The following is a 56415-nucleotide window of genomic DNA, read 5'->3' as shown; positions in this document are numbered from 1 at the left end:
GACCGAGGACCCGGTCGACGTCCTCATGGTCCGTCACCCCCGTCCCGCCGAGCCCCCGGCGGCCCGCGACTAGCGGTCCAGGGGCTCCTCGACCGGCACGTAGTCGTGGCGCATGCCGTGGTCGCCCAGCCATTGCCGCATCCCGGCCACGGCCGCCGGATCGGCCGCCACCTGGGCCGCGTACTCGGCCAGGGCCACCTCCTCGCCGTCCTCGTACAGCAGCCGCGCGGGACCCGACCAGGACAGCGTCCACCTGGCCTCGCCGAGCCGGATCAGCACCGCCTCCAGCGCCTGCCCCAGCACCCCGGCCAGCAGCGTCTCCGACGGCTTCCACCCCAGCCCGCGAAGCTGCTCCTCCAGCTCGGCCTGCCGCCCTCTGGCGATCGCCTCGAAGGCCGCGTCGAGATAGGGCCGCGTGGCCCCCATCACCCGCTGCCCCGCCACCGCCAGGTCGTGCAGCGCGTCGGCGTTGCGCCCGGCGTAGACGCCCTGGGCCACCAGCTCGTCCCACGGGACCGGCCGCAGCCCGGCCAGCGCCTCCGGCGTCCACATCGACCGCTCCACCGCCTCGGCCGCGACGTCGGGGTCGCGCAGCAGCGTCAGCGCCGACCGCGGGTCGGGGACCTGCTCCGGCTCGGGCAGCCGTTCGATGGCGGCCAGGCGGTCGGCCAGACCGGGATGGGAGTCGTACGGCGAGACCTCCTTGGGCCGCTCGCTCAGCCGGGCGAGCTCGGCCTGCCGGACCGGGTCGTTCAGCAGCGCGTGGAAGCCGCCGAACACCGACGCCGGCCGCGCGCCGCCCACGCCCGTCAGCGACAGGTAGTCGCCGGCGTACAGGTCCCAGGCCAGGGCGGTGTTGTGGATCTTACGCAGCGCGCCCGCCATGGCCTCCCGCCCGCCGATCGACACCGCGAACTCGTCGGCCTCCAGCTCCTGTCGGCGCGACACCGCCTGGGAGACCCGCAGGTAGAGCTTGGTGTACAGGGCGAAGAGCCGCCGGAGGAGCGGATGGTCGCCGAGCCCCTGCACCACCGCGACCAGTGAGACCCGCCCCCGGTAGACCGGCGCGCCGAGCCGGGTGTGGGCCCCGCTGTAGTGGCCCAGCTCGTGCCCGAGCACCGCGCGCATCTCGTCCACGGTGAGGGTCTGCAGCAGCGGCAGCCCGATGAACATGCGCCGCCGCGTGGCCCGCATCCCCAGGAACCGGGTGTCCTCCGAGACCGCCGCGTTGACCTCGGGTACGAGCCGGATCTCGTCCGGCGGCGCGGTGCGCACCCGCCGGGACAGGTCCTCCACCGCCTGCCAGAGCGCGGGCTCGTGCTCGCGGCCCACCGGCACGCCCGGCTGCTCGCCCGACCGGCGGCGACCGACCATGAACAGCGCCCGCACCATCGCGCCCGCGGCCAGCGTGAGCGCGATCGCGACCGTCAGCCCCCTGACGCGGAAGTCGGTCACCAGCAGGACGTCGAAGAACACGGCGGCCGCCAGGATGATGCCGACCAGCACGTAGAAGCCGGCGAGCAGGCTGAAGGCCAGCACAGCTCGGAACGCTGTCGTCATGGGGGAGGGCTCCCGGGGAAGGGGGTTCTCGCGAGGCTTGACACTAGCGGAGACGGGAAACTGGATAAAATCACTGCACCGATGTCGAACTACGACGAGCACGACCAGGAACGATGGGTTCCCGAACCTCCCGGCAACCCCGGACGCGCCGCGTTCGAACGCGACCGCGCCCGCGTCCTGCACAGCGCCGCGCTGCGCAGGCTGGCGGCCAAGACGCAGGTCGTGGGCCCCGGCGACACGCTCGGCGGCGGCCAGCACATCCCGCGCACCCGGCTGACCCACTCGCTCGAATGCGCCCAGGTCGGCAGGGAGATGGGCGCCACGCTCGGCGTCGACCCCGACCTGGTCGAGACCGCCTGCCTGGCCCATGACCTCGGCCATCCGCCGTTCGGGCACAACGGCGAGGTGGCGCTCAACGCGCTGGCCACCTCCTGCGGCGGCTTCGAGGGCAACGCCCAGAGCCTGCGCCTGCTCACCCGGCTGGAGGCCAAGGTGCTCACCGAGGACGGCCGCAGCGCCGGCCTCAACCTCACCAGAGCCGCCCTCGACGCCTCCGTCAAATACCCCTGGACGTGCGAGAAGTCCCCGAAGTTCGGCGTCTACCACGACGACCTGCCCGTCTTCGAGTGGATCAGGGACGGCGCCCCGGAAGGCCGCGTCAGCTTCGAGGCCCAGATCATGGACTGGGCCGACGACGTGGCCTACTCCGTCCACGACCTGGAGGACGCCCTCCACTCCGGCCACGTCACGCCCGAGGCGCTCCAGTCGCCCGTGGAACGCGGCGCGGTGGCCCGGATCACCCACACCTGGTACGCGCCCGGCGCCGACCTCAACGAGCTGGAGGAGGTCTTCGCCAAGCTGCTCGCCGACCCGCTGTGGCCGCGCCACTTCGAGGCCACGCTCGCCGACCTGGCCGGGCTCAAGGCGCTCACCAGCGGCCTGATCGGCCGGTTCTGCCGTTCGGCCCAGACCGCGACCAGGGAGGTCCACGGCGCCCGCCACCGCGCCGACCTCGTCGTCCCGCACGCCACGCTGCTGGAGTGCGCCCTGCTCAAGGGCGTCACCGCCCACTACGTGATGACCACCGAGGGCCACCACGCCAACCAGGCCAGGCAGCGCGAGCTCATCACCGAACTGGCCTCGTTGATCACGCTCGGCGCCCCCGGCACCCTCGAACCCGCCTTCCGGCCCGCGTTCGCCGAGGCCCCCGACGACCCGGCCCGGGTGCGCGTCGTGATCGACCAGATCGCCTCACTCACCGACACCTCAGCCGTGGCCTGGCACCGGCGCCTGTCGAAGTGACGCCACCCCGTTCCTGACGGCCGGACCGCCGCCACGAGCGGCTTTCCGGACCTGCCCGCTCGGCGGATACTGCGCGCATGGCCACATTTGTGATCGTCGGCGCGGGCCTTGCGGGAGCCAAGGCGGCGCAGACGTTGCGCGAGGAGGGCTTCGACGGCGAGGTCGTCCTCGCCGGTGCCGAGAGCGAACGCCCGTACGAACGACCGCCCCTGTCCAAGGAGTACCTGCGCGGCGGGAGCGAGCGAGAGAAGATCTTCGTCCACCCCCCGGAGTGGTACGCCGACAACGACGTGGAACTGCGGCTCGGCCTGCCCGTCACCCGCGTCGAGCCCCGCAACCACGTCGTCAGGTTCGCCAACGGGTCCCGCCGGGCCTACGACAAGCTGCTGATCGCGACCGGCGCCACCCCGCGCCGCCTGCCGGGCCCCGCCTACTACCTGCGTACGGTCGAGGACAGCGAGGCGCTCAGGCGGCGCCTGGCCGAAGGCGGCAGCGTGATCGTGGTCGGCGCGTCCTGGATCGGGCTGGAGAGCGCCGCGGCGGCCCGCGCGGCGGGCTGCCGGGTCACCGTCGTCGAGCGCGAGCCCACCGCCCTGCACCGCGCCCTCGGCCCCGAACTGGGCGGCGTGTTCGCCCGCCTGCACATCCGCAACGGCGTCGACCTGCGCTTCGGGACCGCGGTCGCCGAGGTCACCAAGACCGGCGTACGCCTCAGCACGGGGGAACGGCTGACGGCCGACCTCGTGGTGGCCGGCATCGGCGTCGTCCCCGAGGCGGAACTGGCCCGTGACGCGGGACTGGCCGTCGGGCACGGCATCCACACCGACGCCTCCCTGCGCACCTCACACCCCGACGTGTACGCCGCCGGCGACGCCGCCGAACCCTTCCACCCCCTGTACGGCCGGCACGTCCGCGTCGAACACCGCGCCGGCGCCCTCAGGGGCGGCCCCGCCGCCGCCCGCGCCATGCTCGGCCAGGACGTCGTCCACGACGAGCTCCCGTACCTCTCCACCGGCCAGTACGACCTGCGCATGGAGTTCTCCGGCGACATCGACGGCTACGACGAGATCGTCCACCGGGGGTCGGTGGAGGACCTGCGGTTCGTCGCGTACTGGCTGCGCGACGGCCGGGTGATCGCCGGCATGGGCGTCAACACCCGGGACGCCGTGCCCGAGATCCAGGAGTTGATCAGGTCGGGCGCCGTCATTGACCAAAAGGAGTTGTCGACGGGTTCGCCGTGATCGGGCTGTCGTCCTTCTCGTCCTTCTCGTCCGTCTGCGGTTTGCGGGGCTTCTTGCTGGCCTGCGGCACCTTCTTCGGCTTGCACTGGACCACGCAGCCCGGCGTCTCACCGAGCCTGCCGCGCATCGCCAGCGTCTCCTTCCGCGGGGAGAGCGTACGGTTGCCCGACAGCCAGGCGTCCAGGTAGTCCCACGGCTCGACCATGCCCCGGCGTACCCACCAGTAGGCCGGAGCGGTCTTCCACGAGATCGCGAAGTAGAGGTTCGAGCCGGTGTCGCGGGCGTTGCCCGACCTGCCCACCCGGCCGAGCACCTGCCCGGCCTTGACCCGTACGCCCGGTCTGACGCCCTCGGCGACCGAGTCGAGGTGACCGCCGAGGTAGCGCACGCCGTCGTCGCCGATGATCGTGACGAACCTGCCCTCGCGGTCGGCGCCCTTGTCGGTGGAGGGCGCCCACCGGTTCTTGATGTTGACCTCGTCCACGACACCGTCGATCGGCGCGACGAACGAACAGCCCTGCGCGGCCCAGATCGTCGTCTTGGGCAACACGAGCAGGCTGCGCTGGTACGTCGTGGCGCAGCCCTTGACCGGGAAGGCGTAGGTGAACTTCGACAACTTGGGCGGCGGCACCTTGACCGGGTCGTCCCCCTTGGGCGGCTGCTCGGCGGCCTGCTGGGACGGGCTGGGCGAGGGAATGGTCGCGGTCACCGCCGGGGTGGTGTCAGGGGTGCTCGTGGCCGGAGCGGTGGAGGGCGATTGGGCGCTGACGCCCGCCACCCCGGTCGCCTGGGCACAGGCGCCGGTGAGCAGCACGGCGCCGACGACGGCCGCCCATCGTACGAAATGCCCCGATTGCATGATCTTCCCTACCCGTGTCACCGTTTCCACCGACAACCCCCACATTTGTAGCCGACCGCGGGGTTCCGCATCACCAGTTTCCCCCTTTAGCAACCCAGAGGTGACGCACGCCTTCCCTGGGCGTCCACCGCCCTTGCCTCGCCGTTCACCGGGCACGGGACACCCCGCATCGGGCGGAACCGTCGGTCGGGCGGAATAGACTCACCGGCGTGGCTGGCCGGATCCGTGATGTCGACATCGCGCTCGTACGTGAGCGCTCACCCATCGCCGACGTGATCGGCGAGCACATCCAGTTGCGCAACGCCGGAGGGGGCAACCTCAAGGGCCTGTGCCCCTTCCACGACGAGAAGAGCCCGTCCTTCAACGTCACCCCCGAGCGCGGAATGTACTTCTGTTTCGGGTGCGGGGAAGGCGGCGACGTGATCACGTTCGTCGAGAAGATCGAGCACCTGCCGTTCGGTGAGGCGGTCGAGCGGCTGGCCCAGCGGGCCGGCATCCAGCTTCAGTACGAGCAGGGCGGCTACGTCCCCAAGCGTGACCACGGCGAGCGGGCCCGGCTGATCGAGGCCCACAGGGTGGCCGCGGAGTTCTACGCCGAGAAGTTGTTCGGGCCCGACGCGGCCCCGGGGCGGCGGTTCCTGTCCGAGCGGGGGTTCGAGCGCGCCGACGCCGAGGCGTTCGGGGTCGGCTACGCGCCGGCCGAGTGGGAGGCGCTGGCGCGTCATCTGATGGGGCGCGGGTTCACCGCCGACGAGCTGGTCAAGGGCGGCCTGGCGCGGGAGGGCCGGCGCGGGCCGATCGACCGCTTCAGGGGGCGGCTGGTCTGGCCGATCAGGGACGCCACGGGCGACGTGATCGGATTCGGCGCCCGCAAGTTGCTTGATTCCGATGATGGTCCGAAATATCTGAATACGCCTGACTCGCCGCTTTACAAGAAGAGCCAGGTGCTTTATGGGATCGACCTCGCCAAACGGGAGATCAGCAAGCGCGCCCAAGCCGTGATCGTCGAGGGATACACCGACGTGATGGCCTGTCATCTGGCCGGTGTGCCCACCGCGGTGGCCACGTGCGGCACGTCGTTCGGCGAGGAGCACATCAAGATCCTGCGCCGGTTCCTGCTCGACCAGGCCGAGTTCCGCGGCGAGGTGATCTTCACCTTCGACGGCGACGCGGCCGGTCAGAAGGCGGCGCTGCGGGCCTTCGCCGACGAGCAGAAGTTCGTCACGCAGACGTACGTGGCGGTGCAGAGCGACGGGCTCGACCCCTGCGACCTGCGGATCAAGCAGGGCGACGCGGCGGTGCGCGACCTCATCGCGAGCCGGGAGCCGCTGTTCCAGTTCGCCATCCGGAGCACCATCTCCCGTTACGACCTGCGCAGCAACGAGGGCAAGATCGCGGCCCTCGACGCGGCGGCGCCGATCGTGGCCGGGATCAAGGACGTCGGCCTGCGCAAGCGCTACGCCATCGACCTCGACCGGTGGCTCGGGTTCATGGACGAGCGTTTCGTCATGCAGCGCATCGGCGAGGTCGCGAACACCCAGCAGGGGCGGCCCCAGCGCGCCCCCAAGGCGGCGCCCGTCGATCCGGGTGTGCGGGTGGAGGGTGAGCTGCTCAAGCTGGCCGTCCAGCGGCCCGCGCTGCTCGGGCCGCGTTTCGACGCGCTCGACCAGCAGGCGTTCACCGCGCCCGACCACGTCGTGCTGCACAAGGTCATCGTGGCCGCCGGGGGCGCCGGTTCGGCCGGCCACGGCGGCCGGGAGTGGGTCGACCGGCTGCTGGAGCAGGCCCACGACGAGAGCGCCAGGGGGCTGGTGACGAGGTTCGCGGTGGAGCCGATCCAGGCCGACGCCCATGCCGAGGAGCGCTACGCGGGGGCGATGCTGGCGGCCATCGAGGCGATCGCGGTCGACCGTGCCATCGCCCAGGTCAAGTCCCGTATCCAGCGGCTCAATCCGGTGGAGGAACAGCAGGAGTACAACAAGCTGTTCGGCGAGCTGGTGGCGCTGGAGCAGCAGCGCCGGGTGCTGCGGGAACGCGCCGCGGGGAGCTGACCCGCCGGGGTTTTGATAACAGTTCGGCAGCGCGGCCAAGCGGTAAACCAGGGTGGTTGACGGGGAATCTGGACCGGTCCACGCTGCGACAAAACGGGCCACGACACGTCATCGAGGCAGCGAAAGAGATACGTCCGGCCAGAAGGCGTTGCCGGACGTGGGATTCCAGACCGCGTAATTGACTTTTCTTTCCTGATCAAACTTCGGCCAAACCTTTAATCGATCTCAATTCGGTAAGGACGATCGTCTTACCTTCGGCAACAAAAATGGGTCTGCCATTTGATGGAACCAATACTGCAGACTGTCTCCCGTGGGTGCATCGGTGCTGCCAAGCGGACCGCCATCGGTAGATCAGGTGGCGGACCTCGTCGCGAAGGGAAGGGAGCGCGGAAGCGTAACCGTCGATGACGTCGCCGCCGCGCTTGACCGATCCGAGTTGCCGTCCGACGCGCTGGAACGCGTCGTGCGCATGCTCGCCGAGAACGGCGTGGAGGTCCTTGAGCCCCAGGGCGACGAGGAATCCACCCGCGCCGATGAGGAGGACGTAGGCAAGCGCGCGCCGACCAGCGATCTCGTCCGCATCTATCTGCGGGAGATCGGCCGCGTGCCACTGCTGACGGCCGAGGAGGAGGTGGAGCTCGCCAAGTCGATCGAGGCCGGCCTGTTCGCCGAGGACAAACTCGCCAACGGGGTCTCGCGCCTGGCCTTCCCGGAGTTCAGGGAACTCGTCTGGCAGGGCACCCGGGCCAAACAGCGGCTCATCGAGGCCAACCTCAGGCTGGTGGTGTCGATCGCCAAGCGCTACGTGGGCCGCGGCATGTTGTTCCTCGACCTGATCCAGGAAGGCAACCTCGGGCTCATCCGGGCGGTCGAGAAGTTCGACTACACGAAGGGTTACAAGTTCTCCACCTACGCCACCTGGTGGATCAGGCAGGCGATCACCCGGGCGATCGCCGACCAGGCGCGTACCATCCGCATTCCGGTGCACATGGTGGAGACCATCAACAAGCTCGTCAGAGTGCAGCGTCAGCTCCACCAGGACCTCGGCCGCGAGCCGATCCCCGAGGAGATCGCCAAGGAGATGGACCTCCCGGTCGATCGTGTGGTGGAGATCCAGCGCATCGCCCAGGAGCCGGTGTCCCTGCAGTCGCCGATCGGCGAGGAGGACTCCGACCTCGGTGACTTCATCGAGGACGCCGACGCCGTCGTGCCCATGGAGGCCGCCGCCTTCATCATGCTGCAGGACCAGCTCGACGACATCCTGGCCACGCTGTCCGACCGCGAGCAGCGCATCATCCAGCTCCGCTTCGGCCTGGCCGACGGGCATCCGCGCACGCTGGAGGAGGTGGGCAGGGAGTTCGGCGTGACACGGGAGCGCATCCGGCAGATCGAGTCGAAGACCCTGGCCAAGCTCCGCCACCCGACGCGCGCGCAGATGCTCCGCGACTACCTGGACTGACCCTTCGACCCCGCGACGGGCCCGGCGCCAGCGCCGGGCCCGTCCGCGTGCGGACCGAGGTGAGTCTGCGACGCGGTGCTCAGGAACAGCCCTCGAACTGCGGGACGGCGATGTTGGTCAGGTTCAGGCCCGCCTTGTCGAACCACTTGTGCAGCAGCTTGCCCGCGGTCCCGTCCTGGTACATGTCGGTGATCGCCCGGTTCACCGCCTCGCAGCCCGGTACGTCGTCCTTGCGCAGGCCCACCCCGGTGCGCTGCTCGTTGAACTGAGCGTTGGCCAGCCGCAGCCCCGAGCCGTCCTGGTCGGCCAGGCCGGCGAGGATCACGTCGTTGGTGGTCACCGCGTCCACCTGCCTGTTCTTCAGCGCGCTCAGGCACGACGCGTAGTCCTTGAACGGCACGAGCTTGGCCGCCACGCTGCGTTCCTCCACGACCCGCTCGGCCGCGTTCGAGCCCTCCACCGCGCAGATCCGGCGGCCCTTCAGCTCGCGCACGTCGTCGACCCTGTCGTCCGGCCGCGTCAGGATGTCCTGGTAGGAGATGTGGTACGGCCCGGCGAACAACACCTTCGCCTTGCGGTCCATGCTGATCGTGTATGTCGCCAGCACCAGGTCGGCCCGCCCCTGGAGCAGCACCTTCTCCCGGTCGCCGGCCAGCACGGGGATCAGCTTGAAGCTCTTGCCCAGCCGCCCCGCGACATAACGCGCGACGTCGACGTCGAAGCCCTCGAAGGTGCCGTCCGGCTTGCGGAAGCCGACCGACGGAATGTCGGACCGGACCGCGATGACGAGGGAGTCCTTGTCGACGATCGACTCCCGGCCGCCGGTCCCGCAGGCCGCGGCGACCACCGCGGTCAGGGCCAGCGCCGCTACCAGTGCCCGCTTCAACGGTACTCCTTGAGTCTCGGCCACACCCCGGCGATCACCAGCAGCCCGATCCCGGCGATCGCGAACGGGAGCAGCCGCCACAGGTTGTCCAGCGCGTTCTCGCCGGCGTCGATGGCCCGGTCGAAGGTGCGCTCGTGCCGTTCGGCCAGCGCCACCAGGGCCCGGTCGTAGGCGTCGAACGCGGTGGTGACCGGCCCCAGCTTGGCGGTGACGGCGTCGGCCGTCCGGCCGCCCAGCGCCAGCTGCCGGAAGGAGGTGTCGGCCGCCTGGAAGGCCCGGTACGCCTCCAGCACGCGCCGCCCCTCGGGGCCGGTGAGCTCTGGACCGAGCATGCCCAGGGCGTCGTCGGAGCCGCCGGCCACCTTCGCGTGGTACTGGGTCAGGTTGCCCGACTCGAAGTAGACCACCGACTGCGACTTGTCCAGGAACGTGTGCTCGTAGGTGTCGGCCCGACCCTTGTCCAGCAGGTACCGGCTCTGGTCGCCCTGCATGCTGTTGCTGATCGCGCGGGCCTTGGCCAGCGTCAGCACGGAGTCGAAGCCCTGCGCCTTGGCCGTGCGCAGGTCCTCCTGGTCCTGCCCGAGCACGTTCGCGCCGAGGATCAGCGAGACCGCCGTGGTCAGCGTGGCGGCCAGCAGCGCCGGGCCGAACACCCGGCGGAAGCGCCTGGCCAGGAAGATCTGCAGCCAGATCAGGCAGCCCAGCGCGAGCAGCCCGGCCAGCAGGACCGCGGTCCGCAGCAGCGGGACCATGGCGTTCTTGTCGTCGTAGGTGCGGCGCACGATCGTGCCGCTCTCCAGGGTCAGGTTGTAGGCCTGCGGCAGCAGCACCGACCGCATCAGGTCGGTGGCCTGCCGGTAGGTGCCCACCACGTTGTCCGGCGGCGCGCCGGGGGCGTGCCTGGCCTGCTCGTTCAGCAGGAGGGCCTGCCCGGCGAGGCGTTCGTACCTGCCGAGCCCGTCGAGCACCGACTGCACGGTCCGCCGCGTGGCGGCGTCGTCGCCGGCCAGCTCGAACGCCTTCAGCAGCGCCTGGCTGGCCTCCGAACGCCGCCGCTCGTACCGGGCGACGGCCGCGCCGCGCTGCTGGGCGTACTGCTCGCCCATGACCAGCGCGTTGGCGACCTGGGCGTCCATGTCGCTGAGCGCCAGGTAGAGCCCGGCGGTGGCGACGACCTGCGGCCCGGCGTCGCGGCCGATGACCTGCAGTCCGTCGCCGGCGGTCAGGCTGCCGACCCCGAGCGCCGCGAACAGCAACGCCAGCGCCGCCACGGTGACACCGGAGATGACCCGGATCCGGCCGGGCACGCTGTGGCGCGGTACGGGGGTGACCGTCGCCGGGAGCTGGGGCGCCTGGCTCTGCGTCACGGTCACGGCGTCCCCTCCCTGATGGTGATGACGGTCCAGGCCCCCAGGTGGATCCGGTCGCCCGGCCCGATCCGTACGGGTGTGTTGAGCTGCACGGTCCGGCCGTTGACCTGCGTGCCGTTGGCCGAGCCCGGGTCCACCAGCGTCCAGGTGCCGTCGGGCTGGGCCAGCAGCACCGCGTGCAGGTGCGACACGCCGGGGTCCTCGGGCGGGCCGGTCAGGTCGATCTCCGGCGCCAGGTTCCTGGCCTTGCTGCGCCGTCCGATGCGTACCTGCTCGCCGGCCAGCCCGAACGAGCGCTCAGGACAGTACGGCGGGAAGGCGATGCTCGCCGCGTCGGGACCGCCCTCGGCCAGCACCTTCTCGTAGTAGCCGCGGTCGGCGGCCGTGACGGCCTCCCAGCGCGCCCCCAGCACGGGGATCGGGACCGGGGACCCGGCACCGGTGAAGTCGTGGCCGCACACCTCGCAGAACTGCCCGGCCCGCGGCGTCTGGCAGACGGGACAGGCGTCGTCGCCCCCGCCCCCGCTCCCACCGCCTGTGGCCTGAGGCTGCGGCGGGACCACGGCCGTGCCGCCCATCTGCGCGCCGCAGACGTCGCAGTAGTCGTCGGAGCCGGAGGCGTGCCCCTGGGGACAGGTCGCCATCAGCCTTCGCCCTTACGCAGCCGGGACGTGCGGACCGAACCGGTGTCCAGCTCGATCTCATCGGCCTTGTCCACATTTCTGCGCAGACGTGCCGTACCGGTCGCGGGATCGACCTCCACGACCTTCTCCAGCAGCCGGGCGGTGTCCTCACGGCCCGACTCGGTGGCCAGCTCCTTGGCCTTGGCCAGGCGGGCGGTCGCGGTGTGCACGTCGCCGGCGGCGCGGGCGCTGAGACCGTCCTGGATGAGCTCGTGCAGTTCGGCCTGCCCGGTGTAGTGGGCGACCTTCCTGTTGAGCTGCGTGGACTGCGCCAGGTCGTCGGTCCACTGGGCCAGCACGTTGCCGCTGGCCACGACGTCCTGGGTGTCGGGGCGTACCAGCTTCACCCAGCCGGCCCTGATCTCCTGGCCGATCTGGCCAGGCGGCACCTCGACGCACAGGTGGTACTCGCGTTCCTCCTGGCCCCACGAGCCGGTCGGGTAGTCGCCGGTCAGCGGGTTCACGTCGGCGCGCTTGCCGGTCAGGTCGAGCAGCGTGGGGGAGACCTGCTTGACGAACTTCAGCGTGGCCGTCTGCGGCACCCATACCCGCAGCGACAGGTCGGCCACGGTCTTGCTCATCGACGTCTGCGTGACCCGGCGGAAGAACTCGGCCAGATCGCTCTGGTTCCGTACGAAATCAAACGAGCCGAGCATCGCCTCGGCCACCTTCCGCAGCTCGGCGGGCACCCAGTCGTCGCCCACGCCCAGGCTGTCGCAGACGAACTTGCCGCTCCAGCCCTGCAACACGGAGGCGAACACCTCGGGACGCTCGTTGTTCTGCCCGTCGGTCATCAGCAGCGCGTGCCTGATCGCGTTCGGGTGCCCGCTCAGCAGGTGACCGGCCAGCTTCAGCCACTCGCCGATGGCGGTGCCGCCGTGCGCGAGCAGCCGGGTGATCGCCCGTTCGGCCTCGGCGCGGGTGGCGGGCGTGGCCCTGGCCAGGGTCGCGCCGCCGGGGTAGACGACCTTGGCCTTCTCGGTCCCGGCGATCACCGCGAAGTACACGCCGTCGCGCAGGGCGTGCACGGCCGCCGCCGCGGCCTGCCTGGCCTCGCGGATCTTGCCGCCGCTCATCGAGCCCGAGGTGTCGACGATGATGACCTCGGCCGCCTCGGTGGGCGCCGCCTGGGTGAAACCGCCGCCCGAGGAGCTCACGGTGAGGATCGCGTGCACCTCACGGGCGTCGGTGGACAGGTATTTGTTCTGGTCGATGTTCAGCGTGAACGTGGGCTGGTCACCCATGTGTTGCTCCTAGGGGGATGAGAACGATCGTCACGTTGTCCTGGCCGCCGGAGGCCAGCGCGTGGCGCAGCATCTCGCGGGCCATGTCGAGCGGGGTCCCCGCCTGGGGGAACCGGTAGCCGTCCAGGTAGCGCCACAGGCCGTCGCTGCAGACCAGCAGCAGGCCGGGCGCCCCCGGGGCGAGCGTGCGCACATGCAGCGACACCTCGCCGGAGTCCGCGCCGAGCCAGGCGGTGATCTCGCCGGTCGGCACCACGTCGTCCTCGGTCAGCAGCACGCCCTGCCCGGGGTCCTCGCCCGGCAGCCAGTACGCCCGCGTGTCGCCCGCCCAGCTCAGCGTGATCCCGCCGGGCCCGGCGACCGCGGAGACGTACGTGCAGGCGGGGGCGTCGTGCACGGAGGTCGCCAGCGCCGCGACGGCCTTCCCGGCCAGCTCGAACGCCTCCTGCGAGGACAACCCGGCGGCCAGGGCGGCGCCCGCGGTGGACACCGCCGCGGCCGAGGCCTCGTCGGCCCGCGGCGAGCTGCCCACGCCGTCGCACACCACCGTCACGACGCCGTCGCCGGTCGCCAGCAGCGCCATCGCGTCCTCGTTGCGGGCCCGCCGCAGCCCACGGTCGGTCACGGCGGCGGCCCCGCCGTCGAGCACGGTCTCGGCGTGGTCCCTGCCGGTGGGCTGCCGGGCGCCGCAACGTTCGCAGTAGCCCTCCTGGTCCACCGCCGCCGCGCCGCAGGAGGTGCAGGTGGGCGCGCCGAGCGCGTGCCCGCACCGCTCGCAGTAGAGGTCCCCCTGGACGACGGGGGACTCGCACACCGGGCAGGCCCGGCTCGCCAGGGGTTCCATCACAGCCACGTCCTCGGTCGTACGGCGTTCGCCTCGTCGATGAGCGCGTGGCGTTCCTGGCGGGAGCCGGCCGCCACCGCGAGCTTACGGAAGATCGACTCCAGTCGCCTGCGCAGCCCGGACTCGGTGAAGTCGGCCTCGGCCAGCTTCGTCCCGGGCGGCGCGGGGTTGTTCTCCAGCCAGTCCAGCGCGCAGCGCAGCAGCTCGGCGGTGAGCCGGTCGCGGCGGCGCGGATCGAGGTCGACCAGGTTGGCCAGCCGTCCGGCCGCCGCGACCAGGTCACCCGCGCCCACCGTGCTCAGGTCGGTCCGGCGGAACACCGAGGCGGCCAGCGCCACCTGCGCCGCCACCCGGTAGCTGGAGGTGGGCGGCACCTCGTCCAGCACGCCCATACGGCCCGTCCTGGCCAGCCCGAACGCGGCGCTGACGTAGGAGTGGTCGGTCCGCCAGACGGCGTTGTACCAGTGGGTCGCCTGCCGGCCGGCGCACTCCAGCGCGAACGCCAGCGCCAGCTTGGGCGCCGGCTCGCCGGGCAGCGCCGACACGCACGCGTCGAACATCGACACCGCGGTGTCCACCTGCCGCGCGGCCAGCGCCAGCACCCCGCGGTACCAGGTGATCCGCCAGTCGCCGGGAAGCTGCCGGTCCAGCTCGGACAGCGCCGCCGGGGTCTCGGCCGCGGCCACCTCGGCCAGCAGCCTGGCCCGCATGAGCCGCGTCTCGGGCGTCGGCGGCATCGCCGAGAGCCGGTCGAACAGCTCCTTGCCGTCGAACCCGAGCAGGCCCGCCAGCGCGCCGGCCGCCGGGTCGAGCGGATCGACGTGCGGCACCGGCAGCTCGACCGCGACCCGGGCCGGGTCGAGCGGCTCGAACACCTCGTGCCGCGCCTGCGACAGGGCCGTGCCCACGGCCGAGCGCTCCGGCCCGAACAGAGTCGAGGGCGCCGGGAAGGGCACGCCGTCCTCGGCCGCGCTGATCTCCCGCAGCACGCCGACGAGCTGCTCCTCCATCTCCCAGGCGCTCTCGAACCTGTCGGCCGGGTTCGGCGCCGTGGCCCTGCGCAGCAGCCGCGCGAACGACTCGTGCCCGCAGTCCTGCGGCAGCGGATTGGCCACCCCGCCCTTGGCCGGGCTCCAGGAGGGGATCGTCAGCACCGCCAGCGTCCTGGCCACGGTGTAGAGGTCGGAGGCCACGGACGAGGGCCGGGTGTCCAGCTCGGGCGCGTGATAGCCGACCGTCGCCCACGACGTGCCCGGCGGGGAGCCGGCCGGCTGGACGGCGCCCAGGTCGATCAGCTTGAGCCGCCGGCCGACCCTGATCACGTTGGCCGGCTTGAGGTCGCAGTAGACCAGGCCGTTCTCGTGCAGGTAGCCGAAGGCGTGCAGGATCTCGCGGCCGTAGACCAGGGCCTCGCGCAGCGGCAGCGGGCCCTGACGGCGCAGCTCGTGCAGGGACTGGCCGCCGACGTACTCCATGACGATGTAGCCGAGGCCGGCCGAGCGCTGGAAGTTGAAGATCTTGACGATGTTCGGGTGGTCGACCGTGGTGAGGAACTTGCGTTCGGCCTCGGCCGCCGCCAGCGCCTCGGCGTCGTTGGTGTTGAGCAGGCCCTTCAGTACGACCCATCGGCCGTCCAGGTTCTCGTCGGCGGCCAGGTAGATCCAGCCGAGACCGCCGTGCGCCAGGCACCCGAGCACCCGGTACTGGCCGGCCACCAGGTCGTCCTTGGCCAGCTTCGGCGTGAAGGAGTACGAGGTGCGGCAATGCGGGCAGAAACCCTCCGTCAGCCCGGGACGTCCCTGCCGGGACCGGCCCACCGGCTCGCCGCAGGCCGGGTTGGCGCAGAACCGTTTCTCCTCCGGCACCTGCGGATCGGCCATCACGGCCGTGGCCGGATCGCGGTACGGCACGGACGGCAGGTCCGCGATGCCGCCCAGCACCCCGGCCCGTGACCTGCCGCTGCCGCTCACCGGCGAACTCAGCGACCGGCTCACCGGCTGGGTGTTGACCGGCCCCGAGAGCGGCCCCGAGGCCGGTCCCGATCCTTGCTGGGGGACGGACGCCGGCGCGGGGGACGGCGCGGCCGCGGCGTTGCCGCACAGGTCGCAGTAGCCGTCCTCGATGGTGCCGGTGCAGCCCGGCTGCGCGCAGCGGGTCATGGCTTACCTCCGTGTATCGCGCGCTGGTAGGTGTCGACCGCGGCGGCCGCCTCGGTCAGGTCGCAGGGAGCGCTCCACAGCAGGGCCCGTGCCCGCTCGAAGCAGGCGGAGGCGGCCGGGTCCTCGGCCATGCCCTTGCGCACCGCCATGGCCTGGCAGGCGCCGAGCCGGCCGCGTAACTCGTCGCGCCTGCCGACCAGCCCGTACAGGGCCTTGGCGGTGGCCCTGGCCCGGTCGGCGGCCTTCTCCGCCTCGTTCTCCAGGCTCGCCAGCCTTCTGGCGCGTACCACCCAGGTGTCGGCCGAGACGTCGAGCGCGTCCAGGCCGCCGGTCAGCTCCTCGACCCGGCTGCGCGGGCTGGCCTGCGGCGGCAGGGCGATCTTGACCACGACCGCGCCGTGGGCCAGCCTGGCCTCGCTCTCGGCGCCGCGTACCCGGTCGAGGGCGGCCAGCAGGTTCTCGCGGCGGGCGGCGTACTCGCGCTTGACCACGATCGCCTGGTCGACCTCCGCGCGGACCTCGGCCAGCACGCGGGCGACCCCGCCGAGGTCGGGGCCGACGCCCGCGCCCAGCGGGTCGGTCAGCAGGGCCGCGCGCATCCGCCGCAGCTCGGACTCCTGCGCGGCCAGGTCGACGCTCTCGCCCAGCTCACGTTCCAGGTCGCGGATCTCGCGCAGGTCGCGTTCGGCGTCGTCGAGCCGGGGCAGTACGGCGTTCCACACGGCGTCGATGTCGTTGAGCGCCGAGGTGGCCTCGCGGAAGGCGCCGTCCATCCGGGCCACGGTCTCGTCGAGGGTCAGCCGCTCGTCGGCGTCCGGCAGCAGCGAGCGCTGCTCGACGGGTTTGGCCGCGGCCCGGAGCACGACGGACGTGCCGGACAGCAGCTCCGTGAGCTGCGCCAGCTGCTCCGCGCCCAGCTTCGCCCGGGTGGCCCTGACCTGCTCGGCATCGCGCAGTACGGCCCGATAGGCGTCGTTCAGCAGCCACAGCCGGCCCAGCGCGGCCTGTACGGCGGCCCACCGCCGCCCGGTCACCCCATCCAGCGCGGCGCCCTTGAGCAGCTGGTAGGTGGTGTGGGATTCGAGATCGAGCAGGTCGCCGGAGATCCGGTCGCGTTCGTCGGCCCGAGCGCGCAGCGCGTACTCGGCGCCCTCCCTGCTCATGGGTGGTCCCAGACTCATCACGCTCCCCGTGAAGAGGGCCCCCGATGCCCCGTGGTCCTACCGGCTCAACGGGATGCCTGACCGGTTGGTTCCAAAGGGTAGGGGTGACCCTGACTTGTCCCTGATTCAACCCTCGCTCACCTGCAAACGGCTTAAAGGATCTCTTACCGTGGAGACATGGCACGCATTCTTCTGATCATCGCCGCGATCATCGCCGCACTGCTCCTCATCGGCCCGCTCGTGGGCTTCGTCTTCACGCTTCTCAAGTGGGCTCTCATCATCGGCGCCGTGGTCTTCGGTGTCACGCTCGTCTCGAAGTGGGCCAAGAGGACGTAGCTTCCGCCCGCTTCCCAAGGCATAGTGAGTGAATGGAGGCGCGGCCGGCGGTTGACGATGCCGCGCTCGGGCGCGAGGCGCTGGCCGTGCTCGAGGCGAACTGGACGGGCAGCGGCACCGTGCCCGCGCCCGGCCTGTACCCCCACCAGTGGAGCTGGGACTCCGCCTTCGTCGTCATCGGCCTGGCCAGGCACCGCCCCGAACGCGCCCGCGAGGAACTGCTCAGCCTGCTGAGCGGCCAATGGGCGACCGGAATGGTCCCGCACATCGTCTTCCACACCCGCGAGGCGTACTTCCCCGGGCCGTCCGTCTGGCGCTCGCAGGAGCACGAGTCCGCGCCCAGGGTCTGCACCTCCGGGCTCACCTCGCCGCCGCTGCAGGCGCTGGCGCTGCGGTGGCTCTACCGGCACACCGGCGACGTGGGGTTCGTCCGGCGCGCGTTCCCGCTGCTCGTCGCCCAGCACCACTACCTGGCCTCGGCCCGCGACCTCGGCGGCGCCGGCCTGGCGGCGATCGTGCACCCCTGGGAGTCGGGCATGGACGACAGCCCGGCCTGGGACCAGCCGCTCGGCGCCCTGCCGGCCATCGGTTACGGCTACCACAACGCCGAGCCGGCCGAACGCCACCCCGACAGCGACCACGACCGCTACGTCTGGCTGGCGATGCGCTACCGCGACGCCGGCTACCGCGCCGAGTACCTGCGCGACGAGCACCCGTTCGCCGTCGAGGACCCGATGTTCAACGGCATCTGGCTCGCCTCCTGCCAGGCGCTGGCCGAGCTGGCGCCGGTGGCCCGCGCCGATCCCACGCCCCACGCCGAGCAGGCCGAACGCATCAGGCAGGCCATGCTCGACCGGCTCTGGGACGGCTGCTTCTACCCGCGCGACCTGCGTTCCGACCGGCTGATCAAGGTGTGCACGGTCGGCGCGTTCGGCCCGCTGCTCGATCCGGGGTTGCCCAGCGACCACCTGCACGCCTGCGTCGAGGTATTGGAGTCGGCCCGGTTCATGGGCGCGACCGGCTATCCGGTGCCGAGCTGCGAGATCCGCGCCGCCCAGTTCGACCGCACCCGCTACTGGCGCGGGCCGTCCTGGGTGAACACCAACTGGCTGTTACGCCGGGCCGCGGACGTCCACTCGCTCGACCAGCTCGGCCGGCAGCTCACCAACGGCACCCTGCGGCTCGTCCGGCAGGCCGGGTTCCGCGAGTGCTTCGACCCCTTCGACGGCAGCGGACGTGGGTGCAGGGACTTCTCGTGGAGCGCGGCGCTCACCCTCGACCTGCTCGCCGATACCGTGGAGGTATGAGCATCTTTCGCCGCCTGCCCGCCGACGTGCGCCGATCCCTGGACACCCGGCCGGGGGAGCGGGTGCTGACGTTCACCGAGACCGGCGACGGTCATCTGGTGGCCACGAACCTGGCCCTGTTCCTGTCGGACGGGACGCGGGTGCCGTACGAGGAGATCGACAAGGCGTCGTGGGACGACGAGGGGCTGCGGGTCGTCACCACCGCCGGTGAGCGTCACTTCGAGCGCGTCGCCGAGCCGCGGATGGTGCCGGAGACCATACGCGAACGGGTGAACTCCACCATCGTGGTCAACAAGCGCGTCAGCCTGCCGGGACGCGGCGGCGTACGGCTGGTGGCCCGGCGCCCGCCGGGCGGAGAGGTGCTGGGCTGGACCCTCGTCTTCGACGAGGGGCTCGATCCCGACGATCCCGGGCTGCGCGCGCAGGCCGAGCAGGCTTTGGAAGGCGTCCGGCGCAGCATGGGCGTGTGATCCCTCACACGCCCGTGCCGCGCCGGATCACGGGGCGGGCCTCAGTACGGGATGCCGGTCTCGCGGGACCTCCTGTCCGCGAGATCCTCCTCGGGCCACCCGATGCCGGTCTCGGACTTGTCGCGGCCGTCGGAGCCGAGGAACGGGATCCGCTGCTGCAGCGTCCCGCCCACCTTCTCCCTGGCCGCTCCCGCCAGTCTTGACGCCTGCGCGCCGACCACACCCGCGGCCTCCTGGACCCTCGGGCTGTCGGCCACACGCTGGGCCGCCCGCTTGATCTGTTCGTACCGCTCGCGCCCGGCCCGGCTGCCGAGCACGTAGCCGACGGCCAGACCAACCACGAATGTCATCCGATAACGCATCTTGCACCTCCGCTGTCTCCGGGCCTACCCCAGTTGCGATGCGACACGCACTCCCGGAGTGCGCTAATCTATTCCTGCGCACGACGGAAGGGCCCAACAAGCCCGACCAGCAGGGCGAACGTACGATCCCGCGTAGCTCAACGGCAGAGCAGCCGGCTGTTAACCGGCAGGTTATAGGTTCGAGTCCTATCGCGGGAGCTGCGGTCAAACAGTAGTTTGGCAACTCAGGCCCCCGATCTGGAGACAGATCGGGGGCCTGAGTCGTTTCCGGGGTGAGCGCCTGTCGTGATCGGTCGCGTGCTCAAAGTCCTCGGTCGCGAGCGAACTTCTCTCGATCGAGGAAGTACTCAGAAGCGTTGCTCGTGGCCTTGACGACAGCGGGCTCCTCAAGGGGGGCGGGCCATATCTGAAGGTAGTGGTCGTCGACGCCGTCGTCCCTTGCGCCTTCCCAATCCATGTTCTTGACGTGATATCGAATGCGGTAGGTTCCGGGCCCGGCCGGAAGGGATGGCAGAGGATGCGTCACGGCCGCGTCGAAGGTGAATCCGCTCATCTCCACTTCGCCTGAGATGGAGACGTAGCCGATTTCCGCGATGTCCTCGTATGTGGCGAGATCTGCTCCGGGGTCGCGGTCGGCGATCGTCACGGTGAAGTCGGCCGGTCCGCACTGGTGGGTGATGTGAAGGGTGGCCCAGCCCGGCTCGACCTCGATGAAACCGGCGGACTGGACCGGTGTGTCGGCACACCCGTCGAGATCCTTGTCCCCCAGACCGGCGACGCCGCAGTCGGAGACTTCGACTGTCAGGCGTACGGTGCGAGTCCCTTCGTTGTTCATGAAGGGGGAGCGTAAACGCTGCCACCGACAAGGTCGTTCGGGGTGTGGAAGTGGCGCTCGGCTTTGTGGGGGTTGTTTAATCCGGTGGAATGAGGCGCTTATCTGAGCGGTTGGGTCTTTCTTCGTTGGTCGTCGCCTGTCTGGCCATGTTCGCGGGTGTGCCGTTGAGGGTGAGGCTGGGGGCGCCGGGGCGGACGATGCTGGCTCTGGGGATCGTCGCGGTGGTGCTGGCGTGGCCGGGCGTGTGGAGGAGGGCCACTGTCTCGACGGTGTCCAATCGCAGTATGTCGGTGGCGGGGCTGGTGGTGGGGGTGCTGGCGGCCGGGATCGGCGTGGTGAACCTGGTGCTGGATGAGGTGATCGGCTGAGGGCTTCGGGCGGGTCGGCGGGACGTGCTGGGGGCTCGGGCGGCGGCTGTCGTGAGTGGGGCTCGGGGGAAGCTGAAGATCACTTCGGGTGCCTTAAGGCTCGCTTCAGGGGGTGCGGGTGATCCTCGGGATGGTCGAAATCATCTCGGGGAGGAGAATCCCATGTTCAAGCGACGTATCGCCGTCGTCGGCACCGCCGTGCTGCTCGGGCTGGCGGGCATGGCGGGGGCGGCGCTGGCCGACGACGGTGGTGGGAGCAGGTGGCGCGGGTCGGTCGTGACCGAGGCCCGGCCCGTCGGGAAGCTGGTGTGCTGGACGGGTGAGGGCGAGCGGGTCAGGTTCTCCAAGGTCAAGGTCGCCGAGTTCGTCGAGGAGGACGTGATCGGTCCCGAGCTCGCTGAGGTGGTGAGCGGGGAGAAGGTCCTCGCCACGGATCGGTTCTCGGTCAGCGTGCCTGCGGCCGAGCTGCCGCGCAAGGTCGTCAAGCACCGGTTCCGTGGTCGCGTCGTCCACCTGACCTGCGTGGTGGATGGTCGTTCCGACGACGTGCTGCGCTGATCCGGAGGCCCGCTTCCGTTGAGGCGGGTGGATGTGCGGTCCCCTCCGCCGGGGCGCGCCCGGGGAGGCGCGCGTTCGGCGGAGGGGGTCGTTCTGCCCGGGTGGGGGATTTACCGGGTGTAGTGGGTGCGTTACGGGATTTGTGGGTTGCGGGGACAAAGGTGGGGTTGGGGCGGGAAGATGGGGGTGTCGGTCGTTGTGGTCGGCAGCCGCGGGAAGTCGTGACGGTGGCGTGGAGAGGGCGCCGCCGGCAGGACGTGTCGCCGACCCGGAATCGGCGGGGCGCTCCGCTGACGGGAATGTGTTGGTTGCCGCGTGCGTACCTGGATCAGGTCTTTGCGTCCCTTCGATGTTCATGCCGTGCACGCGCTGTTCGGGCGCACCACGGACGTCCGCGAGGCAGAGCGTTTCATCAGGCTCTTCCACGCCGAGAACCCCTCCGCCGGCGGCCTGCCGGCCCGGCTGCGTGACGTCGCCAGAGACGTCGCCCGCCACGGCACGTACGTCCACACCTTCGAGGAGCTGGAGTTCGGCGCGCGGGTCGCCTGGCGCAACAGCGGCCGGTGCATCGGACGCCTGTACTGGCGTTCGCTGAAGGTACGCGACCGGCGGGAGGTGGCGACGGCCGAGGGCGTGGCGGTGGAGTGCGTGGCCCACCTGCGGGAGGCGACGGGCGAGGGACGGATCAGGCCCACCGTCACCGTCTTCGCCCCGGACACCCCGGCCATGCCGGGCCCGCGGGTGCTCAACGACCAGCTCGTCCGCTACGCCGGGCACCGTCTGGTCGGCGGCGGCGTCCTCGGCGACCCGCGCAACGTCGTGCTCACCGACGCGGCCAAGGAACTGGGGTGGCGTGGCGGGCCGGGGCGGTTCGACGTGCTGCCGCTGATCGTACGGGCCGGGCTCGGGGACCCGCTGCTGTGCAACCTGCCGGGCGACGCCGTGCTGGAGGTGCCGCTGCGACACCCGGAGTACGGGTGGTTCGCCGAGCTGGGGCTGCGCTGGCACGCCGTTCCGGTCATCTCGGACATGTGCCTGGAGATCGGGGGTGTGTGCTACCCGTGTGCGCCGTTCAACGGCTGGTACATGGGCACCGAGATCGGGGCGCGCAATCTGGCCGACGCCGACCGGTACGACCTGCTCCCGGAGGTCGCCGCGCGCCTCGGGCTGGACACCTCCACCGAGCGCTCGCTGTGGCGCGACCACGCGCTGGTGGAGCTCAACGTGGCGGTGCTGCACTCGTTCGAACAGGACGGGGTGACGATCACCGACCATCACACCGAGTCGCGGCGCTTCCTGACCCACCTGGAACGCGAGGAGCGGGCCGGACGCCGCTGCCCGGCCGACTGGTCGTGGATCGTGCCCCCGCTGTCGGGCGGCGCCACCCCGGTCTTCCACCGGTACTACGACACGTGCGAGCTGACCCCCGCGTACGTGCACCACCGGCCCACCCACTGACCGGCTTGCCAGCCCGGCCCAGAACATGGTTCGGTTGGGGCATGGCGGAACTTGTGCTCTCATCGTCCGACCAGGGCGTGCTCACGCTGACCTTCAACCGTCCCGACACGCTCAACGCCTGGACGGACGCCATGGGCCGGCGCTACTTCGACCTGCTGGCACAGGCCGAGAAGGACCCCGAGGTCCGGGTGATCGTGGTGACCGGCGCGGGCAAGGGGTTCTGCGCCGGGGCCGACTTCAGGACGCTCGCCGCCATCCAGACCGGCTCCTACGACGAGACCCCCGACCCGAGGCCCAACACGTTCCCCACGACCATCGGCAAGCCGATCATCGCGGCGGTCAACGGGGCCTGCGCCGGGCTCGGCATGGTGCACGCGCTCGTCTGCGACCTGGTCTTCACGGCCGAGGAGGCCAAGTGGACGACGGCGTTCCCGCGCCGCGGCCTGGTCGCCGAGTACGGCCTGTCGTGGGTGCTGCCGCGCATCATGGGCCAGCAGCGGGCCATGGACATCCTGCTGTCGGGCCGGGTGTTCACCGGCAGGGAGGCGTACGAACTGGGGCTGGTCAACCGGGCGGTGCCGGGGGAGACGCTGCTGGCCCAGGCGCACGAGTACGCGAAGGAGCTGGCCGTGCACAGCTCCCCGGCGTCCATGGCGGTGATCAAGCGGCAGGTGTGGAACGACTGGGACGCCACCCTTGAGGAGTCGGCCAGGAAGGCCGTCCACGAGATGATGGCCTCCTTCGGGCGGCCCGACTTCGCCGAGGGCGTCGCCAGCTTCCTCGAACGGCGCGCGCCCGACTTCCCGCCGCTCTAGAGCCACGCCGTCGCCGCCCGGCGGCGGGTCCCCCAGGTTAAACGGCGAGGTCGGCAGGGTAGGCCAGGGCTTGTCCGAGGCGTACCGGCATGCCGGCGACGCCGGGCACGGGGGATCATCGGGGGGCGCGGTGCAAGCTTTCGTCATGCGGGAGATCGGCCAGGTCGGTTTCCTGGACAAACCCGTGCCGCGGCCCGGTCCACGTGACGCCGTCGTACGCACCACCAGCGCGCTCATCTGCACCTCCGACTCCCACACGGTCAGAGGCGGCATCGGGCCGCGGGAGAACCTGACGCTCGGGCACGAGGGCGTCGGCGTGGTGCACGAGGTGGGCGACGAGGTACGGGACTTCCGGCCGGGCGACCGGGTCCTGGTGGGCGCCATCACCCCCGACTGGGGCGACCCGGCCTCCCAGAACGGCCATCCGTCGCAGTCGGGCGGCCCGCTCGGCGGGTTCAAGTTCGCCAACTCCAAGGACGGAGTCTTCGCCGAGTACTTCCACGTCAACGAGGCCGACGCCAACATGGCGAAGATCCCGGAGGACGTCCCGGACGAGCGGGCCGTCTACTGCGCCGACATGCTCTCGACCGGCTTCATGGGCGCCGAGAACGGCAACATCCCCATCGGCGGGACGGTCGCCGTGCTCGCCCAGGGCCCGGTGGGTCTCATGGCCACCGCGGGCGCCAGGCTGCGCGGCGCCGGCCTGGTCATCGGGGTCGAGTCGGTGCCCGGCCGGCAGAAGCTCGCCCGCCACTACGGCGCCGACGAGATCGTCGACTTCGCCACCGAGGACGTCGTCGGGCGCGTGCTCGACCTGACCGGCGGCCAGGGCGTGGACACCGCCGTCGAGGCGCTCGGCGCGGACGTGACCTTCCAGACCGCAGTCAAGATCATCAAGCCGGGCGGCACGGTGTCGAACACCGGCTACTACGGGGAGGGCGAGTTCGTCCGCATCCCGCGTGTCGAGTGGGGCGTCGGGATGGCCGACAAGACGATCGCGACCGGCCTGTGCCCCGGCGGCAGACTCCGCATGGAACGCCTGCTGCGCGTCCTGAGGGGCGGGCGGCTCGATCCGACGCCCATGACCACCCACACGTTCCGCTTCGAGGAGATGGAACGGGCCTTCGAGGTCTCGGACAAGAAGCTCGACGACGTGGTGAAGGTGTTGATCACCTTCTCGTGACGCAAGCCGATCATCGGACGGACACGGCGACGAGCGCCCCCCACTCCGCCGGCACGTGGCACGGAGGAGAACGCCAGGCATGCTCGACCTCGACCCGCCCTTCCGCCCGGTGCGCCGCCGGGAGGGCTATCTGGCGCTGGAGGACCTGGGCCTCATCGGCGACGGCACGACGGCGGCGCTGGTCGGCGTCGACGGCTCGATCCCGTGGTTGTGCCTGCCCACCTTCGACAGCGACCCGCTGCTGTGCGGCCTGCTGGACCACCGGCGCGGCGGCCACTTCACGCTGACCCTCGACGACCTGCTGGAGGCCAGGCACTACTACGAGCCGGACACCGCGGTGCTGGTCACCGAGCTGCGCGGCCCGGACGGCCTCGTCCGCATCACCGACGCCCTGGCCCTGCGCGCGGGCGCCGACCTCAGCGACGACGCGGGTGGGGGCCGGGGCGAGCTGGTCAGGTCCGCGGTCGTCCTGGACGGGAGCGTACGCCTGCGGGCCGAGCTGGAGCCGCGCGGCGGCGGCCAGGTCCGGGTGCTCGGCAGCGGTCTGGAGGTGCGCGCGTCCCGGCGGCCCGACCTGCGGCTGCACCTGCGGTCCAACCGGCCGCTGAACGGCCTGCGCACGGACCACGACCTCCGGCAGGGGGACCGGCTCGACCTGGTGCTGTCGTGGGGACGCATCCACCGCCACCACCGGTTCGACGCCGAGGCGATGGTACGGCAGACGGCCGACGCCTGGCGGCGCTGGATGCTCGCGTGCGGCTACCACGGCCCGCAGGAGGCGCTGGTACGGCGTTCGGTGATCACGCTCAAGCTGTGCGACGACTGGGTCAACGGCTCGCTGGTCGCGGCGCCCACGTCCTCCCTGCCCGCGCCCGTCGGCGGGGTGCGCAACTGGGACTACCGGTACACGTGGATCCGCGACGCCGCGTACGCGGTCTTCGCGCTGCGCCGCGTCGGGTTCGAGGAGGAGGCCGACGGTTTCCTCGGCTGGGTGCTCGACGCCTTCGAGCAGAGCGGCCGGCCGCGGATCATGTACACGCTGCGCGGCGACCCCATCCCCGAGGAGATCCTCGATCCCGGCCTGGAGGGTTACCGGCGTTCGGCGCCGGTGCGCTGGGGCAACGGCGCCGCCGACCAGCGCCAGCACGACGTCTACGGCGAGGTACTGGACTGCGCCGACCAATGGCTGCTTCCCGGCCGGGAGCTCCAGCCCGCGCTGTGGGCGGGCCTGTCGGAGCTGGCCGAGGCCGCCGGGCGCACGTGGCGGGAACCGGACCAGGGCATCTGGGAGGTACGCAGCCAGGGCCGGGTCTTCACGTACTCCGCGGGCATGTGCCAGGTGGCGCTGGACCGGGCCGCGGCCATCGGCGAACGGCTCGGGCTGGCCGGTCCGATCGCCAGGTGGCGGGCCGATGCCGAGGAGCTGCGCCGGCTCATCCTGGACCGGGCGTGGAACGAGGAGGCGCGATGCCTGAGCGAGCACCTGGACGGCGGCGGCGGCCTGGACGCCAGCCTGCTCGCCCTGCCGCTGCGCAAGGTCGTGCCGGCCGGCCATCCGCGCATGGTGGCCACCACCGCCGCCGTCGCCGAACGCCTGTCGGCCGGCGACGGCCTGCTCTACCGCTACCTGCACGGGCAGTCGCCCGACGGCCTGCCCGGCGACGAGGGAGCCTTCCTGCTGTGCAGCTTCTGGCTGGTGGACAACCTGGTCATGCAGGGCCACCGGGACCGCGCCGAGGAGCTGTACGCCTCCCTGTGCGCCCGCGCCAGCCCGCTCGGCCTGCTCCCGGAGCAGATCGACCCGGCCACGGGAGCGTTCTTGGGCAACTTCCCGCAGGCGTTCAGCCACATCGGGATCATCTCCAGCGGCGTCAACCTGGCGCGGGCGGGCGCCGGCCAGGGCTAGGCGAGGCGGTGGGCGCCCTTGGCCGCGGTGGCGGACAGGAAGCGCGGGGCACGGAAGCCGCGCTCGGCGTAGGCGGCCGAGACCGACTCGCGCACGTTGTCCAGGCGGTCCTGGGCGACCAGGGCGATGGCCGAGCCGCCGAAGCCGCCGCCGGTCATCCTGGCCCCGCGGGCGCCGCCGCGGAAGGCGGCCTCGACGGCCACGTCCAGCTCCGGCGAGGAGACCTCGTACTGGTCGCGCAGGGACAGGTGGGAGGCGTTGAGCAGGGCGCCGATCTCGGTGACCTTGCCCGCGCGCAGCAGGCCGATCAGGGCCTCGACGCGGTGGTTCTCGGTGACGACGTGCATGACGCGCTTGCGTTCGGCGCCCTGGAGGTGGTCGAGGGCCGCGGCCAGGTCGGTGACGTCGCGCAGGGACGCCACGCCGAGCTTGCGGGCGGCCGACTCGCACTCGGCGCGGCGCTTGGCGTACTCGCCGCCGGCGTGCTCGTGGTGCACCTGGGTGTCGATGATGAGGATGCCGAGGCCCTCGGCGGCCAGGTCGAGCGGGATGTTCCTGGAGCCCAGCGAGCGGCAGTCGAGGAACAGCGCGTGGCCCTCCTCGCACAGGGCCGAGGCGGCCTGGTCCATGATGCCGCACGGCATGCCGACGAAGTCGTTCTCGGCCCGCTGGCTGAGCAGGGCGATCTCCATCGGCGTCAGGCCCAGCCCGTGGACGTCGTCGAGCGCGGAGGCGACGGCCACCTCCAGCGCGGCGCTGGAGCTGAGCCCCGCGCCCTGGGGCACGTCGCCGTCGACGGCGATGTCCGCGCCCGCGACCCGGTCGCCCAGCATGGCCAGCACGCCGACGGCGTAGCGGGCCCAGCCGGTCGCCTCCTCCCTGGCCGACAGCTCGATCGGGCCGCCGGGGGACTGGAGGGACAGCAGGCGGATGGTCTGGTCGGTACGCGGCGTGACGGCGGCGCTCACACCCCACGGCACCGCGAAGGGCAGGACGAACCCGTCGTTGTAGTCGGTGTGCTCGCCGATCAGGTTGACCCGGCCGGGCGCGCGCCAGACGGTCTGGGGATCGGCTCCGAAGGCGGCACGAAAAGCTTCAGCAACGCGCATAATCCAACACTCCTCAACAAAGGCCCGACCGTAGACTAGCGCCATGGAGGAGCTCCTGGATCCAGCGCTCGGCCAGGTCCGGGTGTTCCTGATGCACGACGACAACAAGCAGCGCAAGCTCAAGTACAACCTGGGCCATCGGCGGCTGCTCACCTTCGGCGGGGCGTACTCCCATCACATCAGGGCCGTGGCGCGGGCCGGACGGCGGCACGGGATCGAGACGATCGGCGTGATCAGGGGCGAGGAGCACCTGCCGCTCAACCCCACGCTCGCCTGCGCGGCCGCCTGCGGGATGACGCTCACCTACCTCGACCGCGCCTCCTACCGCCTCAAGCACACGCCCGAGGTGCACGCGCGGCTGCGGGAGCGGTGGGGGGACGTCGAGATCCTGCCGGAGGGCGGCAGCAACGCGGCGGCCGTACGCGGCTGCGCCGAGCTCCCGCCGGAGATCGGCGTCGACTACGACGTGGTCTGCTGCCCGGTCGGCACCGGCGGCACCCTCGCCGGCATCGCGGCCGGGCTGCCGCCGGGCCGCCGGGCGCTGGGGTTCGCGGTGCTCAAGGGGGCCGGGTTCCTGACCGGCGAGGTGGCCCGCCTCCAGCGCGAGGCGTACGGCCGGACCTGGGACAACTGGTCGGTCAACCTCGACTACCACTTCGGCGGCTATGCCCGCTCGACCCCCGCCCTCGACCGGTTCGCCGCCGAGCACGGCGTCGAGGGCATCTACGTGGCCAAGATGTTGTACGGCGTGCTCGACCTGGCCCGGCAGGGCGCCTTCGCGCCGGGCACCCGCGTCGTGGCCGTGGTGACCGGTCAGCCCTCGACGTTCGTGGCCGCGTGCGGCGCGCCGACCGGTTTCGACTCCGGCGAGCCGCGCTGACGCAGGTAGATCGACGACACCACCATCGACAACACGAAGACGGCCCCCATCACCAGGCCGAGCGAGTTGCCGAACAACCACAGCCGGGCTCCCCACGCCCTGGCCCAGGCGGGGGAGGCGTCGGTGGCGTACGGGCCGATCTGCTCGGCCGCGCGTGCGGCGGGCGTCGGGTCCGCCGCGCAGCCGACGGCCGCCAGGAGCAGAGCCGGCACGACGAACGGAAGTCTCATGCGCCCCTGCTCCCCGCGGGCGATCGGGCATGTGGCCGGCGGGCCGGCTAACCGAGCTGGTCGAGCACCGGGCTGACCAGCGCGTTGAGCTCGCGGGCCAGCACCACCACGGCCCGGTGGGCGCGCTGCTCGACCTCGTCGTGCGGCCCCTCGGGCTCGGGCGGCAGGTCGCCGAGCGGCACCGGCGCCTCGACGAGCATCGTGGCACGCAGGAACGGGATGCGCGCGAGGTCCTGCTGGCTCGGCTCGACGTACTGGCCGAAGGTCTCCTGCCAGCCCAGCCAGCCGCGGTCGCGCCACCAGGCGCGGGACCTGGTCAGCTCCTCGGGGAGCGGCGAGACGAGCCGGACGCGCGCGTAGAGCGTGCCGTCCCAGGTGTTGCGGTGGCAGGTGGCCTCCAGCACGCGCCGGTCCCAGCGCACGTAGCCGGGCATGAGCGAGGGCGGCGTGGCCAGCCGCCAGGCCGCGCACGCGAACCGGACGGGCGCGATGTCACCCCACTCGAACTCGTCGAGGTTCTTGCGCACGTGTACGGCATAGCGCCCGTCACGGTCCCTGTCGAACTCCTGGTCGATCCAGAACGCCTTGCCCATGCCCCCTACGCTACGGCCCGGCGGCGCCTCCCCGGCGGCGTACGGGAGATCTGGGACTTGCCGTGAATTGAATGACCATTTAGGCTCATATGGTCAAACAATTGGAGGACGACGAATGGCCAGAGCGGGCAGGCCGCCGCAGGACCCCGCGCGGCAGGCCGAGCGCGCGCACCGGATCCTCGACGCCGCCGCCGAGCTGATCCTGCGCTGGGGCTACGACAAGACCACGGTCGACGACGTCGCCAAACGCGCCGGGGTCGCCAAGGGCACCATCTACCTGCACTGGAAGACGCGCGACGAGCTGTTCGCCGCGCTGCTGCGGCGCGAGCGGGTGCTCATGCTGGAAGGCGTGCGCGACAGCGCGCCCGCCGCGCTCGGCGAGCTGTTCGGGAGCCTTGCCTCGGCGTTGTTGCGCCGGCCGCTGCTCCACGCGGTCCTGCTCGACGACTCCGAGGTGCTCGGCAAGCTCACCCGGCTCAAGCGGCGCGGCCCGGCGGGCGGCCTCGAACTCGGCGGTTCCTTCGACGCCTACCTGCGCGAGCTGGTCGGGCTCGGTGCCGTACGCGAGGAGCCGAGCGAGCACGTCACCGTGATCGGCTCGATCTTCTACGGCTTCATGTTCCTGCCCGGCGCGCTGCCGGAGTCCGATCGGTTGCCCGACGACCGCGTCGCCGCGCTGCTGGCCGAGACGGTCGAGCGCGCGGTGGGCACGGGACGCGCGCTGCCGCCCGCCGCCGCCGGGGCCGTCGCGCGGGCCACGCTCGACCTCCTCGACGCACTCGCCGACGTCGCCCGGCGCAAACTGGCGACATCCCTGAGCCCTGCTAAGGAGCGCGTGCAGTGAAGGCAGTCATCCCCCTCGACGACGAAGCCGCCGCCGACCTCGGCACCACCGGCGGCAAGGGCGCCTCGCTTGCCCGGCTGGCCGGGGCGGGGCTGCCGGTGCCCGGCGGGTTCGTCGTCACGACGGAGGCGTACCGGTCGTTCGTCGCGCCCTTCCGCGACGAGATCCCCTCAGCCGGCGACCCCGCCGCGCTGTTCGCCGCGCACGAGATCCCGGCCGAGCTGGCCGCGCGGATCACCGCCGCGTACGCCGCGCTCGGCGACGATGTCGCCGTGGCCGTGCGCTCGTCGGCGACCGCCGAGGACCTGCCCGGCATGTCGTTCGCCGGGCAGCAGGACACCTTTCTCAACATCAGGGGCGAGGGCCTGCTGGAGGCGGTCCGCCGCTGCTGGGCCTCGCTGTGGAACGCGCGCGCCGTCGCCTACCGCGAGCGCAACGGCGTCCCGCACGACGACGTGGCCCTGGCCGTGGTCGTCCAGGAGCTGGTGGACGCCGACGCGGCCGGGATCATGTTCACCGCCGACCCGGTCACCGGCGCGCGGGACGAGATCGTGATCAACGCCTCCTGGGGGCTCGGCGAGGCCGTCGTCGGCGGCCAGGTCACGCCCGACACGATCAGCGTCTCGGGCGGCCGGGTCACCGGCTCGCGGGTCGCCGACAAGACCGTCATGACCGTGCGCACCGAGACCGGCACCCGCGAGGAGCCGGTGCCCGAGGACCTGCGCCGCCGTCCCGTCCTCGACCCGCCGCAGGCGCGGGAACTGGCCGCGCTCGGCGAGCGCGTCCAGGCCCTGTACGGCATGCCGATGGACGTCGAGTGGGCCCGGCACGACGGGACGTTCGCGATCCTCCAGGCGCGCCCGATCACCGGCCTGAAGCAGCAGGTCGAGGAGTGGAACGACAGCCTCAAGGGCGACTACCTGTGGACCGGCGGCAACCTGGGCGAGGCCATCCCCGACGTGATGACGCCCGCGACCTGGTCGTTCGTCCGCCTGTTCATCCACGAGGCGATGTCGGCCTCGGCGCTGCCCGGCTTCGACCTGGTGGGCAACATCGGCGGGCGCTTCTACATGAACCTCAGCGTCGTCCACTCCATCGCCGCCGCCCTGGGCATGCGCAGCCGGCTCGGCGCGGTCGAGCAGGTCTTCGGCAAGCTGCCGCGCGGCCTTGAGGTGCCGAAGGTGAGCCTGTCGCGCTGGGAGATCGTCAAACGGGTGTTGCCGTTGGCCGTGAACATCCAGCGGCGGGTGCGCCGGAACCTCAAGGACATGCCGGCCTTCCTCGCCTCCTCCCGGCAGCACTGCGAGGAACTGCGCGAACGCGTCGCCGCCACGTCCTCAGGGCCCGAGCTGGCCGATCTGTGGGCCGCCGCGATCGAGCCCCTCATGGTCACCTCCAGCCGCATGCTGGAGGCCGCCGGACGCCAGGGCGGCGCCACCCTCGTCTGGACCCGCGACCGGCTGCGCAGGCTGATGGGCGAGGTGGACGCCGAAGCCATGCTGACCGGCGTGAACGCCGACGGCGAACTGGCCAGCCTCGGGCCGGTCCTGGGCCTGGGCAGGCTCGCCAGGGGCGAGATCAGCAGGGAGGAGTTCGCGCTGGCGTACGGGCATCGCGGCCCCCACGAGTTCGAGGTCTCCATGCCCCGGCCGGGCGAGGACCCGGCCTGGATCGACACCCAGCTCGCCGGCCTGCGCGACCTGCGGGCCGGCACCGAGGCGCTGCTCGCCCGCCAGGAGAAGGCCCGGCAGGAGGCGTGGGCGAGGTTCGCCGCGCGTTACCCGGGCAAGGAGACCGGGACGCGCGCCCGGGTACGCCGCTGGAACGCGGTCGTCCGCGACCGGGAGACCGCGCGTTCGGAGAACATGCGGGCCTTCTGGGTGTCGCGGGCGTTCGTGGTACGCGCCGGTGAGCTGACCGGGCACGGCGACGACCTGTTCTTCCTGTACCTGGAGGAGATCCTGGACGTGCTGCGAGGGGACACGACGGCCCTCGCCCGGGTGCCGGTACGGCGGGCGACCTACGAACGGTACGCCGCGCTGCCGCCGTACCCGACGGTGATCGTCGGCCGGTTCGACCCCGTACGGTGGGCCGCCGACCCTGACCGCCGGGCCGACGTGTACGACGCCCGCGGGTTCGACGTCCCGGTCAGCGACACCGTGACCGGGTTCCCCGGCGCGCCCGGCGTGGTCGAGGGTGTCGCCAGGGTCATCGCGGGCCCGGAGGAGGGCGACCGGCTCAAGCCCGGCGAGATCCTGGTCACGACCCTGACGAACGTGGGCTGGACCCCCATGTTCCCCCGTGCCGCCGCCGTCGTCACCGACATGGGCGCGCCGCTGTCGCACGCCTCGATCGTGGCCCGCGAGCTGGGCATCCCGGCCGTGGTCGGCACCGGCAACGCCACCATGCGGCTGCGCGACGGCGACCGCGTCCGGGTGGACGGCGAGCGCGGCACGGTCGAGTTGCTGCAGTGAAGGGTTGCCGCGGTGAAAGCGGTGAAAAGACTGGGCCAAGTCGGCCGTCCGCCGGGCCGCGGTGTGTTCACTGTGATGACCATGATCGATCAGTGGATCCCCGACGACGAGCGTGAGCTCGAAGCACGCTGCGCCCGCTTCCGTCTCGCCCTGCTGGGCCTCGACCGCGACGGCCTCCCGCCCGACCCGCATGAGCCCCGGCAGCCGGACGAAGCCGCCTGACCGGCCCGCCCGCCCGGCCCGCCCGCCCGGCCCGCCCGCCCGGCCGGTCAGCCTGGCCGGTCAGCCGCCGACGTGGATGCCGGGCCGCCGCTGCGGATCGGGCTCGATCTTGCGGATGATCTCCCGTACGACCGGGGCGGTGTCGCCGCGGCCCAGGATGAGGTAGCGCAGCAGGTGGACCATCGGCGAGCCCTCGGCCCACTCGAAGTAGCAGTGGGGACGCACCCCGGTGGCGTCGCGCAACGCGAGCAGGACGGCCGCGATCGCGTTGGGCGCCGCCGGGCTCTCCGCGCGCAGCACCCGGTGGCCGCCGACCTCGACGCCGTGCAGCCGCAGCACGTCGCTGAAGCTGGAGGGGTCGATGACGTCGATCTCCAGGAACAACACGTCGGCCCGGCCCGGCACCGGGTTCATGGCGCGCTGCTCGCTCTCCTTGGCCAGGTACTCGGCCACGTCGCCAGGGCCACGCCGGTTGGCGATGATGTTGAGCGCGCCGTCGTGGTCGAGGGAGTCGGTGACGAACCGGCGCGCCGCCTCGTCGAACTCGACGCGGTCGGCCCGCAGCTCGGTCGTGCGCGACACCCGCGAGATCAGCGAGATCGCGACGATGCCGAGGATGAAGAACGCCGAGATGGTGATGCCGTCGGGCTTCTCCCTGATGTTCTCCACCAGCGCGTAGACCAGCACCAGGGTCAGCACGGTGAACCCGACGACGGCCGGGGTCTGGCGGCGGCGGACGGCCGAGATGGTCACCGCGACCGCGCCGGAGACCATCATGGCCAGGATGCCGGTGGCGTACGCGCCGGCCTGGGCGTCCACGTCGGCGTCGAAGACCAGGGTGAGCAGCACGCAGATGACCGTGTAGACCAGCACGACGGGCCGGACGGCCCTGCCCCACTCCGGGGCCATGCCGTACGAGGGCAGGTAGCGCGGCACGATGTTGATCAGGCCCGCCATGGCCGACGCCCCGGCGAACCAGAGGATGAGGATGGTGCTGACGTCGTAGACCGTGCCGAAGCCCTCGCCGAGGCGCTCGTGCGCCAGGTACGCCAGCGCCCTGCCGTTGGCCTGCCCGCCCGGCGCGAACTGCTCGGCCGGGATGAGCACGGTGGTGACGAAGCTGGTGGCGATCAGGTAGACGCTCATGATGAGCGCGGCCACGGTCAGCAGCTTGCGGGTGTTGCCGATGCGCGAGCGCAGCCGCTGCTCGGGGTCGTCGCCCTGGGCGGCCACGAGGGGCATCATGCTGACGCCCGTCTCGAACCCGGACAGGCCCAGCACCAGCAGCGGGAAGGCCAGCACCGCCGGGCCGAGCAGCCCGGTGAAGCCGCCGCGCCCGGTCAGCAGCGCGTCCGTCCAGCGTGACAGGGCCTCGGGCTCGGCCGCCACGTCGGCGAACCCGACGGCGACGACGACCGCGTTGAGCAGCAGGAACAGCGCGACCAGCGGGATCGCGACGCCGACCGCCTCGGTGAAGCCCATCAGGAACACCCCGCCGAGCACCAGCAGCAGCACCACGGTGATGATCACCGCGTGCCCGTGCAGGAAACTCGGGAAGTACGGGTTCTCCAGGATGTGCACCGAGGCGTCGGCGGCCGACAACGTGATCGTGATGATCCACGACGTGGCCACGAACCCCAGCAGGACCAGGACGAACAGCTTGCCCCGCCAGAACGGCAGCAGGCGTTCGAGCATGGCGACCGACCCCTGCCCGTGGGGGCTCTCCTTGGCCACCCGCCGGTACATCGGCAACATGCCGAGCAGCGTCAGCGCCACGATGAGCAGCGTGGCCAGCGGCGACAGCGCCCCGGCCGCCAGCGCGGCGATGCCGGGCAGGTAGGCGAGGGTGGAGAAGTAGTCGACGCCGGTCAGGCACATGACCTTCCACCACGCCTGCGGCTCGCCGTGGCCCTCGGCCGACTCCGGGCCGACGGGCTGGACCTGGTGCCGCAGCAACCACCGCGCGAGCCCGCTGGAAGGCGGTCCGGTACGGCCCGCGCTCTCGACCGACTCGGGTACGGCAAGCTCACCGGTACCGCTCACCGGATCTCCCTCTCATCGGACGCCGCGAACGAACGTCCCCACCTTAGGGGGTCGGATCTCGCCCGCGCGCGCCGCGTCCAGCCGCGCTACGGGCGCTCGTTGCCCGAGTCGGCCGGCAGGACGGTGACGCCCAGGTCACCCGGCGCCGGGCCCGGCACCCGCTCGGCCGGATCGGGCACGGGGACGGGCTGCGCCAGCACGAGCGTCAGGTCGTCCCGCAGGTCGCCGGCGTGCTCGTCGAGCAGGTCGAGGAGATTGGGCAGCGCGTGGTCGAGGCCCGGCGCGGCCAGGGCGTGCCTGACGTGGTGGTCGAGCGGGAACTCGACGCCGTCGGCGTCCCTGGCCTCGGACAGGCCGTCGGTGTAGAGCAGCAGCCGCTGGGAGAGGCCGAGACCGGCGCGGCGCATCCGCGGGTCGGGGCCGAGGCCCAGCGGCGGCGAGGGCTCGGGCGGCTCCAGCGCCTCCAGGCGGTGGCCGATCCGCAGGGGCGCCGGGTGGCCGCAGTTGACCAGGCGTACCTCGCCGGGCGCGAACTCGGCCAGCAGGACGGTCACGAAGTCCTCCTCGCCGAGGTGCGGGAAGAGTTCGGCGTCGAGCGCCCCGGCCAGCGTCACCAGGTCGGGCGCGGCGGCCGCGTGCCGGCGGAAGGCGGCCAGCACGACGGCGCTGAGGTGGGCGGCCTCCATGCCCTTGCCCTTGGCGTCCCCGACGATGACCCGTACGCCGGAGGGCGCGACCAGCGCGTCGTGCAGGTCGCCGCCGACCAGCGACTGGTCGTTGGCCGAACGGGTGTGGACGGCCAGGCTGACGCCGCCGAGCCGGGGCGGCAGGGGCCGGACGACCGCCTGCTGGGCGAGCTCGGCGATCTGGCGAACCCGGACGAGTTCGTTCTCCTGTTCGCGCTGGGCCCGGATGGTCACCAACGTCCAGCCGCCCGCGGCGGCCAGGACGAGCAGGCCCGTCAGAGGGTCGAAATCGGCGCCACCGAAGGTGGCGAACAGCGCGACAACCACTTCGACCAGCAGGAACAGCAGGAACCAGCCTCGCTGTGAACGCATGGTGTGTCTCCGGCTATCGGCTTCTTCTTTCCGGACGGGGCGAACAGTAGGAGTAGCTACTTTCTCACTTTTAGTGACGGAGCGCATCAGCTTCCGGCAAGCTGCTGTCACAACTTCATCCGATAGGTGGCGATCACGATGGCAGGTAACTGGCAGGCGGGCAACCTCCCAGCGGAACTCACGAGCCTGATCGGCCGAGAAAACGAGTTGGAGCAGGTGCGGCGGGCGTGCCGGCGCTCCCGGATGGTGACCCTGACCGGGGTGGGCGGAGTGGGCAAGACCCGCCTGGCCCTGCGCGCCGCCGCCGATCTGCGGTCCGCGTTCACCGGCGGGGCCTGGCTGGTGGAGCTGTCTCCGCTGGACGACGGGACCCTGCTGCCGCACGCCATCGCCGAGGCGCTGCGGCTCACCGACCAGACCACGAGGCCCATGGCCGAGGTGCTGGCCGAGCACCTGTTCGGCCGTGAGGTGCTGCTCGTGCTCGACACCTGCGAGCACCTGGTGGGCGCCTGCGCGGTGACCGTCGAGACGCTGCTCGCCGCGGTGCCGGGGCTGCACGTCCTGGCCACCAGCCGGCGGGCGCTGGAGGTGGACCCCGAGCTGGTGATCGTGGTCGAGCCGCTGCCCGTGCCGGCGCCGGGCGCCACCGCGCTGCGCGGCCAGGACGCCGTGACGCTGCTGGTCGAACGGGCCACCGAGACGATGCCGACCTTCGAGGTCACCGACACCAACCGCGACGACGTCGTACGGTTGTGCCGCCGGCTCGAAGGCATCCCGCTGGCGATCGAGCTGGCCGCGGCCCGGCTGCGCGACCTGCCGCTGGGCCATCTGGCCGACCGGCTGGAGGACCGCTTCGCCACGCTGGAGGACGACCAGGTGCTCGACCAGGAGGCCGACCCGCCCTGGCACCAGGCGTTGCGCACCGCCGTCGGGTGGAGCCACGAGCTGTGCGAGCCCGCCGAACGCCTGCTGTGGGCGCGGGTGTCGGTGTTCGCCGGTGACTTCGACGCCGAGGCGGTGCGCCAGGTGTGCGCCGACGAGCGGCTGCCGGAGGCCGACGTCGGGCTGCTGCTCGACGCCCTGGCCGACGAGTCGATCCTGACCTGGCTGCCGACCGGCTCGGGCGAGCGTTACCGCATGCTCGACACCCTGCGCGAGTACGGCGCCGGATGGCTGCGCGGCCTCGGTGAGGAGGAGGAACTGCGCCGCCGGCACCGCGAGCACTACCAGGACCTGGCCGTACGCGGCGCCGCCGGCTGGCTCGGCGCCGGCCAGCCGGCCTGGTACGACCGGATGGTCGGCGAGCACGACAACCTGCGCGCCGCGCTGGAGAGCGCGCTCGGCGAGCGGGACGGCCGGGCCGCCCTCGACCTGGCCGGCACGCTGGCGTTCTTCTGGTACGGCTGCGGCTACGCCAAGGAGGGCCGCCACTACCTCGGCCAGGCGCTGGCCCTCGACCCCGCCCCCGGAACGGCCCGCGCCCGCGCCCTGTGGGCCGACGGCCTGCTCGCGGCCACCCAGGGGGACGCCGCCGCCACCGAGGCGCGGGCCGACGAGTGCGAGGCCGCCGCGGACGACGACGACGCCTTCGCCGCGCTGTGCGTCAAAGCACTGCGCTCGGCGGTCGGCGTGATCCGCGGCGACCTGGAACTGGCCATGGTCGAGTCGGAACCGGCGTACGTGATGCGCTGGAGCGACGGCGACCTGACGATCGCGGGCCTGCTGGCGTTGATGTGCCGGGCGGTCGCGCACACCGTCGGCGGCCGGGCCGACGAGGCGATCTCGGTGCTGGAGGATCTGCGGGCCCTGTGCGACCAGCGCGGCGAGCAGTCGATGCGCTCCCACGGCGACCTGCTGCGCGGCCAGGCCGAACTGGCCCGCGGGCGCCTGGACGCGGCGGTCGCCTACGGGCAGGCGGCGTTGCGTACCAAGCGCAGGCTGCACGACAACTTCGGGATCGGGCTGACCGTCGACCTGCTGGCGCTCGGCGCGGGGGCCGCAGGACGGTCGGAGCGGGCGGCCCGGCTGCTGGGGCTGGCCCAGCGGATCTGGAGCACCCATGGGCAGGCGCAGGCCAGCGTCCCGGCCTGGGTGGCGGCCCGGCAGGACTGCGAGCGGCAGGCGCGCGAGTCCCTGGGCGACGACGTGTACGAGTCGGCGTTCCGCGCCGGGTACGACGGCGACCTCGACGCCGGCATCGCGTACGCGCTGGAGCCGGAGGGTGAGGGGCTGCCGAACGTCTGACCCACCTGGGGCTCCTATGTGGCGGGAGGGACAGATGTTGCCTGCCTGACGGTGACAGCCTCCTGTCTTGGATCAGGAGGGCTTACCACCGAGAGTGGGGGGACATCCGCATATGGGAGGCTGCATTGGAAACGCCTGCACTTCCGTTCCCGGTTCCCGGCGAGCGGACGTCCGAGACGATCCGCCGCCTGCGGGACGCGCACGGCCCGGTGCTGCGCGTCCTGCTCCCCGGGGAGGTGACCGGCTGGCTGGTGACCTCCTACGAGGCGACGGAGGAGGTGCTGGCCAACGACGAGACGCTCTTCAGCAAGGACGCCAGGAACTTCGCCGGGCTGCACGACGGCACGGTCCCGGCCGACTGGCCGCTGCGCCAGGTCGTCGAGGGCGACCACCTGCTGACCAAGGACGGCGCCGACCACCGGCGGCTGCGCGGCCTGATCAACCGGGCCTTCACGCCGGCCCGGGTGGCCGGGCTCGCGCCGCGCGTCCAGCAGATGACCGACGACCTGCTCGACCGGATGGCCGAGCGGGACGGCGAGGTCGACCTCGTACGCGCCTTCAGCGAGCCGCTGCCGGTCGCGGTGATCTGCGAGCTGTTCGGCGTGCCCGAGGACGAGCGGGCCCAGATCCGCGAGTGGACCGGCGTGCTGCTGTCGCACGCCGCCGCCCCCGACGCGGTGAACGCGGCGGCCGGGGCGCTGCTCGGCTACCTGGCGGCCTTCATCGCGCGCCGGCGCCAGGAGCCTGGGGACGACCTGACCACCGGCCTCATCCGCGCCCACGAGGACGACGGCGACCGCCTGTCCGAGAACGAGATGTTGTGGATCCTGTGGGTCGTGCTCATCGCCGGCCACGAGACCACCGTGCACCTGATCGCGAAGACGGTCGTCGCCCTGTGCGCCGATCCCGCCCAGCTCGACCGCGTCCGTTCGGAGGACGCCTGGGAGCAGGTGGTGGAGGAGGCGCTGCGCAGCCGCAACTCGGTCGTCGGCATGGTGTTCCGCTACCCGCTCAAGGACGTCACCGTCGCCGGCACGACGATCCCGGCCGGTCAGCCGGTCATCATCGGGCTCACCGGCGCGGGCACCGACCCGGCCCGCTACGGCCCGGACGCCGACAGCTTCGACCTCGGCAAGGCCAAGGAGGGGCATCTGGGCTTCGGCCGGGGCCCGCACTTCTGCCTGGGGGCGCCGCTGGCCCGGCTGGAGGCGCGGATCGCGTTGTCGTCGCTGTTCGCCAGGTTCCCCGGGTTGCGCCTGGCGGTCGGGCCCGACGAGATCGCGTACACGTCGTCGCTCATCACCGAGGGGCCGCTGGCGGTGCCGGTCCTGCTGAGCTGATTCTGCCAGCCAAACCGGCTTTCCATGATTCGGAATAGCGTGGAACGGTCGGGCCGAAGGGCATAGTCCGAGGACATCGCCCCTGGCCCGGCCGTTCTGGCGTGCTCCTCGGGGTGTGGCCAGGTGCCCGTTCCTCCTGGGAGTTCGCCCCCAACCCTTGACACGCTCTTCGTCCCAGTGGTCTCCTAGCGCCAGTTCGGAATGACATTCTGTATGACGGAATAGGATGGGATCTTGAACGAACGCGCGCATTCGACCGCCGGCGGGCTCTCGTGAGGGCTCTGGTCTTCACCGGGCCCGGCGTCGTGGAGCCGCAGGACGTGCCGGAGCCCGTGGCCGGGCCGGACGAGGTGCTGGTGCACGTGGTCACCTCCGGCATCTGCGGCAGTGAGCTGCACGGGGTGAAGACCCCCGGGTTCCGGGTGCCGCCGCTGGTGATGGGGCACGAGTTCGCCGGGCGCACCGACGACGGGCGGGCGGTGACGGTCAACCCGATCCTGTCGTGCGGCGCCTGCGACGTGTGCCTGATCGGGCGGCCCAACGTCTGCAGGAAACGGCAGATCGTCGGCGTGCACCGGCCGGGCGCCTTCGCCGAGCGCGTCGCGGTGCCGGCCGCCGCCGTGGTGCCGCTGCCCGACGGCCTCGGCTGGACCGCCGCCGGCGTGGTGGAGCCGGCGGCGAACGCCGTGCACGCCTGGGGGCTGGCCGGGCGGCCGGCCGGGGCGCGCGTGGGCGTGATCGGGGCCGGCGCCATCGGGCTGACCTGCCTGCTGACCGCCCTGTCCGGCGGCGCCGCCTCCGTGGACGTGGCCGACCGCTCGCCCGAGCGGCTGGCCGTCGCCGCCCGGCTCGGCGGCGTCGCGGCCGGCGCGGAGCTGACCGGCGAGTACGACGTGATCTTCGACGCCGTGGGCGCCGCCGCGACCCACGAGCAGTCCCTGTCCCGCCTGCGCCCCGGCGGCGCGGCCGTCTGGCTGGGCCTGCTCGACCACGTGGCCGGCTACGACGCCGCCGACCTGGTACGCGGCGAGAAGCGCGTCCTGGGTTCCTTCGCCTACGACGCGGCCGACTTCGCCACGGCCGTCGACCTGGTCGCCGGCTGGGACCTGAGCTGGGTCGAGACCTTCCCCCTCGAAGAGGGCGCCGAGGTCTTCACCCGGCTGATGAACGGCCAGGCCATCCCCGTCAAAGCTCTGCTGACCCCGGAATCGAGGTAACCCATGGCCCGCATCGTCCTGGTGGGCGCCGGAAGCATCACGTTCGCCAAGAACCTGCTCTCAGACATCCTGACATTTCCTGAACTATCCGAGTCCACGATCGTGCTCCACGACATCGACCAGGCCCGGCTCGACACCGCCGAGGCGATGGCCCGCTGGATGGTCGGCGAGCTGGGCATCGGCGCGAAGATCGAGGCGTACGCCGACCGCAGGGCCGCCGTCGAGGGCGCCGATTACGTGATCAACGAGATCGCCGTGGGCGGCCTGGAGGCGGTCAAGCGCGACCTGGAGATCCCCGCCGCGTACGGCGTGCGCCAGACGATCGGCGACACCCTCGGCATCGGCGGCATCTTCCGCGCCCTGCGCACGATCCCGGTCATGGTCGGCATCGGCGACGACCTGGCCGAACTGGCCCCGGACTCGGTGTTGTTCACCTACACCAACCCGATGTCGATGATCCCGTGGTCGGTCTACGCCGGCACCCCGTTCAAGAACGTCGTGGGCGTCTGCCACGCCGCGCGCGACACCCAGCAGACGCTGGCCAGGATGGTCGGCGTACCGGAGGAGGAGATCTCCTTCCTCACCGCGGGCGTCAACCACCAGGCGTTCGTGCTGCGCTTCGAGCGCGACGGGGAGAACCTCTACCGGCGGCTCGACGAGCTGATCGAGCGGGACCCGGAGCTGCGGCGGCGGGTGCGCGTCGAGGTCTACCGCAACTTCGGCTACTTCCCGACCGAGTCCTCCGAGCACGGCTCGGAGTACCTGCCGTGGTTCCTCCCGCACGCCGAGGAGGTCGAACGGTACCGCATCCCGATCAACGTCTACCTGGAGTGGCTGGCCGAAGGCTACGAGGAGTACGAGGAGTACAAGAGCTCGCTGGAGGCGGGCCGGGGCGTGCCGATCGAGCGCGGCGAGGAGCTGGCCTCGCTGGCCATCCACTCGATGGAGACCGGCACCCGCAGGATGATCCACGGCAACGTGCGCAACGGCGGCCTGATCTCCAACCTGCCCCCGGAGGCGACCGTCGAGGTGCCCTGCCACGTCGACCGGTCCGGCGTGCAGCCGGTGCTCGTCGGCGAGCTGCCCGCCCAGGTCGCCGCGCTCAACCGGGCCTTCCTCAGCGTCGGCGAGCTGACCGTCAAGGCGGCCCTGGAGGGGCGGCGCGACCACGTCTACCAGGCTGCGCTGCTCGACCCCAACACCGCCGCCACCCTCCCGGTACGCAAGGTCCGCGAGCTGGTGGACGCCCTGATCGAGGCCCACGGCGAGCTGCTGCCCGAAGGCATCAGGGGATGACCGTGTGCGACGCCGACCTGCCGTTGTCCCGCTACCGGCCGGTGTCCCAGCTCCGCGTGGCCGTCCACGAGGTCGACCGCGCCAGGGTGCCCGTCGTGGACGCCCACATCCACCTCGGACGCTGGCTGACCGAGGACGGCGGCTGGATGGTCGAGGACGTCCCCGCCCTGATCGGCATGATGGACGAGCTGAACCTGCGCGGCATGGTCAACCTCGACGGCCGCTGGGGCCGGGAGCTGGCCGAGAACATCGAACGCTACGACGCCGCCCACCCGGGCCGCTTCGCCACGTTCTGCCACGTCGACTGGTCCGAGACCGCCGTGCCCGGCTTCGGCGAGCGGCTGGCCGCGCAGGTACGCCGGTCGGTGGCCGAGGGCGCGGCCGGGCTGAAGGTGTGGAAGGACGTCGGGCTGCGCGTCCGCGACCACAAGGGCGAGCTGGTCATGCTCGACGACCCCCGGCTCGACCCGCTGTGGGCCGCCGTGGGCGAGGCGGGCATCCCGATCGCGTTGCACACCGCCGACCCGGTCGCCTTCTTCGAGCCCATGGACGAGCGCAACGAACGCCTCGAACTGCTGGCCGCCCGGCCCGACTGGAACTTCTCCGGGCCCGGGTTCCCGTCGTTCGAGCGGCTCATGGAGGCCATGGAGGGGATGGTCGCCCGGCATCCGGCCACGACCGTGATCGGGGTGCACGCCGGGTGCTGGCCGGAGAACCTGGGGTTCGCCGGGCGGATGCTGGACGCGTACCCGAACTTCCACATCGACATCGCGGCGCGCGTCGCCGAGCTGGGACGCCAGCCGCGCGCCACGCGCGCGCTGATGCTCCGCCACCCCGGCCGGGTGTTGTTCGGCACCGACGAGATCCCGCCGCACCGGGACATCTACCGCCTCCACTTCCGGTTCATGGAGACCGACGACGAGGCGTTCGCGCACTCGCTGGACGATCCGCCGCTGATGGGCCGCTGGACGATCTCCGGGCTCGACCTGCCCGACGACGTGCTGGAGCAGGTGTACGCGCGCAACGCGCTGCGGCTCGTGCCGAGGCTGGCATGACGGCGGTCCTCCGGACCGTACGGCGGCACAGCGCGGAGGGCGGGCAGGGACGGCACGCGCTGCTGTTCCTGCTCCCCGCGCTGGCCGGGTTCGCGGCCTTCTACATCTACCCCAGCGTCCGCGGCCTGTGGTTGTCGGCGACCGACTGGAACCTGCTGTCGGAGCCCGGGTTCGTCGGCCTGGCGAACTACGCCGAGCTGGCCACCGACCCGCTGTTCTGGAAGGCGCTGCTGCTCACCGGCTACAACACCGTGCTCAACCTGGTGGGGCAGCTCACGCTGGCGCTGCTGCTGGCCGCGCTCATGCACCGGCTGACCAAGTCGGTCGTGCTGCGCGCCACGCTGCTGCTGCCCTGGCTGGTGCCGAACGTGGCCACCGCGCTGCTGTGGTTGTGGTTGCTGGACGCCAACCTGGGCTTCGTCAACCAGCTGCTCGACGGCATGGGCCTGTCCACGCACGGGTTCTTCAACGCGCCCGGCGAGGCCATGCCGAGCGTCGCGGCCGTGACCACGTGGGCCTCGGTCGGGTACGTCGCCCTGCTGCTGTACGCGGGCATGCTGCAGATCCCGAACTCGGTGTACGAGGCCGCCGCCATGGACGGCGCCGGCGAGATCCGCACGTTCTTCCGGGTCACGCTGCCGCTGCTGCGGCCGGTGCTGGCGCTCGTACTGGTCGTCTCGGTGATCGGCTGCTTCCAGATCTTCGACACCATCGCCGTCGCCACCAGGGGCGGCCCGGTCAACGCCACCAAGGTCATCTACTACTACATCTACCAGGAGGCGTTCACCCACTTCCGCATGGGCTACGCGGCGGCCATGGCGCTCAGCCTGGTGCTGATCCTCGGCGCCCTCACCTACGTGCAGATGCGCCTGATGCGCGCGTCCGACTCGGACCTCGGTTAGGGGGCGCGCGTCATGCGTACCGGCAGGATCGTGGCCTGGGCCGTGCTGGGGCTGGCCGTTCTGGTGACCGTGTTCCCGTTCTACTGGATGGTCCGGACCGCCCTCACGGATGCCAACCACCTCTTCTCCGACAACTTCTCGCTCTTCCCGCAGCACTTCACCTGGGCGAACTTCAAGCGTGTCCTCGGCCTGTCGACCATCGCCGAGGCGCAGGCGGCGGGCGGCTCGGGCGCGTCCCTCGATTTCGTGCTCTACCTGCGCAACTCGGTCATCTACACGACGGTCGTGGTCGCCGTGCAGACGTTGTCGTGCGCCATGGCCGGGTACGCGCTGGCCCGCCTGCGTTTCCGCGGCCGGGAGGCGCTGTTCTCGGTGTTCGTCTCGGCGCTGATGGTCCCGCCGATCTTCACGCTGCTGCCGAACTTCGCCCTCGTCCGCAACCTGGGGCTGCTCAACACGTTCGCCGGGCTCGTGGCGCCGATCCTGCTGATGACCCCGTTCACCGTCTTCTTCCTGAGGCAGTTCTTCCTGTCGCTGCCGCGCGAGGTCGAGGAGGCCGCCGTCATCGACGGCGCCGGGGTGTGGGGCGTCTTCTGGCGGGTCGCGCTGCCCATGTCGAAGGGGCCGCTCATCACCATCGCCCTGATCAACGGCGTGTACGCCTGGAAGGACTACCTCTGGCCGCTGCTCGTCGGCCAGGAGGAGGACAACCGGGTGCTTACGGTGGCACTCGGGGTGTTCCTCCAGCAGTCGCCGAACGCCCGCCCCGACTGGACGGGCCTGATGGCCGGCTCCACCCTCTCCGTCATCCCCGTCCTGCTGCTCCTGCTGGTTTTCGGCAGGCGGCTGGCCAGCTCGCTCAACTTCACCGGCATCAAGTAAGTAAGGACCCCCCATGTCCAGGAAAGCATTGGCGACCCTCGCCGGACTCCTCACCCTCGCCGCCTCCGCCTGCTCGTCGTCCTCGGGGAAGAGCGACGGGCCCGTCGAGCTCAGCTACATGATGTGGGTGGAGAGCCAGGTGCCGGCGTACAAGCAGTGCGCCGACGCGTTCACGAAGAAGAACCCGAACATCACCGTCAAGCTCAGCTCGGTGGCGTGGGCGCAGTACTGGCAGAACCTGACCACGCAGGTCGTCTCCGGTACGGCCCCCGACGTGTTCCGCGACTCGGTGGCCTACTATCCGCAGTTCGCCAAGAACAACCAGCTCCTGGACATCTCCGAGTTCGTCGCCCGCGACAAGGTGGACCTCGGCCAGTACCAGAAGGGCCTGGCCGACATCTGGGTACGCGACGGCAAACGCTACGGCCTGCCCCTCGACTGGGACACCATCGGCGTCTTCTACAACAAGGACCAGGTCAAGAAGGCCGGGCTGGACCCCGCCTCCTTCGGGAGCTGGACCTGGAACCCGCAGGACGGCGGCACGTTCGAGAAGGCCATCGCGGCGCTGACCGTGGACGCCGGGGGCCGCAGGGGCACCGACCCCGCCTTCGACAAGGAGCACGTGGCCGTCTACGGCATCGCGCCCGACTACAACACCGGCGCGCTCGGCCAGACCGGCTGGGCCGGGTTCGCGGCCGGCAACGGCTTCAAGTACCTGGACAAGAACCCGTTCGGCAGCAAGTACTTCTACGACGACCCCAAGCTGGCCGAGACGATCGACTGGTTCGCCTCGCTGATCAAGAAGGGGTACGCGCCCCCGTACGACAAGCAGTCGGCCCTCGGCGGCGACGCGGTGCTGCAGTCGGGCAAGACGGCGATGGTCATGGCCGGGTCGTGGATGGCCAAGCCGTACCTGGACAACAAGACGCTCGACCTGGCCGTCGCGCCGCTGCCCGAGGGGCCGCAGGGACGCAGGTCGCCGATCAACGGCGTCTCCGACGCCATCTACGCCGGCACCGAGCACAAGGAGGAGGCGTGGCAGTGGGTCAGGTTCGTGGGCTCCTCGGAGTGCCAGGACCTGGTCGCGGCGACGACCGAGGTGCTGCCGGCCATCACGACGGCCTCCGACAAGGCGCTGGCCGCGCACAAGGCGGCCGGGCGCGACGTGCAGCCGTTCGTGGACGAGGCCAAGGCGGAGGGCGGCACGTTCCTGCTGCCGGTGACCGACAACGCCGACAAGATCAACGAGATCATGGACGCCGCGATCTCGTCGGTCCTGCTCGGCACCGCGGACTCCAAGACCGCGCTCCCGGCCGCCAACACCCAGGTGAACGCGCTCTTCCAGTGACCGGCCCGGCCGCCCCCGCCCGGGTCAGGCCGCCGGGGACACCTCCTCGTCGAGGGCGAGGCCGAAGGCGGCCAAGCGGGCGGGGTCGGAGACGATCTCGATCCCGGTGATGCGGTCGCCGTCCGCCGTGACCCGCAGGACCAGGAACAGCCGGCCCTCGCGCAGGACGCCGATGCCCGGCACGCCGTCGACGAGCAGCACCCCGGCCAGGCGCGCGCCGTCCGCGCCGGCGAGCGTGCCCTCGGCCACCGAACGCGCCCCGCGCCGCTCCCCGGCCGACCCCGGCAGGTCGGACCGGTGCAGCACGTCGGGGGCGAGCACGGCGAGCAGGGCCTGAAGGTCGCCGGCGCGGGCCGCGGCGAGGAAGGCGGCCACGAGCCTGCGCTGCCTGGCGTGGTCTGCGGCGGGCAGGACGGGCGTGCCGTTGACCCGCTGACGGGCCCGGCTGGCCAGCTTCTTGGCCGTGGCGGGGGAGCGCTCGACGATCTGCCCGATCTCCACGAACGGCACCGAGAACAGGTCGTGCAGCACGAAGGCGACCCGCTCGGCGGGGCTCAGCGTGTCGAGCACCACGAGCAGGGCCAGCCCGACCGAGTCGGCCAGCACCGCCTCGTCGGCGGGATCGCCGTCATGGACGCTCACCTGGTCGAACCGCTCCGATTCGACGAGGTGCTCGTCCCTGCGCCCGCGGGCGCGCAACATGTCGAGGCAGATCCGGCCGACGATCGTGGTCAGCCAGCCGGGCACGTTCGCCACCTCGCCCGCGTCGGCGCGGGCGGCACGCAACCAGGTCTCCTGGACGGCGTCGTCGGCCTCGTCGGCCGACCCGAGCATGCGGTACGCGACCGCCCGCAGATGGGCCCTGGTCCGGTCGAAGTGCTCGGCCAGCTCGGCTTGCGCGTTCATCGGTCACCTTTCGTCGCGCCGGTTCGTCATACAGGCGGCTGAGCGACGACGAGGGGCGACCATGGCGGCATCCTAACGGGCGGCACCGACCGCCTTCTCACAGGTGACTTCCGGCCCGGTGGTCACCTTTCCCGGTTCCGCGTCGTCAGGTGGGTGAGTCTTCACGAAGGAGTGAGCGATGACGTACGACAAGCTGCGCACCGCGGTCGAGGGGCGCGTCCGGCTGCCCGGCGACGAGGGTTTCGAGGCGGCGGCCAGGGCGTGGAACCTGACCGTGGACCAGCCGGTGGCCGCCGTGGTCGAGGCCGCCGACGCCGGTGACGTGGCCGCCCTGGTCCGCCACGCCCGGAAGGAGGGGCTGACGGTCTCGGCCCAGCCGCGTGGGCACGGCGCGAGCGGCACGTCCGGCGGCGTGATCCTGCTGCGTACCAACAGGCTGGACGAGCTGGAGATCCACCCCGGCGAGCGGCGCGCCCGCGCCGGGGCGGGCGTGAACTGGGGCACGGTGCAGGCCGAGGCGGGCCGGCACGGCCTGACCGGCCTGGCCGGGAGCAACCCCACCGTGACCGTCACCGGCTACACCCTCGGCGGCGGCCTGAGCTGGTTCAGCCGCAGGTACGGCTGGGCGGCCGACAGCGTGCGCGCCTTCGACGTCGTGGACGCCGAGGGCCGGCCGGCACGGGTGACCGAGGAGTCCGACCCCGACCTGTTCTGGGCGCTGCGCGGCGGCGGCGGCGACTTCGCGCTGGTCACCGCCGTCGAGTTCGACCTGTACGCCGAGCGCGCCCTGTACGGCGGACGCGTCATGTGGCCCGGCCACAAGGAGGCCGAGGTGTTCGCGGCCTTCCGCGAGCTGACCGCCGACGCGCCGCCCGAGTTGTCACTGTGGCTGAACCGGGTGCAGTTCCCCAAGGCGCCCCCCATGGTGACCGTGGACCTGGCCTACCTGGGCGAGGCGGGCGAGGCCGAGGTCCTGCTGGGCCGCCTGGGCAAGATCGACGGCGTGCTGAGCGACACGCGGGCCGCCATGGCCACGGCCGACCTCGGCGCCATCACCGCCGAGCCGACCGACCCGGCGCCCGCGCTGGCCCGGACCGAGCTGCTGACCGGCCTGGACGCCTCCACCGCGGACATCTTGCTGGCCCAGCCGGTCGAACCGCTGGTCACCATGCAGATCAGGCACCTGGGCGGCGCGCTGGCCCGGCCCGGGGGCGGCGCCGGGGGAGCGCTGGCCGAGCCGTACCTGCTCTACCTGCTCGGGCCCGGGATCAGCCCCGAGCTGACCCGGGCCGTACGGGCCAAGCAGGACGCGGTCGTCGCCGCCCTGGGGGACCGGGTCAGCGGGCGCAAGCCGTACACGTTCCTGTCGCCGGGCGAGCGGGCGGCGCAGGCGTTCCCCGAGCCCGCGCTCGCCCGGCTGCGCGAGATCAAGCGTTCGCGCGACCCGCACGGCGTGTTCCGCGCCAACTACCCGGTCCTGGACTGAGTCACCAGTTGGCGGGCAGTCCCGGCGTCGTCGCGGGCAGGGCGCGGCCGGCCGGCCGGATGACGTAGGCGACGCCGCCGCTGCTGGTGCTGCGCAGCCACACGTTCTCGAAGGCGGCGCGGGGATAGACGTGGCGGACGGCGTCGTTGCTCGACGAGGCCGGGTCGTTGGCGATCACGTCGCCCGTCGCGGTGAAGCCGACGATCACCATGAGGTGGCCGTCCGTGCCGTAGCCGGCGCCGGGCAGCTCGCCCTTCTTGAACGACTGCGAGGTGATCACGGGGATGCCCGCCTTGACCAGGCGCTCCAGCTCGGTCAGGGTGCGCAGGCGGGTGACGAAGCCGTCCAGGCCGTACCGGCCGGCGTAGGCGGTGTTGAACGGCCAGTTGCCCGCGCCCTGGTAAGCGTGGTCGTAGGTGTAGCGCGCGGCGTGGTCCACCTCGGGGTTCGGGTCCGACGGGTCCACCCAGGAGGTGTCCTCGGCGCTCGGCCACTTGTCCCAGTAGCCGAGCACCATCGTGGTCGAGGTCGGGCTGCACCACGCCTCGCCGCCGCCGTCCCACTCGGGGTAGTGGCCGGCGTGCACGTTCTGGGAGCGGCGCGGGACGTTCAGCTCGACGCCCCACGCGCCGCCGCCCGGACTGACCGGGACGGTCTTGCGCTCGGGCACGTTCGAGGCCATCGCGCCGAGCGTGCGCACCCGGGGCGTCACGGCCGAGCCCGGCGTGCGGTAGAGGGTCAGGCGGAGCTGGTACGCCGACAGTTGCCGCCCGGCCGCCGCGACCAGCGTGTCCACGGCGACGGACGCGTCCGCGTCGCCCTGGCCGGGCACCGAGGTGCGCAGGATGTCGCCCTCGGCGTATGACCAGCGGCCCAGTACGTACCACTTGCTCAGGCCGGCGGTGTTCCTGGCCCTGGCCTCGACCTGGAGCCAGCTTCCCCGGGGCACGTCGGCCGTCCAGGAGGCGATCAGCTCGGTGGCGGGGAAGCCGACCGTGCGCTCGGGGCCGGTCCAGCGGGCGTACTCCCAGGTCTTGGTGCCGAGGGCGTCGGTGTAGGACGTGGTGCCGGCGGCGGAGGCGAACGACAGCCCGTCAGCCGCGGACGTGCCCTCTCCCGCTCCGGCGGCGAAATCGGCCCGCTGGTAGACGACGTCGGGGACGACGGGACCTGGCTTCTTCACGATGGTGGCGGCGGCGGGGGAGTGGAGGGTGGTGGCCAGCAGGAGCCCGGACAGGAGGACGGTCAGCGCACGCATGAACCCACCTTGCTCGGAAGGCGACGGATGGGGCCGACAGTAGGCACATCGGGCAGGCAAAACATCGGGAAATCTACGTATGGGCCGGGGTAGCGGCCTGAAGCTTTCTCTCGCCCGAAACTTTCGGGTGCTGAGTGTGCAGCGTGGAGCGGGTGTCCCTCGACCTCGATGCTGAAAGTTTCTGTGGTGTGTTGACATGTTTCGGAAGGCTCTTCACACTCACGATCGAGCTTCGCGTACCTCCCCGCCTTGGAGGCAAGACCATGATCAGAAAGCTGCTCGTCCTGGGCGCCGCCTGCGCGCTCGCCGCGGGCCTCGCGCTGACCTGGGCCACCGCCCCTTCGAACGCCGCCGCCGACTGCGGCGGCGGCTACGTCGGCCTCACCTACGACGACGGGCCCAACCCCGCCACCACCTCCAGCCTGCTCAACGCGCTGACCTCCAACGGCCTGCGGGCCACGATGTTCAACGTCGGCCAGAACGCGCAGAACAACCCGGCCCTGGTCAGGGCGCAGCAGAGCGCGGGCATGTGGATCGGCAACCACAGCTGGACCCACCCGCACCTGACCCAGATGAGCACGTCGCAGATCCAGTCCGAGTTGCAGCGCACCCAGCAGGCGATCCAGCAGGCCACCGGTACGGCCCCGAGGTTGTTCCGGCCCCCGTACGGGGAGACCAACGCCACGCTCAAGTCGGTCGAGCAGCAACTCGGCCTGACCGAGATCATCTGGGACGTCGACTCGCAGGACTGGAACGGCGCGAGCACCGCCCAGATCGTCGCGGCCGCGGGCAGGCTGCAGAACGGCCAGATCATCCTCATGCACGACAACTACGCGACGACGATCGCCGCGATCCCGCAGATCGCCGCCAACCTGCGCGGCCGTAACATGTGCGCGGGCATGATCTCGCCGGTGACCGGCCGGGCCGTCGCGCCCGACGGGAGCGGCCCGTCCACCCCGCCCTCCTCCCCGCCGCCCGGCGGCGGCACCTGCACCGCGGCGGTCTCCGCGGGCCAGCAGTGGAGCGACCGATTCAACCTCTCGGTCACGGTCTCCGGCACGAACTCCTGGATCGTCACCGTGACCGTACGCAGCCCGCAGAAGATCATCGCCACCTGGAACGGCACCCCGACCTGGGACGGCACCGGCAACGTCATGACGATGCGGCCCAACGGCAACGGCAACACCTTCGGCTTCACCATCCAGCACAACGGCAACCGGACCTGGCCCACGGTCTCCTGCCGGGTGGGGTGACGGTTCTCCGCTCACCCCGGGGCGGCGTGGCGGCCCGGACCGCCGCGCCGCCCTTCGCTGTGGGACGGGTCAGGCGAGGGCGTCGCGGGTCCAGGAGCCGAGGACGAGGAGGGACTTGGTGCCGGTGACGTTCCCGGCCCTGCGCAGGCGGTCGATGACCTGCTGGAGGTGCCCGAGGTCGCGCACCCGTACGTGGATCAGCGCGTCGGGGTCGCCGGCGATGGTGAACACCGCCTGCACCTCCGGCACGTCCGTCGCCGTACGGACGATCTCGCCCACCGGAGTGGTCCCCGGATAGCGCAGCTCGGTGAACGCCTCGATGCCCCACCCGAGCTTGGCGTAGTCGATCTGCACGGTGAACCCCGTGATCACGCCGATCTCCCTGAGCCGGTCCACCCGCCGTTTGACCGCCGCCACCGACAACCCGACCTGGTCGGCCATCTCGGAGAAGGTCCGGCGGCCGTCCTCGCGCAGCAGCCGGAGCACCTGGTGGTCGATGTCATCGATGTCCGGCATGTGAGAAACCTCCTGAGTGACGCAAATATCTTCTGTCCTAGAAACGCCCGGCTCACATTATTTGCGTCTTCTTCATGCTTTCGCGTCTGATACTTGCGCACAGTAGCTCTCCGTTGCTGTGCTGTGAATCCCCACCAACGCATTGCCCGCCAGGAGGTTCGCGTGAGCGTGAACAGCGCGACCGTGTCGCTCGACGACAAGTACGCCGCGCCCGACGGCCGGGTGCTGATCTCCGGCATCCAGGCGCTCGTCAGGCTGACCCTCGAACAGCGGCGCCTGGACCGGGAACGCGGCCTGGACACCAGGGCCTTCGTCTCCGGCTACCAGGGCTCGCCGCTGGGCGGCGTGGACCTGGAGATGGGCCGCGCGGCCCGCTTCCTGGACGAGGCCGGCGTCGTCTTCCGCCCCGGCCTCAACGAGGAGCTGGCCGCCACCGCCGTGGCCGGCACGCAGCTTCTCGGCCAGGTCCCCGGCCGCCGCCACGACGGCGTCACCGCCTTCTGGTACGGCAAGAACCCCGGCCTCGACCGCGCCGCCGACGCCATCAGGCACGGCAACATGGCGGGCACCGCCGCGCTCGGCGGCGCCGTGGCCTGGATCGGCGACGACCCCGGCTGCAAGTCCTCCACGGTGCCCAGCTCGTGCGAGCCGATGTGCCAGAGCCTGTCGATGCCGCTGCTCGCGCCCGGTTCGGTCGGCGAGATCATCGAGTTCGGCCTGCACGCGGTCGCCCTGTCCCGCGCCACCGGCCTGTGGACCGGCCTGAAGATCGTCGCCGACATCGCCGACGCCTCGGCCACCGTCGACCTGGGCACGCTGCGCGACGGCATCCCCCTGCCCGACCACGCCGACCGCGGCAGGTCACCGATCCTGGTCGGCCCCTCCGCCCTGGACGCCGAGTACGACCTGCTCACCCGCAGACTCGAACTCGCCCGCGACTACGCCCGCAGGAACGGCCTCAACCGCGTCATGCGCGACGCGCCGCGCGCCACGCTGGGCATCCTGGCCTCCGGCACCACGTACGCGGTGGTCCTGCGGGCCCTGGCCGACCTCGGGCTCGACGAGAGCGCCACCGAGGACCTCGGGCTGCGCCTGATCCGGCTCGGGATGCCGTTCCCGCTGGCCGAGGCCGACCTGGCCGCCATGACCGCCGACCTCGACCGGGTGCTGGTGGTCGAGGACAAGGTGCCGTTCCTCGAAGGGCAGCTCAAGCAGGCGCTCTACGGCGGCGAACGCGCGCCCGCCGTCTCGGGCCGGGACCTGCTGACCGCCCGCGGCACCCTCGGCGCCGAGGACGTCGCCAAGGCCCTGGCCACCTGCCTCGGCCCCGACCGGCTCCCGCGCCAGGAGGCCCGCCTGGCCGCGCCCCGGCCGCGCCGCATGCTGCCGATGGTCGCCGCGCGCACGCCGTACTTCTGCTCCGGCTGCCCGCACAACTCCTCCACCCGCACCTCCGACGACACCCTGGTCGGCGTCGGCATCGGCTGCCACGCCATGATCGCCCTCGACGGGCACGGGCGCGGCAACCAAGTCGGCATCACCCAGATGGGCGGCGAGGGGGCCCAGTGGATCGGGCTCTCGCCGTTCACCCGGGACCGGCATTTCGTGCAGAACCTCGGTGACGGCACCTTCCACCACTCCGGTTCCCTGGCCGTGCGGGCCGCGGTGGCGGCCGGGGTGACGATGACGTACAAACTGCTCTACAACGACGCCGTCGCCATGACCGGCGGCCAGCGCGCGGAAGGGCGGCTCGACGTGCCCGCGCTCACGCGCTCGCTGGCCGAGGAGGGCGTGCGCAGGATCGTGATCACCACGCCCGAGCCGGAGACGTACCGGGGGGTGCGGCTGGCGCCGATCGCGTCGGTGCGCCACCGCGACGACCTCGCCGACGTCGAACGCGAGCTGGCCGCGCTCGACGGCGTGACCGTCCTGCTGCACGACGACAAGTGCGCCGCCGAGGAACGTCGGCTGCGCAAGCGCGGCAAGCTGCCGACCCCCACGGCGAAGGTCGTGGTCAACGAGCGCGTCTGCGAGGGCTGCGGCGACTGCGGCGACGTCTCGACCTGCCTGTCCGTGCAGCCCGTCGAGACCGAGTACGGCCGTAAGACCCGCATCCACCAGCCGTCGTGCAACTCCGACCTGAGCTGCCTCAAGGGCGACTGCCCCTCGTTCCTGCTGGTCGAGCCCGGCACCAGGGCCCCGCGCGAGGCGCCGTCCCTGCCGGTGCGGCCGCCGGAGCCGGTCGGCAGGCTCGACGGCGACGCCGAGACGCTGATCCGCATGCCCGGCATCGGCGGCACCGGGGTCGTCACGGTCTCGCAGATCCTCCAGATGGCCGCCCACCTCGACGGCCTGCACGCCGCCGGCATCGAGCAGACCGGGCTCGCGCAGAAGGGCGGCCCGGTCGTCAGCGACGTGCGCATCGCCAAGCGGCCCGTGGACGGCTCGGTGCGCGCCTCGCGCGGCACGGCCGACGTGCTGCTCGGGTTCGACCTGCTCGGGGCCGCCGCCGACGCCAACCTCGCCGTCGCCGCGCCCGGCCGGACGATCGCCGTGGTCAACACCTCCGTCGTGCCCACCGCCGCCATGGTCACCGGACGGGTGGCCGTGCCGGGCTCCTCCGCCGACGCCGTGGTCAGGCTGGAGTCGGCCACGGAGGGCGCGGACAACCTCTACCTCGACGCCCACGAGCTGGCCGAGGCGCTATTCGGGGACCACATGCCGGCCAACATGCTGCTGGTCGGGGCGGCGTACCAGCACGGCTGCCTGCCCGTCTCGGCCGCTTCGATCGAGGCGGCGATCAGGCTCAACAAGGCCGCCGTCGAGCAGAACCTCGCGGCCTTCCGCTGGGGCCGCGCCGCCGTCGCCGACCGTGAGGCGGTACGCCGGGCCGTGCTCGCCGAACCCGCCGAGCGGCCCGCGCCCGGCCTGGAGGAGACGCTGGCCCTGCGGGTGGCGGACCTGGCCGGCTACCAGAACGAGACCTACGCCCGTACGTACGAGAAGGACGTCCGGCGCGTGGTCGCCGAGGCCGTCGGTCGCGCGGGGGAGGAGGCCGGCGCGCGTGTCGGGCTCGCCTACGCCCGCTCCCTGCACAAGCTGATGGCCTACAAGGACGAGTACGAGGTCGCCCGCCTGCACCTCGACCCCGCCGAGCAGGCCAGGCGCGACCGCGAGTACGGCCCCGACGCGGTCGTGTCCGTGATGCTGCACCCGCCGCTGCTGCGGGCCATGGGCATGAAGCGCAAGATCCGGCTGCGCCGCAGCGCGCCGGTGTTGTTCCGCGGCCTGCGTGCCGCGCGCGTGCTGCGCGGGACCGCGTTCGACGTGTTCGGCCAGGCGGAGGTCCGCCGGGTCGAAAGGGAACTCGTCACCGAATATCGTGATCTTATGCGCGCCGCACTCGCCCGGCTGACCCCCGGCACGATCGACGCCGTGGCCGAGCTCGCCGGCCTCCCCGAGTCGATCCGCGGGTACGAGGACATCAAGCTCGCCCGGGTCGCCGAGTTCCGTGAGCGCGCCGCGGCCGCCCTGGCCCGCCTCGCCGAAGCCGCACCGAAGGAGTCGCCGTGACCGTTGACCGCCTGCTCCCCGACCAGGACGCCAAGGACCTGATCGAGCTGACCCGCGACATCGCCGACAAGGAGCTCGCGCGCCGGGTCGACGAGCACGAGCGCGCGGAGACGTACCCGGAGGGGCTGTTCGCGACGCTCGGCGCGGCCGGGCTGCTCGGGCTGCCCTACCCGGAGGAGTTCGGCGGGGGCGGGCAGCCGTACGAGGTGTACCTCCAGGTGATCGAGGAACTGGCCGCGCGCTGGGCGGCGGTCGCGGTGGCGACGAGCGTGCACACGCTGGCCTGCTTCCCCGTGGCCGCGTACGGCACCGCCGAGCAGCGCGAACGCTGGCTGCCCGACATGCTGGCCGGCCGGATCGTCGGCGGCTACAGCCTGTCGGAGCCGCAGGCGGGCTCGGACGCGGGCGCGCTCACCTGCCGGGCCGAGCGCACCGAGGCCGGCGACTACCGGATCACCGGCAACAAGGCGTGGATCACCCATGGCGGCATCGCCGACTTCTACGCCCTGTTCGCCCGTACCGGTGACCGGATCTCCTGCTTCCTCGCGCCCGGCGCGGCCGAGGGGCTGACGTTCGGCCGGCCCGAGGAGAAGATGGGCCTGCACGCCGTGCCCACCACCAGCGCCCACTGGGACGGCGCCGTCATCGACGGCGACCGGCTGATCGGCGAGGAGGGCCAGGGCCTGCAGATCGCCTTCAGCGCCCTCGACTCCGGCCGGCTCGGCATCGCCGCCTGCGCCGTGGGCCTCGCCCAGGCCGCCCTCGACGAGGCCGTCGCCTACGCCAAGGAACGGCAGACCTTCGGCAAGCGCATCATCGACCACCAGGGCCTCGGCTTCCTGCTCGCCGACATGGCGGCGGGGGTGGACAGCGCGCGGGCGACGTACCTGGACGCGGCCCGGCGACGCGACGCCGGCCTCGACTACGGCCGCCAGGCCAGCGTGGCCAAACTGGTCGCCACGGACACCGCCATGAAGGTCACGACGGACGCCGTCCAGGTCTTCGGCGGCTACGGGTACACGAGGGAGTTCCGCGTCGAACGGTACATGCGCGAAGCCAAGATCATGCAAATCTTCGAGGGCACCAACCAGATCCAGCGCCTCGTCATCAGCCGTCACCTGGCCAAGTAGCCCCGGACATGCGAAAACCCCGCCTTTCGACTAGGTGAAGTCAAGGGGTCGTCGCAACACTGATTGATCAACTGGCGAGTGCCAGGAGCTTGGTGAGACGCTCGGCTGGGGTTTCCCAGCCGAGCGTTTTGCGTGGC

48 protein-coding genes and 1 tRNA gene (1 of these 49 only partly in view) are annotated in these 56415 nt (G+C 71.8%); 30 read left to right on the top strand and 19 right to left on the bottom strand.

Annotated features, from left to right (window positions below; all coding sequences use genetic code 11):
• Positions 1–73, top strand: partial view of a GNAT family N-acetyltransferase gene (locus IEZ27_RS49175; RefSeq protein WP_189653568.1) — the end only. Its footprint begins 404 nt before the window's first position; the window shows 73 of its 477 coding nt (coding positions 405–477); its start codon lies off the left edge, out of view; its stop codon occupies positions 71–73.
• Here IEZ27_RS49175 and IEZ27_RS49170 read toward each other — a convergent pair.
• Positions 70–1560 (bottom strand): M48 family metallopeptidase, encoded by a 1491-nt coding sequence (locus IEZ27_RS49170; RefSeq protein ID WP_189653567.1) that lies wholly within the window; start codon positions 1558–1560, stop codon positions 70–72. The genes IEZ27_RS49175 and IEZ27_RS49170 overlap by 4 nt on opposite strands.
• An 81-nt stretch (positions 1561–1641) precedes the next feature.
• Between IEZ27_RS49170 and IEZ27_RS49165 the strand changes: the two genes are divergently transcribed.
• The gene (locus tag IEZ27_RS49165; protein ID WP_189653566.1) at positions 1642–2862 is read left to right on the top strand and encodes a deoxyguanosinetriphosphate triphosphohydrolase; all 1221 of its coding nucleotides are present in this window, start codon (positions 1642–1644) and stop codon (positions 2860–2862) included.
• Between the two features lie 77 nt (positions 2863–2939).
• Positions 2940–4103, top strand: coding sequence for an NAD(P)/FAD-dependent oxidoreductase (locus IEZ27_RS49160; RefSeq protein ID WP_189653565.1), 1164 nt, complete (start codon positions 2940–2942; stop codon positions 4101–4103).
• On the opposite strand, the gene IEZ27_RS49155 is transcribed toward IEZ27_RS49160, so the two are convergent.
• The gene (locus tag IEZ27_RS49155) at positions 4066–4962 is read right to left on the bottom strand and encodes a M23 family metallopeptidase (RefSeq protein WP_189653564.1); all 897 of its coding nucleotides are present in this window, start codon (positions 4960–4962) and stop codon (positions 4066–4068) included. The two genes, IEZ27_RS49160 and IEZ27_RS49155, sit on opposite strands and share 38 nt — an antisense overlap.
• 209 nt (positions 4963–5171) lie before the next feature.
• On the opposite strand from IEZ27_RS49155, the gene dnaG reads away from it, so the two are divergent.
• On the top strand, positions 5172–7013 hold the full coding sequence (dnaG, locus tag IEZ27_RS49150) for a DNA primase (protein WP_189653563.1): 1842 nt from the start codon (positions 5172–5174) through the stop codon (positions 7011–7013).
• Between the two features lie 355 nt (positions 7014–7368).
• On the top strand, positions 7369–8472 hold the full coding sequence (gene rpoD / locus IEZ27_RS49145) for an RNA polymerase sigma factor RpoD (RefSeq protein WP_241563834.1): 1104 nt from the start codon (positions 7369–7371) through the stop codon (positions 8470–8472).
• A 79-nt stretch (positions 8473–8551) separates the two neighbouring features.
• Here rpoD and IEZ27_RS49140 read toward each other — a convergent pair whose 3' ends face one another.
• Genes IEZ27_RS49140 through IEZ27_RS49110 form a run of 7 tightly spaced genes read right to left on the bottom strand, consistent with a single transcriptional unit; the run spans position 8552 to position 16821 of the window.
• Positions 8552–9358: a transporter substrate-binding domain-containing protein gene (locus IEZ27_RS49140; protein WP_189653562.1), complete on the bottom strand. Its 807-nt coding sequence runs from the start codon at positions 9356–9358 to the stop codon at positions 8552–8554.
• Positions 9355–10731: a hypothetical protein gene (locus IEZ27_RS49135; RefSeq protein WP_189653561.1), complete on the bottom strand. Its 1377-nt coding sequence runs from the start codon at positions 10729–10731 to the stop codon at positions 9355–9357. The genes IEZ27_RS49140 and IEZ27_RS49135 overlap by 4 nt, the downstream gene beginning before the upstream one ends.
• Entirely contained in the window at positions 10728–11372 is a 645-nt protein-coding gene (locus IEZ27_RS49130; protein WP_189653560.1) for an FHA domain-containing protein, read from the bottom strand. The genes IEZ27_RS49135 and IEZ27_RS49130 overlap by 4 nt, the downstream gene beginning before the upstream one ends.
• Positions 11372–12655 (bottom strand): vWA domain-containing protein, encoded by a 1284-nt coding sequence (locus tag IEZ27_RS49125; RefSeq protein ID WP_189653559.1) that lies wholly within the window; start codon positions 12653–12655, stop codon positions 11372–11374. Before IEZ27_RS49125 ends, IEZ27_RS49130 begins: the two co-directional genes overlap by 1 nt.
• Positions 12648–13499 (bottom strand): PP2C family serine/threonine-protein phosphatase, encoded by an 852-nt coding sequence (locus IEZ27_RS49120; RefSeq protein WP_189653573.1) that lies wholly within the window; start codon positions 13497–13499, stop codon positions 12648–12650. The genes IEZ27_RS49125 and IEZ27_RS49120 overlap by 8 nt, the downstream gene beginning before the upstream one ends.
• A complete protein-coding gene (locus tag IEZ27_RS49115) occupies positions 13499–15658 on the bottom strand; it encodes a serine/threonine-protein kinase (protein WP_189653558.1) in 2160 nt (719 codons plus the stop codon). The genes IEZ27_RS49120 and IEZ27_RS49115 overlap by 1 nt, the downstream gene beginning before the upstream one ends.
• Positions 15655–16821, bottom strand: a complete 1167-nt coding sequence (locus tag IEZ27_RS49110) for a hypothetical protein (protein ID WP_189653557.1) — start codon at positions 16819–16821, stop codon at positions 15655–15657. The genes IEZ27_RS49115 and IEZ27_RS49110 overlap by 4 nt, the downstream gene beginning before the upstream one ends.
• Before the next feature lie 177 nt (positions 16822–16998).
• On the opposite strand from IEZ27_RS49110, the gene IEZ27_RS49105 reads away from it, so the two are divergent.
• Genes IEZ27_RS49105 through IEZ27_RS49095 form a run of 3 tightly spaced genes read left to right on the top strand, consistent with a single transcriptional unit; the run spans position 16999 to position 18934 of the window.
• Positions 16999–17157, top strand: a complete 159-nt coding sequence (locus IEZ27_RS49105) for a hypothetical protein (protein ID WP_185844579.1) — start codon at positions 16999–17001, stop codon at positions 17155–17157.
• A 32-nt stretch (positions 17158–17189) separates the two neighbouring features.
• Entirely contained in the window at positions 17190–18464 is a 1275-nt protein-coding gene (locus IEZ27_RS49100) for an amylo-alpha-1,6-glucosidase (protein WP_189653556.1), read from the top strand.
• Positions 18461–18934 (top strand): hypothetical protein, encoded by a 474-nt coding sequence (locus tag IEZ27_RS49095; protein WP_189653555.1) that lies wholly within the window; start codon positions 18461–18463, stop codon positions 18932–18934. The genes IEZ27_RS49100 and IEZ27_RS49095 overlap by 4 nt, the downstream gene beginning before the upstream one ends.
• 41 nt (positions 18935–18975) lie before the next feature.
• Here IEZ27_RS49095 and IEZ27_RS49090 read toward each other — a convergent pair whose 3' ends face one another.
• Positions 18976–19296 (bottom strand): YtxH domain-containing protein, encoded by a 321-nt coding sequence (locus IEZ27_RS49090; RefSeq protein ID WP_125633227.1) that lies wholly within the window; start codon positions 19294–19296, stop codon positions 18976–18978.
• 126 nt (positions 19297–19422) lie between these two features.
• On the opposite strand from IEZ27_RS49090, the gene IEZ27_RS49085 reads away from it, so the two are divergent.
• Positions 19423–19494 (top strand) — tRNA-Asn (locus IEZ27_RS49085).
• 103 nt (positions 19495–19597) lie between these two features.
• On the opposite strand, the gene IEZ27_RS49080 is transcribed toward IEZ27_RS49085, so the two are convergent.
• Positions 19598–20131, bottom strand: coding sequence for a hypothetical protein (locus IEZ27_RS49080; RefSeq protein ID WP_189653554.1), 534 nt, complete (start codon positions 20129–20131; stop codon positions 19598–19600).
• A 530-nt stretch (positions 20132–20661) separates the two neighbouring features.
• Here IEZ27_RS49080 and IEZ27_RS49075 point away from each other — a divergent pair.
• The 5 genes from IEZ27_RS49075 to IEZ27_RS49055 all read left to right on the top strand — a co-directional run bounded on the left by IEZ27_RS49075 (position 20662) and on the right by IEZ27_RS49055 (position 26419).
• Complete coding sequence (locus tag IEZ27_RS49075; protein WP_189653553.1) at positions 20662–21057, top strand: hypothetical protein; 396 nt, start codon at positions 20662–20664, stop codon at positions 21055–21057.
• A gap of 360 nt (positions 21058–21417) precedes the next feature.
• Positions 21418–22515: a nitric oxide synthase oxygenase gene (locus IEZ27_RS49070; protein ID WP_229825039.1), complete on the top strand. Its 1098-nt coding sequence runs from the start codon at positions 21418–21420 to the stop codon at positions 22513–22515.
• A 41-nt stretch (positions 22516–22556) separates the two neighbouring features.
• The gene (locus tag IEZ27_RS49065; RefSeq protein WP_189653551.1) at positions 22557–23330 is read left to right on the top strand and encodes an enoyl-CoA hydratase-related protein; all 774 of its coding nucleotides are present in this window, start codon (positions 22557–22559) and stop codon (positions 23328–23330) included.
• Positions 23331–23475: 145 nt separating this feature from the next.
• Positions 23476–24513 (top strand): NAD(P)-dependent alcohol dehydrogenase, encoded by a 1038-nt coding sequence (locus IEZ27_RS49060; RefSeq protein ID WP_229825038.1) that lies wholly within the window; start codon positions 23476–23478, stop codon positions 24511–24513.
• Between the two features lie 79 nt (positions 24514–24592).
• On the top strand, positions 24593–26419 hold the full coding sequence (locus tag IEZ27_RS49055) for a glycoside hydrolase family 15 protein (protein WP_189653549.1): 1827 nt from the start codon (positions 24593–24595) through the stop codon (positions 26417–26419).
• Here IEZ27_RS49055 and galK read toward each other — a convergent pair.
• Complete coding sequence (gene galK, locus IEZ27_RS49050) at positions 26416–27528, bottom strand: galactokinase (protein WP_189653548.1); 1113 nt, start codon at positions 27526–27528, stop codon at positions 26416–26418. The genes IEZ27_RS49055 and galK overlap by 4 nt on opposite strands.
• Before the next feature lie 43 nt (positions 27529–27571).
• On the opposite strand from galK, the gene IEZ27_RS49045 reads away from it, so the two are divergent.
• Positions 27572–28408 carry a 1-aminocyclopropane-1-carboxylate deaminase/D-cysteine desulfhydrase gene (locus IEZ27_RS49045; RefSeq protein WP_189653547.1) on the top strand — a complete coding sequence of 279 codons (837 nt, stop codon included), beginning with the start codon at positions 27572–27574 and terminating at the stop codon, positions 28406–28408.
• On the opposite strand, the gene IEZ27_RS49040 is transcribed toward IEZ27_RS49045, so the two are convergent.
• Complete coding sequence (locus IEZ27_RS49040) at positions 28342–28638, bottom strand: DUF6766 family protein (protein WP_229825037.1); 297 nt, start codon at positions 28636–28638, stop codon at positions 28342–28344. The two genes, IEZ27_RS49045 and IEZ27_RS49040, sit on opposite strands and share 67 nt — an antisense overlap.
• A gap of 47 nt (positions 28639–28685) precedes the next feature.
• The gene (locus tag IEZ27_RS49035; protein WP_189653546.1) at positions 28686–29231 is read right to left on the bottom strand and encodes a hypothetical protein; all 546 of its coding nucleotides are present in this window, start codon (positions 29229–29231) and stop codon (positions 28686–28688) included.
• 115 nt (positions 29232–29346) lie between these two features.
• Between IEZ27_RS49035 and IEZ27_RS49030 the strand changes: the two genes are divergently transcribed.
• The 3 genes from IEZ27_RS49030 to IEZ27_RS49020 all read left to right on the top strand — a co-directional run bounded on the left by IEZ27_RS49030 (position 29347) and on the right by IEZ27_RS49020 (position 32771).
• Positions 29347–30075, top strand: a complete 729-nt coding sequence (locus tag IEZ27_RS49030) for a TetR/AcrR family transcriptional regulator (protein ID WP_189653545.1) — start codon at positions 29347–29349, stop codon at positions 30073–30075.
• Positions 30072–32549 carry a PEP/pyruvate-binding domain-containing protein gene (locus IEZ27_RS49025; RefSeq protein WP_189653544.1) on the top strand — a complete coding sequence of 826 codons (2478 nt, stop codon included), beginning with the start codon at positions 30072–30074 and terminating at the stop codon, positions 32547–32549. Before IEZ27_RS49030 ends, IEZ27_RS49025 begins: the two co-directional genes overlap by 4 nt.
• An 81-nt stretch (positions 32550–32630) precedes the next feature.
• Positions 32631–32771 (top strand): hypothetical protein, encoded by a 141-nt coding sequence (locus IEZ27_RS49020; protein ID WP_189653543.1) that lies wholly within the window; start codon positions 32631–32633, stop codon positions 32769–32771.
• Between the two features lie 60 nt (positions 32772–32831).
• Here IEZ27_RS49020 and IEZ27_RS49015 read toward each other — a convergent pair whose 3' ends face one another.
• Together IEZ27_RS49015 and IEZ27_RS49010 are read right to left on the bottom strand one after the other, a co-directional pair.
• Positions 32832–34814 carry an APC family permease gene (locus tag IEZ27_RS49015; RefSeq protein ID WP_189653542.1) on the bottom strand — a complete coding sequence of 661 codons (1983 nt, stop codon included), beginning with the start codon at positions 34812–34814 and terminating at the stop codon, positions 32832–32834.
• Positions 34815–34900: 86 nt separating this feature from the next.
• On the bottom strand, positions 34901–35872 hold the full coding sequence (locus tag IEZ27_RS49010; protein ID WP_189653541.1) for a PP2C family protein-serine/threonine phosphatase: 972 nt from the start codon (positions 35870–35872) through the stop codon (positions 34901–34903).
• A gap of 138 nt (positions 35873–36010) precedes the next feature.
• On the opposite strand from IEZ27_RS49010, the gene IEZ27_RS49005 reads away from it, so the two are divergent.
• The 8 genes from IEZ27_RS49005 to IEZ27_RS48970 all read left to right on the top strand — a co-directional run bounded on the left by IEZ27_RS49005 (position 36011) and on the right by IEZ27_RS48970 (position 46156).
• Positions 36011–38116 (top strand): ATP-binding protein, encoded by a 2106-nt coding sequence (locus tag IEZ27_RS49005; RefSeq protein ID WP_189653540.1) that lies wholly within the window; start codon positions 36011–36013, stop codon positions 38114–38116.
• Between the two features lie 125 nt (positions 38117–38241).
• The gene (locus IEZ27_RS49000; RefSeq protein WP_189653539.1) at positions 38242–39456 is read left to right on the top strand and encodes a cytochrome P450 family protein; all 1215 of its coding nucleotides are present in this window, start codon (positions 38242–38244) and stop codon (positions 39454–39456) included.
• A gap of 272 nt (positions 39457–39728) precedes the next feature.
• Entirely contained in the window at positions 39729–40673 is a 945-nt protein-coding gene (locus IEZ27_RS48995; RefSeq protein WP_189653538.1) for an alcohol dehydrogenase catalytic domain-containing protein, read from the top strand.
• Positions 40674–40676: 3 nt separating this feature from the next.
• Entirely contained in the window at positions 40677–41969 is a 1293-nt protein-coding gene (melA, locus tag IEZ27_RS48990) for an alpha-galactosidase (protein WP_189653537.1), read from the top strand.
• Positions 41966–43024, top strand: coding sequence for an amidohydrolase family protein (locus tag IEZ27_RS48985; protein ID WP_189653536.1), 1059 nt, complete (start codon positions 41966–41968; stop codon positions 43022–43024). Before melA ends, IEZ27_RS48985 begins: the two co-directional genes overlap by 4 nt.
• Entirely contained in the window at positions 43021–43926 is a 906-nt protein-coding gene (locus tag IEZ27_RS48980; protein WP_189653535.1) for a carbohydrate ABC transporter permease, read from the top strand. The genes IEZ27_RS48985 and IEZ27_RS48980 overlap by 4 nt, the downstream gene beginning before the upstream one ends.
• Before the next feature lie 12 nt (positions 43927–43938).
• On the top strand, positions 43939–44808 hold the full coding sequence (locus IEZ27_RS48975; RefSeq protein ID WP_189653534.1) for a carbohydrate ABC transporter permease: 870 nt from the start codon (positions 43939–43941) through the stop codon (positions 44806–44808).
• A 13-nt stretch (positions 44809–44821) separates the two neighbouring features.
• Complete coding sequence (locus IEZ27_RS48970) at positions 44822–46156, top strand: ABC transporter substrate-binding protein (RefSeq protein WP_189653533.1); 1335 nt, start codon at positions 44822–44824, stop codon at positions 46154–46156.
• A 24-nt stretch (positions 46157–46180) separates the two neighbouring features.
• Here the strand turns inward: IEZ27_RS48970 and IEZ27_RS48965 are convergent, their stop codons facing one another.
• A complete protein-coding gene (locus IEZ27_RS48965) occupies positions 46181–47062 on the bottom strand; it encodes a sigma-70 family RNA polymerase sigma factor (protein ID WP_189653532.1) in 882 nt (293 codons plus the stop codon).
• 178 nt (positions 47063–47240) lie between these two features.
• Between IEZ27_RS48965 and IEZ27_RS48960 the strand changes: the two genes are divergently transcribed.
• Positions 47241–48548, top strand: a complete 1308-nt coding sequence (locus IEZ27_RS48960) for an FAD-binding oxidoreductase (RefSeq protein WP_189653531.1) — start codon at positions 47241–47243, stop codon at positions 48546–48548.
• Between the two features lies 1 nt (position 48549).
• Here IEZ27_RS48960 and IEZ27_RS48955 read toward each other — a convergent pair whose 3' ends face one another.
• Entirely contained in the window at positions 48550–49806 is a 1257-nt protein-coding gene (locus IEZ27_RS48955; protein WP_189653530.1) for a C39 family peptidase, read from the bottom strand.
• 263 nt (positions 49807–50069) lie between these two features.
• Between IEZ27_RS48955 and IEZ27_RS48950 the strand changes: the two genes are divergently transcribed.
• Positions 50070–51059: a polysaccharide deacetylase family protein gene (locus tag IEZ27_RS48950; RefSeq protein ID WP_189653529.1), complete on the top strand. Its 990-nt coding sequence runs from the start codon at positions 50070–50072 to the stop codon at positions 51057–51059.
• A 69-nt stretch (positions 51060–51128) separates the two neighbouring features.
• Here IEZ27_RS48950 and IEZ27_RS48945 read toward each other — a convergent pair whose 3' ends face one another.
• Entirely contained in the window at positions 51129–51575 is a 447-nt protein-coding gene (locus IEZ27_RS48945) for an Lrp/AsnC family transcriptional regulator (protein WP_189653528.1), read from the bottom strand.
• A 123-nt stretch (positions 51576–51698) separates the two neighbouring features.
• On the opposite strand from IEZ27_RS48945, the gene IEZ27_RS48940 reads away from it, so the two are divergent.
• Both IEZ27_RS48940 and IEZ27_RS48935 read left to right on the top strand, forming a co-directional pair.
• A complete protein-coding gene (locus IEZ27_RS48940) occupies positions 51699–55148 on the top strand; it encodes an indolepyruvate ferredoxin oxidoreductase family protein (protein ID WP_268246133.1) in 3450 nt (1149 codons plus the stop codon).
• On the top strand, positions 55145–56278 hold the full coding sequence (locus IEZ27_RS48935) for an acyl-CoA dehydrogenase family protein (protein WP_189653526.1): 1134 nt from the start codon (positions 55145–55147) through the stop codon (positions 56276–56278). The genes IEZ27_RS48940 and IEZ27_RS48935 overlap by 4 nt, the downstream gene beginning before the upstream one ends.
• Positions 56279–56415: the final 137 nt, after the last annotated feature.

The sequence above is a fragment of the Nonomuraea spiralis genome (assembly GCF_014648435.1).
Classification (GTDB): Bacteria; Actinomycetota; Actinomycetes; order Streptosporangiales; family Streptosporangiaceae; genus Nonomuraea; species Nonomuraea spiralis.
This window is presented reverse-complemented; position numbering and strand designations above follow the sequence as displayed.

Excerpts from the sequence above, each read along its gene's own strand:
- IEZ27_RS49170 (WP_189653567.1), bottom strand. The coding sequence starts at position 1,560 with ATGACGACAGCGTTCCGAGCTGTGCTGGCCTTCAGCCTGCTCGCCGGC.
- IEZ27_RS49165 (WP_189653566.1), top strand. The coding sequence starts at position 1,642 with ATGTCGAACTACGACGAGCACGACCAGGAACGATGGGTTCCCGAACCT.
- IEZ27_RS49160 (WP_189653565.1), top strand. The coding sequence starts at position 2,940 with ATGGCCACATTTGTGATCGTCGGCGCGGGCCTTGCGGGAGCCAAGGCG.
- IEZ27_RS49155 (WP_189653564.1), bottom strand. The coding sequence starts at position 4,962 with ATGCAATCGGGGCATTTCGTACGATGGGCGGCCGTCGTCGGCGCCGTG.
- IEZ27_RS49130 (WP_189653560.1), bottom strand. The coding sequence starts at position 11,372 with ATGGCGACCTGTCCCCAGGGGCACGCCTCCGGCTCCGACGACTACTGC.
- IEZ27_RS49125 (WP_189653559.1), bottom strand. The coding sequence starts at position 12,655 with ATGGGTGACCAGCCCACGTTCACGCTGAACATCGACCAGAACAAATAC.
- IEZ27_RS49120 (WP_189653573.1), bottom strand. The coding sequence starts at position 13,499 with ATGGAACCCCTGGCGAGCCGGGCCTGCCCGGTGTGCGAGTCCCCCGTC.
- IEZ27_RS49115 (WP_189653558.1), bottom strand. The coding sequence starts at position 15,658 with ATGACCCGCTGCGCGCAGCCGGGCTGCACCGGCACCATCGAGGACGGC.
- IEZ27_RS49110 (WP_189653557.1), bottom strand. The coding sequence starts at position 16,821 with ATGAGCAGGGAGGGCGCCGAGTACGCGCTGCGCGCTCGGGCCGACGAA.
- IEZ27_RS49105 (WP_185844579.1), top strand. The coding sequence starts at position 16,999 with ATGGCACGCATTCTTCTGATCATCGCCGCGATCATCGCCGCACTGCTC.
- IEZ27_RS49100 (WP_189653556.1), top strand. The coding sequence starts at position 17,190 with ATGGAGGCGCGGCCGGCGGTTGACGATGCCGCGCTCGGGCGCGAGGCG.
- IEZ27_RS49095 (WP_189653555.1), top strand. The coding sequence starts at position 18,461 with ATGAGCATCTTTCGCCGCCTGCCCGCCGACGTGCGCCGATCCCTGGAC.
- IEZ27_RS49090 (WP_125633227.1), bottom strand. The coding sequence starts at position 19,296 with ATGCGTTATCGGATGACATTCGTGGTTGGTCTGGCCGTCGGCTACGTG.
- IEZ27_RS49080 (WP_189653554.1), bottom strand. The coding sequence starts at position 20,131 with ATGAACAACGAAGGGACTCGCACCGTACGCCTGACAGTCGAAGTCTCC.
- IEZ27_RS49075 (WP_189653553.1), top strand. The coding sequence starts at position 20,662 with ATGTTCAAGCGACGTATCGCCGTCGTCGGCACCGCCGTGCTGCTCGGG.
- IEZ27_RS49065 (WP_189653551.1), top strand. The coding sequence starts at position 22,557 with ATGGCGGAACTTGTGCTCTCATCGTCCGACCAGGGCGTGCTCACGCTG.
- IEZ27_RS49060 (WP_229825038.1), top strand. The coding sequence starts at position 23,476 with ATGCGGGAGATCGGCCAGGTCGGTTTCCTGGACAAACCCGTGCCGCGG.
- IEZ27_RS49055 (WP_189653549.1), top strand. The coding sequence starts at position 24,593 with ATGCTCGACCTCGACCCGCCCTTCCGCCCGGTGCGCCGCCGGGAGGGC.
- galK (WP_189653548.1), bottom strand. The coding sequence starts at position 27,528 with ATGCGCGTTGCTGAAGCTTTTCGTGCCGCCTTCGGAGCCGATCCCCAG.
- IEZ27_RS49045 (WP_189653547.1), top strand. The coding sequence starts at position 27,572 with ATGGAGGAGCTCCTGGATCCAGCGCTCGGCCAGGTCCGGGTGTTCCTG.
- IEZ27_RS49040 (WP_229825037.1), bottom strand. The coding sequence starts at position 28,638 with ATGAGACTTCCGTTCGTCGTGCCGGCTCTGCTCCTGGCGGCCGTCGGC.
- IEZ27_RS49035 (WP_189653546.1), bottom strand. The coding sequence starts at position 29,231 with ATGGGCAAGGCGTTCTGGATCGACCAGGAGTTCGACAGGGACCGTGAC.
- IEZ27_RS49030 (WP_189653545.1), top strand. The coding sequence starts at position 29,347 with ATGGCCAGAGCGGGCAGGCCGCCGCAGGACCCCGCGCGGCAGGCCGAG.
- IEZ27_RS49020 (WP_189653543.1), top strand. The coding sequence starts at position 32,631 with ATGATCGATCAGTGGATCCCCGACGACGAGCGTGAGCTCGAAGCACGC.
- IEZ27_RS49010 (WP_189653541.1), bottom strand. The coding sequence starts at position 35,872 with ATGCGTTCACAGCGAGGCTGGTTCCTGCTGTTCCTGCTGGTCGAAGTG.
- IEZ27_RS49005 (WP_189653540.1), top strand. The coding sequence starts at position 36,011 with ATGGCAGGTAACTGGCAGGCGGGCAACCTCCCAGCGGAACTCACGAGC.
- melA (WP_189653537.1), top strand. The coding sequence starts at position 40,677 with ATGGCCCGCATCGTCCTGGTGGGCGCCGGAAGCATCACGTTCGCCAAG.
- IEZ27_RS48985 (WP_189653536.1), top strand. The coding sequence starts at position 41,966 with ATGACCGTGTGCGACGCCGACCTGCCGTTGTCCCGCTACCGGCCGGTG.
- IEZ27_RS48980 (WP_189653535.1), top strand. The coding sequence starts at position 43,021 with ATGACGGCGGTCCTCCGGACCGTACGGCGGCACAGCGCGGAGGGCGGG.
- IEZ27_RS48975 (WP_189653534.1), top strand. The coding sequence starts at position 43,939 with ATGCGTACCGGCAGGATCGTGGCCTGGGCCGTGCTGGGGCTGGCCGTT.
- IEZ27_RS48970 (WP_189653533.1), top strand. The coding sequence starts at position 44,822 with ATGTCCAGGAAAGCATTGGCGACCCTCGCCGGACTCCTCACCCTCGCC.
- IEZ27_RS48965 (WP_189653532.1), bottom strand. The coding sequence starts at position 47,062 with ATGAACGCGCAAGCCGAGCTGGCCGAGCACTTCGACCGGACCAGGGCC.
- IEZ27_RS48960 (WP_189653531.1), top strand. The coding sequence starts at position 47,241 with ATGACGTACGACAAGCTGCGCACCGCGGTCGAGGGGCGCGTCCGGCTG.
- IEZ27_RS48955 (WP_189653530.1), bottom strand. The coding sequence starts at position 49,806 with ATGCGTGCGCTGACCGTCCTCCTGTCCGGGCTCCTGCTGGCCACCACC.
- IEZ27_RS48950 (WP_189653529.1), top strand. The coding sequence starts at position 50,070 with ATGATCAGAAAGCTGCTCGTCCTGGGCGCCGCCTGCGCGCTCGCCGCG.
- IEZ27_RS48945 (WP_189653528.1), bottom strand. The coding sequence starts at position 51,575 with ATGCCGGACATCGATGACATCGACCACCAGGTGCTCCGGCTGCTGCGC.